The sequence below is a fragment of the Vibrio sp. R11-SG3-ISO9 genome (genome assembly GCF_059834255.1).
In genome coordinates this window covers 55552-113222 of sequence record NZ_JCBDGU010000057.1, presented here as the reverse complement: position 1 = coordinate 113222, position 57671 = coordinate 55552, and the positions used below count along the sequence as shown (strand labels likewise).

The 57671-nt window shown below is 43.3% G+C and carries 53 protein-coding genes (1 of these 53 running past the window's edge); 26 read left to right on the top strand and 27 right to left on the bottom strand.

Annotated features, from left to right (window positions below; translation table 11 throughout):
• The 6 genes from AC6R05_RS23725 to AC6R05_RS23700 all read right to left on the bottom strand — a co-directional run.
• Positions 1-760 carry the 5' portion of a metal-dependent hydrolase gene (locus AC6R05_RS23725; protein WP_500648887.1) on the bottom strand. Its footprint begins 245 nt before the window's first position, so only the first 760 of its 1005 coding nucleotides appear in the window; the start codon lies at positions 758-760; its stop codon lies beyond the left edge, outside the window.
• 127 nt (positions 761-887) lie between these two features.
• Positions 888-2162: a hypothetical protein gene (locus AC6R05_RS23720; protein WP_500648886.1), complete on the bottom strand. Its 1275-nt coding sequence runs from the start codon at positions 2160-2162 to the stop codon at positions 888-890.
• A gap of 417 nt (positions 2163-2579) precedes the next feature.
• Complete coding sequence (locus AC6R05_RS23715; RefSeq protein WP_500648885.1) at positions 2580-2978, bottom strand: helix-turn-helix domain-containing protein; 399 nt, start codon at positions 2976-2978, stop codon at positions 2580-2582.
• 113 nt (positions 2979-3091) lie between these two features.
• Entirely contained in the window at positions 3092-3478 is a 387-nt protein-coding gene (locus tag AC6R05_RS23710) for a VOC family protein (protein WP_500648884.1), read from the bottom strand.
• A gap of 143 nt (positions 3479-3621) precedes the next feature.
• Positions 3622-4287: a fibrobacter succinogenes major paralogous domain-containing protein gene (locus AC6R05_RS23705; RefSeq protein WP_500648883.1), complete on the bottom strand. Its 666-nt coding sequence runs from the start codon at positions 4285-4287 to the stop codon at positions 3622-3624.
• Between the two features lie 150 nt (positions 4288-4437).
• The gene (locus AC6R05_RS23700; RefSeq protein ID WP_500648882.1) at positions 4438-5328 is read right to left on the bottom strand and encodes an AraC family transcriptional regulator; all 891 of its coding nucleotides are present in this window, start codon (positions 5326-5328) and stop codon (positions 4438-4440) included.
• 185 nt (positions 5329-5513) lie between these two features.
• Between AC6R05_RS23700 and AC6R05_RS23695 the strand changes: the two genes are divergently transcribed.
• Positions 5514-6500 carry an SDR family oxidoreductase gene (locus AC6R05_RS23695; protein WP_500648881.1) on the top strand — a complete coding sequence of 329 codons (987 nt, stop codon included), beginning with the start codon at positions 5514-5516 and terminating at the stop codon, positions 6498-6500.
• Between the two features lie 135 nt (positions 6501-6635).
• Here AC6R05_RS23695 and AC6R05_RS23690 read toward each other — a convergent pair whose 3' ends face one another.
• Complete coding sequence (locus AC6R05_RS23690; RefSeq protein ID WP_500648880.1) at positions 6636-8144, bottom strand: NAD(P)H-hydrate dehydratase; 1509 nt, start codon at positions 8142-8144, stop codon at positions 6636-6638.
• 495 nt (positions 8145-8639) lie between these two features.
• Between AC6R05_RS23690 and AC6R05_RS23685 the strand changes: the two genes are divergently transcribed.
• Positions 8640-9179, top strand: a complete 540-nt coding sequence (locus AC6R05_RS23685) for a redoxin domain-containing protein (RefSeq protein WP_285466345.1) — start codon at positions 8640-8642, stop codon at positions 9177-9179.
• 75 nt (positions 9180-9254) lie between these two features.
• Here AC6R05_RS23685 and AC6R05_RS23680 read toward each other — a convergent pair whose 3' ends face one another.
• Both AC6R05_RS23680 and AC6R05_RS23675 read right to left on the bottom strand, forming a co-directional pair.
• Entirely contained in the window at positions 9255-9620 is a 366-nt protein-coding gene (locus tag AC6R05_RS23680) for a winged helix-turn-helix transcriptional regulator (protein WP_150873065.1), read from the bottom strand.
• Between the two features lie 168 nt (positions 9621-9788).
• Complete coding sequence (locus AC6R05_RS23675; protein ID WP_285466346.1) at positions 9789-10373, bottom strand: NAD(P)H-dependent oxidoreductase; 585 nt, start codon at positions 10371-10373, stop codon at positions 9789-9791.
• Positions 10374-11725: 1352 nt separating this feature from the next.
• Between AC6R05_RS23675 and AC6R05_RS23670 the strand changes: the two genes are divergently transcribed.
• The 4 genes from AC6R05_RS23670 (at position 11726) to AC6R05_RS23655 (ending at position 15255) form a co-directional block, all read left to right on the top strand.
• Positions 11726-12751 carry a hypothetical protein gene (locus tag AC6R05_RS23670; RefSeq protein WP_032550802.1) on the top strand — a complete coding sequence of 342 codons (1026 nt, stop codon included), beginning with the start codon at positions 11726-11728 and terminating at the stop codon, positions 12749-12751.
• A complete protein-coding gene (locus AC6R05_RS23665; RefSeq protein WP_032550803.1) occupies positions 12748-13665 on the top strand; it encodes an AAA family ATPase in 918 nt (305 codons plus the stop codon). The genes AC6R05_RS23670 and AC6R05_RS23665 overlap by 4 nt, the downstream gene beginning before the upstream one ends.
• A 200-nt stretch (positions 13666-13865) precedes the next feature.
• Complete coding sequence (locus AC6R05_RS23660; RefSeq protein WP_500649026.1) at positions 13866-14744, top strand: DMT family transporter; 879 nt, start codon at positions 13866-13868, stop codon at positions 14742-14744.
• Positions 14731-15255: a MerR family transcriptional regulator gene (locus AC6R05_RS23655; RefSeq protein WP_500648879.1), complete on the top strand. Its 525-nt coding sequence runs from the start codon at positions 14731-14733 to the stop codon at positions 15253-15255. The genes AC6R05_RS23660 and AC6R05_RS23655 overlap by 14 nt, the downstream gene beginning before the upstream one ends.
• A 21-nt stretch (positions 15256-15276) precedes the next feature.
• On the opposite strand, the gene AC6R05_RS23650 is transcribed toward AC6R05_RS23655, so the two are convergent.
• The 3 genes from AC6R05_RS23650 to AC6R05_RS23640 all read right to left on the bottom strand — a co-directional run bounded on the left by AC6R05_RS23650 (position 15277) and on the right by AC6R05_RS23640 (position 17587).
• Complete coding sequence (locus AC6R05_RS23650; protein ID WP_500648878.1) at positions 15277-16095, bottom strand: hypothetical protein; 819 nt, start codon at positions 16093-16095, stop codon at positions 15277-15279.
• A 113-nt stretch (positions 16096-16208) separates the two neighbouring features.
• Entirely contained in the window at positions 16209-17222 is a 1014-nt protein-coding gene (locus AC6R05_RS23645; protein ID WP_500648877.1) for a substrate-binding domain-containing protein, read from the bottom strand.
• A gap of 176 nt (positions 17223-17398) precedes the next feature.
• Positions 17399-17587: a hypothetical protein gene (locus AC6R05_RS23640; RefSeq protein ID WP_500648876.1), complete on the bottom strand. Its 189-nt coding sequence runs from the start codon at positions 17585-17587 to the stop codon at positions 17399-17401.
• Between the two features lie 149 nt (positions 17588-17736).
• Here AC6R05_RS23640 and AC6R05_RS23635 point away from each other — a divergent pair, with 149 nt between their 5' ends.
• From AC6R05_RS23635 to AC6R05_RS23605, 7 genes are all read left to right on the top strand, one after another.
• Positions 17737-18603, top strand: coding sequence for a helix-turn-helix transcriptional regulator (locus tag AC6R05_RS23635; protein WP_500648875.1), 867 nt, complete (start codon positions 17737-17739; stop codon positions 18601-18603).
• 186 nt (positions 18604-18789) lie between these two features.
• The gene (locus tag AC6R05_RS23630) at positions 18790-19455 is read left to right on the top strand and encodes a hypothetical protein (RefSeq protein WP_500648874.1); all 666 of its coding nucleotides are present in this window, start codon (positions 18790-18792) and stop codon (positions 19453-19455) included.
• 308 nt (positions 19456-19763) lie between these two features.
• Positions 19764-20303 carry a suppressor of fused domain protein gene (locus AC6R05_RS23625; protein WP_253895658.1) on the top strand — a complete coding sequence of 180 codons (540 nt, stop codon included), beginning with the start codon at positions 19764-19766 and terminating at the stop codon, positions 20301-20303.
• 75 nt (positions 20304-20378) lie between these two features.
• A complete protein-coding gene (locus AC6R05_RS23620) occupies positions 20379-20852 on the top strand; it encodes a hypothetical protein (RefSeq protein ID WP_500648873.1) in 474 nt (157 codons plus the stop codon).
• A 139-nt stretch (positions 20853-20991) separates the two neighbouring features.
• On the top strand, positions 20992-21534 hold the full coding sequence (locus AC6R05_RS23615; protein WP_500648872.1) for a hydrolase: 543 nt from the start codon (positions 20992-20994) through the stop codon (positions 21532-21534).
• A gap of 110 nt (positions 21535-21644) precedes the next feature.
• Positions 21645-22622, top strand: coding sequence for a zinc-dependent alcohol dehydrogenase family protein (locus AC6R05_RS23610; protein WP_500648871.1), 978 nt, complete (start codon positions 21645-21647; stop codon positions 22620-22622).
• A gap of 195 nt (positions 22623-22817) precedes the next feature.
• Positions 22818-23456 carry a CatB-related O-acetyltransferase gene (locus AC6R05_RS23605; RefSeq protein WP_285466358.1) on the top strand — a complete coding sequence of 213 codons (639 nt, stop codon included), beginning with the start codon at positions 22818-22820 and terminating at the stop codon, positions 23454-23456.
• 116 nt (positions 23457-23572) lie between these two features.
• On the opposite strand, the gene AC6R05_RS23600 is transcribed toward AC6R05_RS23605, so the two are convergent.
• From AC6R05_RS23600 to AC6R05_RS23585, 4 genes are all read right to left on the bottom strand, one after another.
• A complete protein-coding gene (locus AC6R05_RS23600; protein ID WP_500648870.1) occupies positions 23573-24289 on the bottom strand; it encodes a YadA C-terminal domain-containing protein in 717 nt (238 codons plus the stop codon).
• A 349-nt stretch (positions 24290-24638) separates the two neighbouring features.
• Positions 24639-27731, bottom strand: a complete 3093-nt coding sequence (locus AC6R05_RS23595; RefSeq protein ID WP_500648869.1) for a beta-galactosidase — start codon at positions 27729-27731, stop codon at positions 24639-24641.
• Between the two features lie 104 nt (positions 27732-27835).
• Positions 27836-28711: a MalM family protein gene (locus tag AC6R05_RS23590; RefSeq protein WP_500648868.1), complete on the bottom strand. Its 876-nt coding sequence runs from the start codon at positions 28709-28711 to the stop codon at positions 27836-27838.
• Between the two features lie 70 nt (positions 28712-28781).
• Positions 28782-30023 (bottom strand): carbohydrate porin, encoded by a 1242-nt coding sequence (locus tag AC6R05_RS23585; RefSeq protein WP_500648867.1) that lies wholly within the window; start codon positions 30021-30023, stop codon positions 28782-28784.
• A gap of 791 nt (positions 30024-30814) precedes the next feature.
• Between AC6R05_RS23585 and AC6R05_RS23580 the strand changes: the two genes are divergently transcribed.
• Positions 30815-32938: an alpha-galactosidase gene (locus AC6R05_RS23580; RefSeq protein WP_500648866.1), complete on the top strand. Its 2124-nt coding sequence runs from the start codon at positions 30815-30817 to the stop codon at positions 32936-32938.
• 369 nt (positions 32939-33307) lie between these two features.
• Complete coding sequence (gene melB, locus AC6R05_RS23575) at positions 33308-34681, top strand: melibiose:sodium transporter MelB (RefSeq protein ID WP_500648865.1); 1374 nt, start codon at positions 33308-33310, stop codon at positions 34679-34681.
• A gap of 370 nt (positions 34682-35051) precedes the next feature.
• Here the strand turns inward: melB and AC6R05_RS23570 are convergent, their stop codons facing one another.
• Entirely contained in the window at positions 35052-37736 is a 2685-nt protein-coding gene (locus AC6R05_RS23570) for an ankyrin repeat domain-containing protein (RefSeq protein WP_500648864.1), read from the bottom strand.
• A 129-nt stretch (positions 37737-37865) separates the two neighbouring features.
• On the opposite strand from AC6R05_RS23570, the gene AC6R05_RS23565 reads away from it, so the two are divergent.
• Together AC6R05_RS23565 and AC6R05_RS23560 are read left to right on the top strand one after the other, a co-directional pair.
• Positions 37866-38783: a viperin family antiviral radical SAM protein gene (locus AC6R05_RS23565; RefSeq protein WP_025574283.1), complete on the top strand. Its 918-nt coding sequence runs from the start codon at positions 37866-37868 to the stop codon at positions 38781-38783.
• Between the two features lie 86 nt (positions 38784-38869).
• Positions 38870-39487: a deoxynucleoside kinase gene (locus AC6R05_RS23560; RefSeq protein WP_500648863.1), complete on the top strand. Its 618-nt coding sequence runs from the start codon at positions 38870-38872 to the stop codon at positions 39485-39487.
• A gap of 367 nt (positions 39488-39854) precedes the next feature.
• Here AC6R05_RS23560 and AC6R05_RS23555 read toward each other — a convergent pair whose 3' ends face one another.
• From AC6R05_RS23555 to AC6R05_RS23545, 3 genes are read right to left on the bottom strand one after another with little or no spacing between them, the layout of a single operon-like run.
• Positions 39855-41072, bottom strand: coding sequence for a multidrug effflux MFS transporter (locus tag AC6R05_RS23555; protein ID WP_500648862.1), 1218 nt, complete (start codon positions 41070-41072; stop codon positions 39855-39857).
• An 11-nt stretch (positions 41073-41083) separates the two neighbouring features.
• Positions 41084-41755, bottom strand: coding sequence for a glutaredoxin 2 (gene grxB, locus AC6R05_RS23550; RefSeq protein ID WP_500648861.1), 672 nt, complete (start codon positions 41753-41755; stop codon positions 41084-41086).
• Positions 41756-41784: 29 nt separating this feature from the next.
• Positions 41785-42651: an MBL fold metallo-hydrolase gene (locus tag AC6R05_RS23545; RefSeq protein ID WP_500648860.1), complete on the bottom strand. Its 867-nt coding sequence runs from the start codon at positions 42649-42651 to the stop codon at positions 41785-41787.
• Between the two features lie 102 nt (positions 42652-42753).
• On the opposite strand from AC6R05_RS23545, the gene AC6R05_RS23540 reads away from it, so the two are divergent.
• Entirely contained in the window at positions 42754-43653 is a 900-nt protein-coding gene (locus AC6R05_RS23540; RefSeq protein ID WP_500648859.1) for a LysR family transcriptional regulator, read from the top strand.
• 393 nt (positions 43654-44046) lie between these two features.
• On the opposite strand, the gene AC6R05_RS23535 is transcribed toward AC6R05_RS23540, so the two are convergent.
• Positions 44047-44913 carry an MBL fold metallo-hydrolase gene (locus tag AC6R05_RS23535; RefSeq protein WP_500648858.1) on the bottom strand — a complete coding sequence of 289 codons (867 nt, stop codon included), beginning with the start codon at positions 44911-44913 and terminating at the stop codon, positions 44047-44049.
• Between the two features lie 106 nt (positions 44914-45019).
• Here AC6R05_RS23535 and AC6R05_RS23530 point away from each other — a divergent pair, with 106 nt between their 5' ends.
• The 4 genes from AC6R05_RS23530 to AC6R05_RS23515 all read left to right on the top strand — a co-directional run bounded on the left by AC6R05_RS23530 (position 45020) and on the right by AC6R05_RS23515 (position 48063).
• The gene (locus AC6R05_RS23530) at positions 45020-45907 is read left to right on the top strand and encodes a LysR family transcriptional regulator (protein WP_500648857.1); all 888 of its coding nucleotides are present in this window, start codon (positions 45020-45022) and stop codon (positions 45905-45907) included.
• A gap of 124 nt (positions 45908-46031) precedes the next feature.
• Positions 46032-46931, top strand: a complete 900-nt coding sequence (locus AC6R05_RS23525) for a DMT family transporter (protein WP_500648856.1) — start codon at positions 46032-46034, stop codon at positions 46929-46931.
• A 233-nt stretch (positions 46932-47164) separates the two neighbouring features.
• The gene (locus tag AC6R05_RS23520; protein ID WP_500648855.1) at positions 47165-47740 is read left to right on the top strand and encodes a hypothetical protein; all 576 of its coding nucleotides are present in this window, start codon (positions 47165-47167) and stop codon (positions 47738-47740) included.
• An 11-nt stretch (positions 47741-47751) separates the two neighbouring features.
• Positions 47752-48063 (top strand): hypothetical protein, encoded by a 312-nt coding sequence (locus AC6R05_RS23515; RefSeq protein ID WP_500648854.1) that lies wholly within the window; start codon positions 47752-47754, stop codon positions 48061-48063.
• A gap of 92 nt (positions 48064-48155) precedes the next feature.
• On the opposite strand, the gene AC6R05_RS23510 is transcribed toward AC6R05_RS23515, so the two are convergent.
• A complete protein-coding gene (locus AC6R05_RS23510) occupies positions 48156-48872 on the bottom strand; it encodes a glutamine amidotransferase-related protein (protein ID WP_500648853.1) in 717 nt (238 codons plus the stop codon).
• Positions 48873-48971: 99 nt separating this feature from the next.
• Between AC6R05_RS23510 and AC6R05_RS23505 the strand changes: the two genes are divergently transcribed.
• On the top strand, positions 48972-49781 hold the full coding sequence (locus tag AC6R05_RS23505; RefSeq protein WP_500649025.1) for an AraC family transcriptional regulator: 810 nt from the start codon (positions 48972-48974) through the stop codon (positions 49779-49781).
• A gap of 44 nt (positions 49782-49825) precedes the next feature.
• Here AC6R05_RS23505 and AC6R05_RS23500 read toward each other — a convergent pair whose 3' ends face one another.
• The gene (locus AC6R05_RS23500) at positions 49826-50068 is read right to left on the bottom strand and encodes a hypothetical protein (protein WP_500648852.1); all 243 of its coding nucleotides are present in this window, start codon (positions 50066-50068) and stop codon (positions 49826-49828) included.
• A 486-nt stretch (positions 50069-50554) separates the two neighbouring features.
• On the opposite strand from AC6R05_RS23500, the gene AC6R05_RS23495 reads away from it, so the two are divergent.
• Together AC6R05_RS23495 and AC6R05_RS23490 are read left to right on the top strand one after the other, a co-directional pair.
• Positions 50555-52591, top strand: a complete 2037-nt coding sequence (locus AC6R05_RS23495; protein WP_500648851.1) for a S8 family serine peptidase — start codon at positions 50555-50557, stop codon at positions 52589-52591.
• 9 nt (positions 52592-52600) lie between these two features.
• Positions 52601-52948, top strand: a complete 348-nt coding sequence (locus tag AC6R05_RS23490) for an ATPase (protein ID WP_500648850.1) — start codon at positions 52601-52603, stop codon at positions 52946-52948.
• An 86-nt stretch (positions 52949-53034) separates the two neighbouring features.
• On the opposite strand, the gene AC6R05_RS23485 is transcribed toward AC6R05_RS23490, so the two are convergent.
• Positions 53035-53952, bottom strand: coding sequence for a LysR family transcriptional regulator (locus AC6R05_RS23485; protein ID WP_500648849.1), 918 nt, complete (start codon positions 53950-53952; stop codon positions 53035-53037).
• A gap of 141 nt (positions 53953-54093) precedes the next feature.
• Here AC6R05_RS23485 and AC6R05_RS23480 point away from each other — a divergent pair, with 141 nt between their 5' ends.
• Complete coding sequence (locus AC6R05_RS23480) at positions 54094-54954, top strand: SDR family oxidoreductase (RefSeq protein WP_500648848.1); 861 nt, start codon at positions 54094-54096, stop codon at positions 54952-54954.
• An 89-nt stretch (positions 54955-55043) separates the two neighbouring features.
• On the opposite strand, the gene AC6R05_RS23475 is transcribed toward AC6R05_RS23480, so the two are convergent.
• The 3 genes from AC6R05_RS23475 to AC6R05_RS23465 all read right to left on the bottom strand — a co-directional run bounded on the left by AC6R05_RS23475 (position 55044) and on the right by AC6R05_RS23465 (position 57632).
• Positions 55044-55811 carry a 2OG-Fe(II) oxygenase family protein gene (locus AC6R05_RS23475; RefSeq protein WP_500648847.1) on the bottom strand — a complete coding sequence of 256 codons (768 nt, stop codon included), beginning with the start codon at positions 55809-55811 and terminating at the stop codon, positions 55044-55046.
• A 10-nt stretch (positions 55812-55821) separates the two neighbouring features.
• The gene (locus AC6R05_RS23470; RefSeq protein WP_500648846.1) at positions 55822-57162 is read right to left on the bottom strand and encodes an aldehyde dehydrogenase family protein; all 1341 of its coding nucleotides are present in this window, start codon (positions 57160-57162) and stop codon (positions 55822-55824) included.
• A 161-nt stretch (positions 57163-57323) separates the two neighbouring features.
• Positions 57324-57632, bottom strand: coding sequence for an ArsR/SmtB family transcription factor (locus AC6R05_RS23465; RefSeq protein WP_032550853.1), 309 nt, complete (start codon positions 57630-57632; stop codon positions 57324-57326).
• Between the last annotated feature and the right edge of the window lie 39 nt (positions 57633-57671).

The window sequence follows — 57671 nt, the reverse complement described above, 5'->3', positions numbered from 1 at the left end:
GACTGCCTTGTTCAAGCCATGGTAGATCAACTGGAACATCTAGCTTTGGTACAGACTCTCCCGGATAGGTTTTTATATCGGCCCCTACCCTAACCGCATCGACAAAATAGGTGTCATTCACTTCATAAACGACTTTCCAAACAAGGAGGTTGGCTAACGTTGGTTTTACTTCCACTACTACAGGAGTATGTTGACGCTCGTTAGCTAGCACCAACCCAGCAGCTTCCGCTCTATCTTTCTGTATTCCCCCAATAATCAAATAGACAAATGTCCAGCTCATCGCCACCAAAGCGAGCTTCGAACTGTACTTCCAGAAAGCGAAAGCAACCAATACCAATAATGGCAATGTAAAAGCCGGGTCGATAACTGAGATTATACTAAAGGCAACGCGTTCATCGGATATTGGCCAGAACAGCTGCGTTCCGTAGCTGGTACAAGCGTCTAACATGCCGTGTGTACCGTAACCCAGCGCACAATAGAACCATGTCCGCTGGAAAGATAGATCGCACCGCTTTGCAAAAATGAAATAGAAGACTAACGCGCAAAGCAAACTACCAAAGGGGATAAACAACAAGGAGTGGGTAAACTGTCGGTGATACTCAAGAAACAATAACGGATCTTGGCTCGAACGGATGAGAACATCCAAGTCGGGTGCCATACCAGAAAGCCCGCCCAAAACCGCGGCAGCCCTCGAGTGCTTCCTCTTACTTACTGACAGTGTCAACGCTGCGCCCAGCATCCCTTGCGTCAATGGGTCCATTTATAACTCTTTGATAGCATTAATCTAAATGACTCATACTATTTAGAGTAGACGTATTTATTAGCCTATGTGAAGGCAAGCCAACATTTTACGTACAACACAGAAGTTGAGATCTACTCTTACCTACTTACACGGTTTGAGATTGGGCAAGGAGTGCAGACTCTCGAATCTGCTTCTCTTTGAAACTCGATAATATAAACATCATTAGGTAACCAGAACACAATGCGATAATGATCGCCACGACATTGTCAGTAAACGCCGATATTACATAGAACATAACAACCAGCGTCGCGATACCTGTTAAGCGAATAAATAGGCTTGTTTTAAAGTGTCCGTTTGCTTTGATGTAAGCCAGTTGGTAGGCGTTTAGCATCATAAAAATAAAGAAGATAGAGAAGTGGAACAACACTGGTGTTGCGCCTGCATACTCAGCTGGGAAAAGCGCTTCAACAAGGTTTGTACCGAACAACAGCATCGTCAAGAAAAACGCACCGCTGACAATAAATGACAACTTAAACACCCATCGACGGATAAGCTGAATCTCAGAGAATTCTCCATTTCGAACCTTCACAGACAGTTCAGGCAGAACAAAGCGGTAAATTGGGAATACGAATAACATCGTCATGTATGTGAAGACCGGACGCACCACAACCTGAAAATCACCCAATTCATCAACGCTGAAGTAGCGAATAGTCAGCAACACAGCAATGTAAATCATAAGAATGCTCGCTCCTGCTTCGAGTGTCGCAGTAAAGCTCTTTTTCACATAGCCGTACATGTCTGAATTAAGCTGTACAGGCTTGATTGGCAGAGTCGATACCTCTTTTCTTCGGCTGATATACATATAGAGCGCCGTTATCAACGAAGATATGGTCAAACCATAGAACAATGCCGTTAACGCACTGAATCCAGCAATATAGTAAGCGAATAGAAACAGAGTCACGTTCAACGCAGGGTCAAGCCAAGTGGTACGGTTAGTAATATCGTATAAACGATACATGGCAACTAAATTGGTAAAGTAGAGCTTCAGCCCCAAACCAAAAATGATGCCCACCAACTGCAAGTATTCGACACCGATATCCAAGCTGTGCTTGATGTAAGGAATCACCCCACCCCACGTCATTAGGACGACAACAATAAGAGTAAAGCGGAAGATATTGATAATATCGATATCATTCTTGGTTTGAGAATACGTCACGACCATGGATGAGCGGAAGCCCGTCATCAGTATCATGGACAGAGAAATGATATCAACGACAGTATGAAAGAGCGCCAAATCGGCTTTTGCTACCCAGCCGGCAAGCCAGATCTTAAAGGTAAAACCTATCGCAATGCTGATTAATGTTGCCCATATACCGGAAAGAAACGCCTTCTTTACCTTGGTGACTGATTGTGAATGCATTTCGAATACTACTGTCATAGGTGAGATTTTCACATAGTATTGAAAGCTATTCTCATTTACAACAAAACTCTGTTGCAGCTCTTATAACATTGGCTATGCAAGAAGCCAGATCAAAAGCATGTGCACTTTCTTAAGAAATTGAAGGAACAATCCGTTTGTAGACAGCACACACGACAACGTCTCTCTACACAAACTCATCATGATTGCTTAGGCGCTAGGCTGAAAGTATGTCGCCTATAGGTTAGACGTGACACTGTCCCTTTAGCATCAAATAATCGAATAGACATTACTCACCCAAAAGTTAAATAAGGAATACAGCTTTGGAATGAGCGAAAAACTTGTCAATGTTCAGCCTGAACATTCCTTTCTAATAGCGTCTTGAGTAGCAGAAATGCAGCGCCACTGTACGTGGCCGTGCTACAGATTTAAGTGGAACTCACGAAACTCTCTTGGTGAATATCCGGTACTTTTTTTGAAGGTGTTCGAAAAGGTAGACAGACTCTCGTAGCCGACATCAGCGCAGGTATCAGTAATCGAGTGTCCTTGCTTTAAAAGTTCTTTGGCTTTTGCGATTCGCATACCCCGTAGGTAGTTTCTTGGCGTCAGACCATACAGTTGCTTAAAAGTACGAACATAATGAAATCTAGACATAAAAGCAGCCTGAGCTAAATCATCCAGCTCGAGTTTTTGAGCATAGTGCTTTTCCATGAACGCTTTAGATTGCCTGATTAGGACATAGTGTCGCTCAGGCGTTGCTATGTCATTGTACAAGCGATCTATCTCTTGTTCATAGAATGTCTTAGGGGTTGATGCCATCGTGACCAAAACCGTCGATTAGGGATAACAGGAAGTTTAGCATGAGATGAAAATAGAAATGTAAGGAGCGCCAGACTCTATGACGCGCCTTCTAGACATAAGTTAGCGATAGACTAAAGCATCTGCATCAGCTGAATGTAGTTCCCGCACGTGTCATCAAGAACCGCAATCATGACATTGCCCGCTTCTCTCGGTTCTATTGAAAACTCAACGCCGAGAGCAATCAGCCTTTCATACTCTTGTTGTACATCGTCCACAGAAAATGATGTCCATGGAATACCCGCATCTTTTAGTGCTTGTTGGTAGTGACGAGCTGGCTCGAATGCCATTGGTTCTAACAACAGCTCAACACCTGCTTGCTCTTGTGGGGATACCACGGTTAACCACTTGTATTCGCCGAGTGGTACTTCTGTCTTCTTAATAAAGCCAAGTACATCAGTATAGAACACGAGAGCCTTATCTTGATCTTCAACAGGTACGCTAGTCACAGTTATTTTCATTGTTGCTTTCCTCAATCATTCGAATAACAACATCTTAGAATACGAGTCTTTGAATTACTTATTCTAAATTGCTTAACTATCAGCGAGACGTCCACTTATCACCATTGAACCAATGAGTGGCTTAAGCATTGACTGCTCTGAGCCTAAATCTTCACGCACCGTACAGAAAACATATACTCCTTGGTGCTCGTCGTTCGTCTTATTTCATTTTTGTGTGCGTTCCACCATGAATACGCCAAAGTACGGATATACGCCTTTTTGTCTGTCGCGCTGGTGCCTGTCCAAAACTCGCTGTAAGCACCTTGTGTGATGTACCAACCATTCCATTTCACACCGGCAGGACGAGCGAAAAAGCGCTGTCTATTAAGTTGCGACTCGTCGACTTTACTAAACAAACCATCAGCTTGGTGTTCTTTTAATTGAAGCCCAATGTTTTGCTCTCCTCCACGCCAACCTTCAGTATTAAGCTCTTGTTCCGCCATACCGAGCGTTTTTTCTAACACCATCCAATCTTCATCTGTTGCAACTCTCCACCCTAAAGGACATAACCCTCTAGCGTCAGCAACGTCATGCCAATCGTATAAACGACCATACTTGAGTAGATTCTCCGGATTATCTTCAGGGATGGCAGCAGAGCTCGCATCAGATCCGTCTTGAAACTTAGTGCTTCTTAAGTTTTCTGCAAACCACACTTGATTACCGATGGTGACGGTTCGGTAGACATTACCTTCCGAGTCTTGAACCGTGTCTGACAATTCATGTAGTGCTTTATTGGTTTCGTTCGCTGAAGTTGTTGTAGCTAGGCTCATACAGACTCCCAAAGATAGAATGAGTTTTTTCACAAGTAGTGCGCCGAGTTTGAGTGCATGAACAAAGCTTAGCTCTAAGCGTTTGTTCAAACTAGACGACATACTCTCGAAAACTTGCCCATTAATCTCACGTAGACAAATGAGTGCCTGCTATGCGACGCCCTCTACCAAGCCTTTAGACTGAACCCACTGTTTTGGGGATTGACCATATAAGCGTTTGAACTCTCGACTAAATTGCGATGAACTGACATACCCTACTTCCATCGCCGCTTCACTAACATTTGCGCCAGCCGCAATTTTCATCGCAGCACTATTGAGACGCATCGACTTCATAAATTGTATTGGAGACATTCTGGTTGCTTGCTTAAACTTACGATGCAGCACCGCCCTACTCATGCCCACTAACGATGCGAGTTCATCAATAGTTACGTTCTTATCGAGGTTTGTAGACAAATGCTCAATAGCACGCGTAATCCCATTTCCTACACCAAAAGCCTTTCTGATTGACGAACCACACTCACCTTTCAGCAATGTGTAGTAGAGTTCTCTTAAGCGACTTTCCCCTAAGACCTTAGAGCTAGTGACATTGTCACTTATTTGAACAAGTCGGTATAAAGCTTCTGTAAACTCCTCGTCCCAATTCGAAAGCAATAAACTTTGCGGTTGCACGTTGCTTTTTGACGCTGGCGCAACATCTAGCATGTTCTCCATTTCAATCGTGAGCTCTTTCATCACGTTTGTATCGAGAGATACATACACACCAATCAATGGATCTTGTACAGACGCTTCTGGTGTCCCAGCCTCAACCGGAAGCGAGGCAACACAACACATATATTGCTGGCTATCGTAAACAAAACGGTCGCCCTCCAATATCGCTTCTTTTTTCCCATTCAAAATCACAATCAAAGCTGGGTCGTAGATTGCAGGCGCACAAGGGACTGCATTCGTCACCTTGAATAGTTGTACGCCTTTAATTCGGCTTTCAAACATACCATCTGTCGTTAGCCTGTCGGCAACCAAATCTTTTAATTTCTGCTTCATCGAATTACCTTAAGCCAGCAATGATATTAATAGGCAATAAATAGCGACTATTCCGCCTACGAGCCATTCCTATTGAGAGTTATAGTTCATTTTGTGCGGAATTACTACATTAGGCAGCGCACTCAATTATGCAATCAAGGTGTTTTTGTCTCTTCAGAGTCGTAAATCAAAACGAGGTTAATACAATGGCTACTAAACAATTTGGTAATAAAGGCTGGACGCCCGATAACATTGGTTCTCTTGCTGGAAAAACCTATGTCATTACAGGTGCTAACAGTGGGACCGGCTATCAAGCAACACGCATACTTTTATCAAAAGGTGCCAAAGTTGTGATGATGAACCGTAATCCAGATAAGTCGCTAATGGCCATTACAGAGCTTAAAGAAACACTAGGGACGAATATAGATATCAGCTTTATCACCATGGACCTCAGTAGTTTAAGCTCTGTGAAGAAAGCCGCATCACAACTTCTAGATGAGGTAAAAGAAGTTAATGCGCTGATATGTAATGGTGCCATCGCTCAAGTGGCTAAACAGCAACTCACTATTGATGGCTTTGAGAGCCAATTGGGCGTTAATCATTACGGTCATTTCTTGCTATGCGGTTTGTTGTATCCGCGCATAGAAGCAAGTAACGGGCGAATCGTCGTTGTGGGCAGTACCGCATATAAAATGGGGAAGAAGCGCATTCAATTTGAAGACGTCAACTTTAATAGCAAATATACAGCTTGGGACTCCTACGCGCAAAGCAAGCTTGCTCAAGTGATGTTTGCTTATGAATTACAACGCCGCATCCAATCACTTGGCAAATCGGTACAAGTTCACGTGTGTCATCCAGGAGCTTCAAGAACAAACTTGCTAAAAGACACGGCAAGTACATTCAATAAAGTCTTATGGGCTGTGATGTCTAGATTCATTGCTCAATCTGCTGAGAAAGGTGCTTGGCCCCAGTTGCTATGTGCAACACAAGATGGACTGACGTCCGAAACCTTGTATGGGCCAACTAAACGCGCTGATACCGTAGGGCCTGTAGACGTCAATAATCTTGACAAAATCGCCCTAGATGAAGAGGCGGCGGAAAGACTCTGGACGCTTTCAGAAAAAGCGACATCTTTTACTTGGGATCTTAACTCCCCTAGCCTCACACCAGATATACAGAAATCAAACTCTTGATTCGATGTAAGTTTAGAGGCATCAGCAGGACGTAACGCTAACTTGGGCGCGACGTTCTACAATGAATTGCGGTGTTAGGTTGTCAATGTTCAGGCTGAACATTGACAAAAAGCAAGACACAATCGCAGTCCAAAATTAGTCATCTAGACGATTAATGATATGACGAACAGAGCCCAATACGTCGGATGCCATCATCCCGACTTGTCCATACGTATTGGCATTGTGATCAGCAGCCATACTGTGAATGACGCTACCTAGTATTGCTGCCTCAATAGGTTGATACCCTTGTGCTAATAGTGACGAGATGACGCCAGCAAGTACATCCCCCATCCCACCAGTCGCCATCCCAGCATTACCTGCGTGACATACTACCGTTTTGTGGCCATCACTAATTAAGGTTCCCGCCCCTTTAAGTACAGTGACACATCGATATTTTTGACATAGCTTTTTAATAGAGAGATAGCGATCGGCTTCAACTTCTTTGACACTGCAATTGAGCAACATTGCCGCTTCACCAGGATGGGGCGTAATAACTGTATTCTCTATCGGACGGGCATCTAAGTTATCATGCGCTAACCAATATAAGCCATCCGCATCTATCACTTTAGGCATGTCATAAGCTCGACTCATAACCGCTTCATAAACATGCTTACCCCAATCGAGTCTACTTAAACCGACACCCACACAGATACTCGTGCACCATTCAAGTCGTTCTGATAGTTGCTCGACATCTGACACCATAGCTTCAGGTAACAAAGAGCGCATAGGAAAGCAGCTAGATTGATGGACAATAGAGGCCAGCAACCCCGTCCCGGAACGCAACGAAGCTGCAGCGGCAAGATACGCAGCACCGCTCATGCCGTCACCGCCGCCAACAACCAACAAACGCCCATGGCTACCTTTATGTGAGTCTTGTGCTCTCACTTTCAACCTATCTAGCCATCTCGAACTCGTGAGCAAAGCAGTTGGTGCATTATGATCAGCAAAGGCTCTATCTATGCTTAACCCTGCAAACAACAACTCCCCAACATGACTTCGAGCTTGAGCAGTAACTAAGCCTCTTTTGAGGGCAATAAAGGTGACAGTCGCATTTGCCTTGACCGTCGTGCCAAGCTGTCTACCGGTATCACTATCTAGCCCCGATGGAACATCGATTGAGATAACAGGGCAGCTAGACTTGTTCAATGTGGTGATGACGGACTCGGCATACGCCCTCAGTTTGCCTGTAAGCCCCGTGCCCAAAATCCCATCAACAATGAGGTCGATACTATCGTCTACTTCAAAGTTTGGTTCCTGCACTTTGCCGCCAGCAGATAGAAAGAGTTGCTGTGCAGACTTTGCATCTCCACTTATCTTTTGAGGTGAACCCACTTGCCATAAAGTCACCTTGTATCCCGACATCAATGCTAGTCTTGCAACAACATAGCCATCGCCGCCATTGTTACCAGTTCCAGTAACCACCAAAATACGGCGACAATGCTCATACCTTTGCTGAATGACAGAGAATACTGACTCTCCAGCTCGCTCCATCAATTCGTACATGGGAATACCGAGAAGTTTAGCGACTCGTTTTTCTCCCTGTCTTACCATATCTGATAAGTACAGCTCTTCAGGTAATTCTGGTGTTGCCAAGCTTGTAAACATGAGAGGCCTCAAAGACTAATGTTGGGTTCTACTTATTGAAAAGCATATAACATTGTTTATTGGTTTGATGTGTCCCGGCGAGCAACATCTGGTACAAAAACTATTTATACAAAGAAACAACAATAAAACGTGTCAGTGTTCAGGCTGAACATTGACAACATCTCAAGCCGAAAACCTTTCATCCAGGCGCGATAGGTAGTGGTAGGTATACTAAACAACCTCCGCTTACTCTTTATATTGATATAGGGTTAAATGATGACAACGAGTTCCTGTTCTTTAAATCTTCAAAGGCAGTAAGCAATAGAGTAGGGAAGGCTAACAAGGTTTGAGGACAAGTAACATTACCTTATGTTCAGGCTGAACATTGACAAAAAAAGCACCTCATAGGCGGGATAGATGGGGTAGGTTACTAAATGGTAACTGCTTGTCACTAAAGGAAATCACTTCTATATTTGAAATGGTTTAAGAATCCAATTTCGATAAAAAGGGAACCAAATGGGACATTCAAGTAAACTCAAGGCCGGGGATTCATTTCCTACTATTAATGCAACCTTACTCGACGGAACAAATGTCACCTTAGGTGAGCCAAAGTCAGGAATGACATGGCAAGCTGTATTCGTTTATAGGGGCAAGCACTGTCCATTATGTACAAAATACCTAAATGAGATTGAAAGCTATAAACAAGCCTTCAATGATGCTGGTGTCGATATTCTTGCAGTCTCAGCAGACGCAAAACATCAAACAGAAGAACAATTAGAGAAACTCGACATCTCTTTCCCAATTGCGTACGGACTCACCGAAGAACAAATGAAAACACTCGGTGTATACATTTCGCTTCCACGTTCAGAACAAGAAACCGATCATAACTTTGCAGAACCTGGATTGTTCGTCGTTAATGAAAAAGGGGAGTTACATGTCGTTGATATTTCAAATAACCCTTTTGTACGTCCAGAACTGGGGGCGTTAACGCGCGGATTAGCTTGGATACGAGATCCCAATAACCATTACCCAATTCGCGGCACACTAGATTATTAGCCTAGAATTGACGTAAAAAAGCCAGCTAAGTGAGTAACTTAAGCTGGCTTTTGTTTATCTAGAGTAAAGTTAAAATTATTTAAGTTGTATGTTGTGGTCTTCCGACCAGGCACGTAACTCTTCAAGGATACCCAATGCTGTTGAACCAAACTCGGTCAGTTCATAGCTCACTGCAATAGGGCGGTCACTGATGACTTTACGAATAATCATGCCCTCAGATTCGAGCTCTTTCAATCGTTGGTCAATCATCTTCTTGCTCGCGCCTCCCAGCATTCTCGCTAAATCATTGAAACGGACAGGACCATCTTTCAAGTGATAGATAATGGAGCCTTTCCACTTACCACCAATTAAACGCATGCCTTTTTCTATAGCACACGGTTCCGTGCAGACATTAGCAACCGTTTTACGACCTTTAGTATCTATAGTGATGGAGCTTTGCATAATAAATACCCCGATAAACTTCTACGTTAGTTACAAACTATGCTTAGTATACAGCAAGTCCATACTGCACGCGTTTTCAGTATTACCTATTAGTTATGAAAGCAACCAATCGAAGGCCTTTTCACGCCAATAGTAAAAATCTTAAATCTAAGCCTAACCAATGCAGATTTAAAAATGCGCCATAATATGAGCTTCAAAGCGTTCGAAATCACGTTCAATATCCGCATTTTTCATTACATCGAAACAAGAAAAAGTCGGAAGAGAAGTCATACCAAAGAAACGAAAGTTTGCATGCATGTGGAACATAAGATCATCAACACCTTTGCCTTGGAATAGATATTCCTTGTCATCATCAAACGACTCTTCAGGAGCATTAAATGTCAGTGATAGCATGTACTTTGTTCCAGTTTGAGTGCCACCTGTACCATAGTTTTTCTTAGGATCGCTTTCACTACGACCATCGAATGCACAAAGAGCGCCCCCCATACCTGCAGTAAACACATCATCCATATACTTTTTAAATGACCATGGTACAGACATCCAATTGACAGGAGATTGGATAATCACTCTGTCGGCCCATGCAAAATGTCCAAGCTGTTCCTCAACATCAATCTCATCTTGCATAGAAACCGTGCGAACCTCATAGCCTTTACTCTGTAAAAGTGTTTGAGCTTTATCAACTAGACTCGCATTCAAACGACCTGGAGAATAAGGAGAAACTTCGTGCGCGTTAATAATCAGTACATTAGTCATTTTCATTACCTTTAACTATCGTAAATTAAATAGGGGAGGGGAGTTCCCATCCGATAGTGGTTTATTATGGTAACCTGAAAACAACTTTCAATTAGTATACTTTTAGTAACCTAGTCAAATCTCTAACAACTCATTGATAAAGATAGAAAAAATTATTTTTCCGATCATTAGTCATCCAATCAAATATGGTTACATCGATCGGAACAATGTCAATGTTCACTTTGAACACTGAATTTAACAACAATGAGTGATACTACGAATAATACGAGATAGTTAAAATGTTACGTCGTAACGTACTGGTGAGGTTTGATGACAAAAATAAACTACTTACTGAAAAAACGATCTCAATTTATATGATCACTAATAGGAAAGAACAAAACTAATCGTTCCTTAGGTGGATTATTAATGAAAGCAATAAACTAAAACTCTTTAGAAACATCTATATTATGATCTTTATACTGAACACAATATCATCAATAATCGGTCAATGTTCAGCCTGAACATTGACAAAAAATTAACATACCAAAGTACTTACTACTTGAGTTACTTATGATCAATTGGTAACAGTGTAACGAGCATGATTATGGTCTTAACTTTACGATCGAAACATCATGAAGGTTCTACAATACCTTCTTCTAAGCATATCAACTTCGTTAAATGTTTATATCTAAGAGGTAGAGGATAATGACATTTGACGATCTTAAATTTTTAATTCCATTTAGTTTATTGAAACAAAAATTTAGCCTATCACTTTAAGCTTAAATAACGAACAAAAAGAGCATTAAACAACTGAAGTTTGTCGATAAACTCAACAGCTCATTGCAAAACTCTCTTGAGTTTTGTGATGAGATTTTGAGTCACCGACAAAACCTAAGTGAAGTTGGTAATTTTTTAAAACTAGATCCTAAAGGTTCTAGTTTCTTAGTATGACGCTTTAAGTAACGACATTTACCGATTAAACGTAGATATTAGCCGATTGGATATAAATATTTACCGATTATCTAATGACATTAGACGATCGCACATATAAACATTTGCCGAACACGATTGTTTTAATATAAACATTAACCGATGATCTATGAAGTAAGATCTTAATTTGTTGAAGCTCAATGATCTTCAGGCGATCCAAGCACACAAAGTAACCACAATACGTCTCATAAGGGAAGAGATCGGTAAATAAAGATCAACCTATAAGAACTAAACATTTACCGAATCAACTAAACATCTACCGATGTTTATAGGGGGTTATTGTGATCAACTATCAATATTTACCGATCTAGTATAGATATTTACCGAAGTTAATGAGTTAATCGAAGATCTCTGTTAGACTGATAAAATCGTATCCATAGGTAATGATCATGACTTCATCATCCAGCTTAACCGTTATTAATGAAGAAGATCGAAAGAATCGATTCATCTCATCCATTTTGTTTTCTAGAGCAACGATTTTTCATCCCGCATCTCGGTTAACGTCAACTATGCAGTCCAAGTTGGTTGAGATTGCGCAAAATGGTGGTACGGATCTTAACTATCCATTAGAAAGTGTGAACATCAATAGCTACGGTAAAAATTTTAGAGTTGATCTTCATGTTGACTATTTACTGCAACCTCACCGCGATATCTTAGAAACCATGTTGGCTTACGCACAAACGATCCAATTGGATGACTCTTCTTATGAAGCTGGTGCACGGCTGACTTGGTCACAGGTATATCAAACAATTACCGATGGCGATGTTTCGGATACACAAGAGGATGGCTTCGATTCATTTATTGATCGAGATGCAACCGTTCTATCGATGAGTATGTATGAATTGGCTACGCGAATGGGCATGGCAACGACACGAGCTAACTACGATCAAATTGAGCGCAGAATCACTCAATTGGCAACTGCACATCTAGTGATCAACGAACTCGATGATGATCAAAATGTCGTCGGTAAAAAACCACTAGAGTTTGTACAAGATTACCGATTCTATTGTGATCGCAGTAAATTCAAAACGGGTCGTAAGACAACCAAGAACTTAACCAATCATGTATTTTTGGTTCCTGATATGCGTCTGCTGCAGGCCATTCGTGACCACGGTTACTATTACCGACTCGAACAACACAAAATGACGAACTACAGCAAGCCGTCAGTACGCTCATTTTTGAAATACATAACCACACATAAAGCTGAGTTTTTGCATAACAAGAAGTTTGAGTGGGCGCTTGATAGCTACATTCAATCTATCGCTTCGAAAGTCAGTCATAGCTTCCGTAGTGATCTTAGAAAAGATCTTTTAGCAAATGCAGTACAAATTGAAAAAGACTTCAGTCTACAATTCCGAGATGTCGGAAATGGTATTCAAATTTTCTATATCGGAGAAAGTGAATCATGATAACTCAGTCTCTTGATACGCTGATGTCGTCACGTGCAAGTCAAGAAATGAGCTTTAGCTTGAAAGGTTTACTTAAAGGTCATGTGGGGATGTTGATAGCAGCTCCTAATGTCGGTAAATCTCACTTAGCACTGTGTATCGCTATGGAACATGCTTCTTCGATGACGCTATTGGGTATGAGTGCAGCCGATAGGCCCGCCAAAACACTGGTCTTGAGTTCGGAGGATGGGGCGGGTGTTATTCAAACCAGAATGAAAGATAAGCTAGCTAGTTGTACTCCTACAATTCGCTCTGAACTGAAGAACAACTTGCACTTCATGACCGATATTGAGCCTATCGTCATACCACCTGATTGCTCACACCAAGAACAATTAGAGCATCAACAATACTTGGCTCAACTTAAAGAAACATTCGCTCAATTTGACCTAGTGATCATCGATACCGTAACTGAAGCAATCGGGCGATGTGAGGAAGTGAAGCACGACAGATTGATTAAGAATGTGTTTCAGGCGCTAGCCAATGACTCAGGTGCAAGCCTATTACTAGTTCACCACGTGAACAAAGATGAAATTCGTGGCAATCAAGAGATAACCATGGCGTCTGGAGCAGGGCTTACATCGGTAATGCGTTTGACCAAGTGTTTATTTACCTTGAAACGCAGCAAAGACTTAATGTCGATTAAGTACCTGAAAAGTAATTATCTACCAGAAAACGAGAATCAAGAGTTTGCGGTTGAGGTTCGCCAAAGCCTAACCATAAACCCAGAGTTGTATAATCCGAAAGCACGAGCTAGCAGCAAAGGTGTTAGAACGACGACTCGAATTAAAGCCGCGCCAAAATCCATTACACTGTCCGGGACTATCCCCGAGCAGGAAGAGATCGAAGAGCGCAAGAACTTGCGTGATGTTCTCTAGTCATTCTCTAGTGTTAAGACCTTTCTATGAGCAGCTCAAATTAGAGCTGCTTTTTTTGTATGGGCACGTTTGACCTGTCTACAGGTTTCAGGTTTAGACTCCGCGCCTTAATTCAATAAGTCGAAGTGGGGTCTATTAAGGTGTATCAAAGATTATCGAGCAAACAAGCTGTATTGAGTCAGTGGTTTCAATCGCTGCCAATGACCGCAAAAGGTATTTTTCTCGCTCTTTTTTCAACGGCGCTTTTCACATTAGTTGCGGCGTTGGTTCGTCAATTAAGCGATGACTATGATGCTTTTCAAATCCTATTCTTCCGACAACTCGTTTTCGTGCTTCTACTTGTCCCTGCAATGCGCAACAACATGAAAGTACTGTTAAAGCCGAATAAGGTTAGGCTTCATATTCTTCGCATACTTGGAGCGTTTACAGCGCTTTATTTGGGGTTTGTCACTGTCAGCAATATCGCCTTCGCAGACGCGACGGCTCTCGGGTTTTTACAAGTCATTTTTGTCGCGCTTATTGCTCGTATAACCTTGAAAGAACAAGTGACGACGCGTCGCTGTCTTACCATCACCTTAGGTTTTACTGGTGTGATGTTGGTGGTACAACCGTCGTTTTCTGGAAATGAGTTCGTTTATGTTATGACAGGTGTGGCGGCAGCGATAGGAGCGGCTATTGCTGTCACCTGTGTTCGTGCCGTTGCACAGACTGAACCGAAGATAACGTTATTAGCCTATCAAGCGGTCTGTGTTGGCTTGATTGCACTGATTCCGGCAATTTATCAATGGCAAACGCCGACTATTGAGGATCTCCTATGGCTTCTCTCAATCGGTGTGATTTCTTCTATTGCTCAATACGTTGGGATCTCGGCTTACAAATGGGCGGAGGCAAACATTATTGCTAATGTGGAATATGTGAAGATCATTTACTCTGTTCTGATAGGGTGGATGCTTTTTTCGGAGCTTCCTAACATGTGGGCTTTCGTAGGTGTGGTAACCATTCTAGCGAGCGCAATCATCCCCATGGTTTGGTCATATTTCGAGTCAAAAAAGGAGTCATACGTTGATGCTGAGCATTAAGCAATTCTGCGAGAGAATGAAGGTATCTCGTTCAACGGTTCTTTACTATGAAAGACAGGGGCTTTTGAAACCCTCATCGAGATCGTCAAGTGGCTATCGCCAATATAATCAAAAGGACGTTGAGCGCTTCTCTGCCATCTTGGCGTATCGATCTTATGGTATCCCAGTATCGAAAATTGAGTCTCTAATGATCGATGCTGAGGGAAAAGAACGAGATGTAGCCTTAAGACAGCAGTTCGCTGCACTTGATAGAGAAATACAGAAGCTGCGTCAGCAACAGCACTCTATTCTTGCTCTGCTCCAAGAACCTGATGGACTTGAACAAGGGTTAATGACCAAGGAGCGCTGGGTGGAAATTCTCAAACAGTCGGGAATGGATGACCAAGATATGCATAACTGGCACAAACGATTTGAACAAATGGAGCCGCTTGGTCATTTGAAGTTTCTTCAGTCACTCAATATTGATGAAAGTGAAATCGAGGCTATCAGAACCTGGTCACGCGAGCCTTAAAATAAGACTTCGAATAGTCGTTTACTTCAATAAACGTTTTATCAACAAAGGCTGCAAGTAGATTGGTAGTTGCAGAGCGCCAACAAGAGGCAAGAACAGCGGTCCAAGATAAGCCCCCGCTATGGTGTAGGTAAGGAGCACGTTGCGGTTTCCCGACGTGATAGCGGCAATCATCGCGCCATCGCGATCGGTAAATTTGAATATGAGGTAAGTGGCCACGAAAAAGCTCACACACAAAACAAAAGCCAGCATGAAAAGGTGTAACGCGTGCTCTGGGTTTGAATCCCACAATTGACGAAAGTCGCCCATTAATCCGAGCGGGAAAAGAAACACCAGCATTATGTTGTACTTAGCCAGCTCAGCATGCACTTTTTTGATCTTGGAGAGATCGATGAAGGCATGGATCACGAAGGAGAGTGCAATAGGGCCGACGATATAAACGATCAACTTGATTAGGTAGGCCTGCATGTCCAACTCAAAGTGATCGTTGTAAGCCCACCACAGCGTTGCGTAGAGAGCCACAGGCTTCAAGAGCGTTGATGTGATGGTGTATGTCATGGCTGAAAAGTAATCTAAGCCAATTGAGCGTACAATCGCGGGAGTGGCAAACAGGGAGCCAGTAGCCGCAACCCCTAACATGGCTAAGGCGTGATCCTGATTTAAGCCGAACATCATTATCACCGCACCGCAGAGCGCGATCATGCCGAAGGTATGTATTACGGCATAGAGCCAGCCTTTTGGGCGAACTAAGGATTTGAGTAGCGCTTTTTGGTCGAGTCCGACCAAGGTGAAGAACATTAAAAAGAATAAGACGAACGGCAATATCTTAAACACATGCATTGAGATGCCAGGAACAAGAAATCCTAGAAAACAGAATGCAATGAGTAACCATGGGGCTTTACTTGATATGTAGTTGAGCATATTACCGTTTTAAGGGAGGGGAGAGTGCCTCCTTAATCCTTTATTTGGGCTGTACTAACAGAAGAGCGTTTTACCAGTATTGGCATAAACAGCTTGTGTTCTTTCAGTTGCGTTTGTTCTTTATTTGCGAGCTGCAATGACAATTTCACTGCTTCGTCTGCCATCACTTGAATTGGGTAACGAATGGTAGTTAAACGCGGGTAGATATAGCGAGCAATATGGCCATCATCGAAACCTATCACTGACATATCTTCAGGGATACGAACCCCGTTTTCTTGCAGTAGCGTCATGCATCCTGCTGCCATTGAATCGTTATAAGTCGCGACTGCTGTGATCGGTGTATTTCTCGCCATCAAATCGACCATGGCTTGTTCGCCACCGGTTTCATCAGGTTCACCGTATTGGATGTACTCGTCACGGGGTTCAATACCATTATCACGTAGAGCGTCTAGGTATCCCTCACGACGGTCGCGTGCATCATCAATGTCGTGACTAGAACACAGGTAACCAACGTGTTTGTGACCATTACGGATAAGGTGCTCCGTCGCGATATAAGAGCCCTGACGGTTATCAAGAGCAATACAGCGTGGAGCGATATTTTCCACAACTCGGTTGATGATGACCATGCCGGGGATTTCTTCTGCAAGTTTAGTGAGCTCTGCATCCGACATACCTTTGCTGTGCACTACTAACGATTCACAGCGACTGTTGATCAGCAAATTGATGGCATTGCGCTCTTTGGTTGCATCATGATAACCACTGCCCACCAGCAACTGCTTTTCTTGCTCACTCGCAATGGTATCTATGGCCTTGATCATAGAGCCAAAAAACGGTGCAGACATGTCATTGACTAACACACCTATAGCGTTAGAAGACTTACTTACGAGTGCACGTGCATTGGCATTTGGGCGGTATCCCAGCTTTTCCATCGCATTTTTTACAGCAACAATCGCTGCTTCGCTGGTGTGAGGGGCATTGTTGAGCACTCGAGAAGTGGTAGCGATCGATACGCCAGCCTCTCTTGCGACATCTTTTATGGTGGCCATAGGGGACTCAGAACTAATAATTTTGAGCTATTTAACAATGTGTAGCAGCTGAACTCAAATAGTTAAGTAATAATTGTCGTTATACATCATGAATTTGAATGAAAAGCATGCCCATTTGAGCATGCTTGATGATCTATTTTGGCTTTGAACGAACATTCAGTGAATCGCAGAGTGAATTATTGAACAGTAAGTGATTGCTTACTTGATTTCTGAAGTAGATCTTCTTTCATCTCGTTTGACGACTGGTAGCCGTAGTAATACCAAAGCTTTTTGTTGGTGAGGCGATAGTTATACAGAACCTCTCTCATCCACTCTCTTCTTGTGTCGCTTAATAGTTGGTTTAGTTGCAATCTTAGCTGCTTCATGGTGCCTCCCATGTGTGGTCTCTTTGCGTTTCAGTCTAAGTTCACAACCCAAGGGCCGGTAATCGTATGTGTTCGTCTTTAAGTACATTTCGATTATTTCTTGCTAAAATTTATACGTTTTTGAATCTATAAGTACAAAGTGTTCGCGTATGAAAGGCAGTTTAGAACGAGTACCACAAAGAATTGGCGTTTCGTGGCGATATCGTAAGATTGAAGAATCGTCAAAGAGTTATGGCTGGCATCGCCATGAAGAGTACGAGATTGCTATCCATCGTAACTTTTCAGGTAGTTGTTTCGTTGGTAATCACATAAGTGAAGTGTCACACAACCACATGGTTTTGTTGGGTTCCGGCCTTCCGCATGCGATCTATTCAGACTCTGTCGAGGATTCAAAGCAGTGTGAGACTCATGTAATCTGGTTCCGTAAAGAGTGGATTGAATCTTTAATTCATCTTTGCCCTGAACTCACATCATTAACAGACCTCCTCAAAGATGCACACCGAGGTGTTCAATTTTCCGAGAAAACCACTGAGCGAGTTGTCGCTCTGCTAGGCAATATTCTCGATTCTTCGCCCATACAACAGCTTTCCGACTTGCTGGCAATCTTCGGATTATTACTGGGAGATGATGGTGCCGTTCGACTGATAAATGCGAGTACTTTGAAGGTGGACACTAATGCTAGCAAGACTCATAAGAACCTAGAAAAAATTGACGAATATCTTCTGTCACACTTCAATCAGAATATCGCGCCAAGTGATCTCGCTGAGTATTTGTTCTTGAGTGAAAGCAGCGTGCGTCGGATCTTTGCAAAACACTTCAACGAAAGTTTTAGTCAACGGCTTAAAAAGATTCGATTAAACGTAGCTTGCGATATGTTGATGAATACAGACCTACCGATTGGCATCATCATCGAAAAAGTTGGCTACGATAATCAAGCTAACTTCAATCGACAGTTCAAAGCCTATAAAAGAACTACACCTACCCAATACCGCCTAGCGATGAAGAGTGTTCGTTAGCGAGAATAAAACATGGACACACATAAGATATACAACCTATCTACAAAATTCCGATGGTAAGGAGTGCTGCTAAATCACAACATTGCAAGAGGTTGTTGTGGTTTTTTAAGTTGCTGATTATGATGGGATAATTTTTTGAAGATTGCCTTTTTAGAGAAAGGATTATGAGTTGGTGACTACTAGACTATGAGTGACAGAGAACAGGAAAAAATTTATCACAGCCTATTAGGTAAGCTAACACTCGTGTTTTTATGCATCGTACTGTCAAACTCGGCATATTCAACACAGCTGAATTGCGAATTGATTTCTGAATACGAAGATATAAATGTAGATACTAGGCAGAGTACAGTTTCAGAGTTCATTTTTGGAGTGGTGCGCAAAGAACAAGAAATGAAACTAATTACAGAGCTTACTAATGAAATCTATCAAGGTCATACAAGCTTTGATGGATACCTGAGTATTAAAGATTGCGTCGGAAACTCTGATAGTCATTTCATTCAACGTAATCGGAATGTAATACTTACTACTCTCCTAGGCCAGGTAACCAGTTTTTCTGATGTTGCGCCAGCGTCTTTAGAAATGGAAAGAAGCTTCGCAGAAACTGTTTTAAAACAAGGTGATAATTATGAACAATCTGGCGCAATAGGTGCAGTCAAAAGATTTCAAGATGATCGTGCTGTCGATGCTTTGTTTGAGTTGATTGTTACTACAGAGCGGCAGTCATATGTTCGTATAGCATTGTCATCGATATATTCGATAAGAAGTAATTATGCTCAACAAAAATTAATTAAAGCGAAGGAAGTTAAACCTGAATTTGAGTCAGTAATTGACGAATATATAAACTATTGGTGATAGCAGAAAGAGACTACTACCTAGTTGATTAATCTATCCACACAACAATAGTAAACAATGATGAAGCATTATACAGTTAGCAAGCAAACCCTAAAAAATATTGCTTATAATGGATATTAGGTCGATCCATATTAGTAATAATAGTTTGTTTAATATTGGTTCATCTGACCTAAAAATAAAAACATGAGACTATTTGTATTTGGAGTATATAACCACTATATGTCGATTTTTCTCACCGTGAGTTGCTTGTATGGCAAACGAAAGGTGATTCCCTTGAGTAACAATTTAACAAAGAGGCTTTTTGAGTGATGAATAGTATTTTCAAGAACTACCTTGAATTGTATGGCGAGCCCACTCGTAAAGCTAAATATAAATCTCCAGATGGAAAAGTGATTCAGATTTTTAAGTGGGACGAAGATCAGACCGATGAAGGGGTAGTGATGTATGCAACGATGGGAGCAAGCATTACTCTTGGAGATAAAGAAGAGAGCTGCGAGTTCTTTATCGGGTTAACGCCGGATGCGGATGATATAGCCGATGCGTTAGCTGAAGTTGCGTTATATGGGAATGGCACTACCCATGTACCAAATAGTGGAGATACGGTTACGTTATCTTATGACCTCTGGCATGGTACCAAGGCAAGATCTTTTATGTTTACAGATGGGGATGAGATAGTTCCGTCAACAAAGGATGAGCATGGTAGACAGATTTGGTTTATTCAACTGGTGCCCTTATTTGAAGAAGAATTAAGTTATAAAAAAGAGTATGGAGAAGATGCTCTCTGGGGGGCGTTTGAAAATGCTGAAGTGCCTTATTGGAGCTCGTCGAGATCGAGTTTATTTGAGTAAGTTTCAAATTAAGATATAGAACTATCAAACTTCGACATACGTTGCAATTATTAAAGAGTAATTTGATTAGAAACTATGATTAACAAATTTCATGCTATCGCTTCAACATGGCTCTTTTTATTGGTGTTGTTCACTACATTTGATACCTATGCAAATGGAATTTATGTTGAAGATGTTCTAGTCCCCGTAAGGGAGGAGCTTGGTAAGTCAAGAGGGGACGCAGGTTCTACAACGATTTTTGTATTAAAAAGTAATGATAAGATCCAGTTACGCGTAAAAGATTTTCATCAACAATACGATAAATTTTTTCCTGGAGGGGCGTATTACGACAAGAAAGTGCTCGTTAAATATGCTCCTTTATATAGAGATAGCGATATATATCTAGTTAATAGAATTGAGTATAATGGCGAGCCTATATATGATGGGATTCGAAGCTTAAATATATTTGATTATGCGATATTTATTCTATGTGCCCTGCCTATGATTATAAATAAAATTTGTCTTAGAATGGGTATAGATATCAAAAGGTTATTGAAATCGTCAGGTTAAAAACATCTTTATTTCTTTAATATGATTAAGTGAGCAAGCAAAACCTTGAGGAGCTGCTCAACTATTAAGTCAGCTATTTGATATATTGTTATTACTTGTTTGATTAAGTCAGGTGGGCAAAGGCTCGCAGGAAGTGAAAATGCTATCGAAAAACACCACAGGGTTGATTGTTGTTGATGTGCAAGGAAAGCTTGCGAGCTTGATGCATGAAAGCGACGCTAACATTGAGAATACGACGAAGTTAGTTAAAGGCGCTAAAGCGCTCGACTTGCCCATTGTATGGCTGGAGCAAAATCCAGAGCGTTTAGGTCCAACAGCTGAGCCGATTCGTGAAGTGCTGGCAAAAGATCATCTTGCCATCGCTAAATACACTTTTGATGGATGCAAAGAAGCCACGTTTAAATTGGCGGTGGAGAATACTAAGGTCGACACATGGCTAATCTGTGGGATCGAAGCACATATCTGCGTTTATCAAACGGCTTTATCTCTGCGAAAAATGGGTTACCGAGTGGAGCTTGTAACGGATTGCACAGCTTCAAGAACGGCAGCAAACAAAGCGCTAGCTATGGCTAAACTCACAGCGAATGGTGTTGGATTGACGGGCGTTGAAATGTGTTTATACGAAATGGTCGAAGATTGCCGTGCCCCAGAGTTTAAAGCGATCTTAGCGTTGATTAAGTAGTACGTTGATATTCAATAAGCACAACCTTCAAACGAGGAGCGCGTTTGCTCACGAATAAGAGACACGATATTCTTGTTAGTTAACCAGTAGTTACTTATAAATCAATCGTTATGTCATTGCTCAATTATCGTGTTAATCAGCTCCACTTTGGTCATCCGCAAGAATCTTTACAGCTTGAGTCTATTTCTTTAGGAGAGCTCGAAGAGGGTAAGGTTAGAGTTGAAATTGAAGCGACGAACATTAACCCTAGTGATTTACTCTCGATTCATGGTGTAGGGCAATATAGCAAGAACCATATCCCTCCGAGAGTTCCTGGTTTTGAAGCGGTTGGACAAGTCATCCAATCTCGTAGCCCTGAGTTTTCTCCCGGGGAGCGTGTGGTGGTTGCAACGAGTGGTACTTGGCAACATTATATTGATACCTCTCCAGACAACCTCTTTCGTGTCCCTCAATCTTTAGATTGTGGTTATGCAAGTCAGTTATATATTAACGCGCTCACCTCGTGGGTGTTAACGAGTGAGATTGCAAAGCTCACTATTGGAGATTGTCTCATCATCAACGCCGGAAGCTCCGCAATCGGCAAAATCTTTGCTCAATTGTCTCGTTCTTTAGGTTTCTCGCTTATTGTGGTGACAACGCGTCCTATCGATTATCCCTATGACTCTCCATATATCATTGATTCAAAACAGGACTTAGCGTCCCAGATCCACAAGTTAGGTGCACCAGTTCCCAACGTTGCATTTGATGCGATTGGCGGGAAAGCTGGAGAGGCATTGCTCCGAACATTGGAAAAGGGAGGGACGTTTGTCAATTATGGAACTCTTTCTTTAGAAATTTATCCCCCTTCATTTTTTAGAAACGCCAAGAGGTTGGACATTGAGTTCAGTACGTTTTTTCTTCGCTACTGGGAAAAGCATGTAGGGAATACCGTGCGACGTGAAGCGTTTGAAAAGATGTTAGAGCACTTTTTACGCCATGGGGTGAGGCTAGATGTCGAATGCTGCATGTCGTTGAAAGACGTGCACAAAGCAATTGAGCTTATTGAATCCGATCAACCTCTATCAGGGAAAGTCATTCTCACGGTGTAATAGTAACCACTTTGGAGGTGGTGATTGGTAATCTTAAAGGCTCCTGTCACATCTTGTATTGTGTTAGTATGCTGACTCTTCCTATATTGCAGAGGTTTCTATGACTCTCAACCCTCTATTGAAACAGCCCCGTATCCACTGACTCGTTAAGTTTTTGATTATAAAAATTTAAATTCAAACGAGTTAGAGGTAAGTATGCAAAAGAAACATTGGTCAAAATTCCAATATTTACATCAAGTGGTTTCCAACCCCAATATCTTTGTGAAAGGCGAGCACAGTTATTACAGTGATTGCTGGGATAACGGATTCGAAGAGTCTGTTGTTCGATATTTGCATGGGGATGAGGTGAGTCGTCAATGGGAGCCTCGATGGGAAATTGATCAGTTGTACATCGGCGACTATGTGTGCATCGGTGCTGAAGTGGTTATCTTAATGGGCGGCAACCATACTCACCGAGCGGATTGGTTCTGTTTATATCCCTTTATGGAGCACATTGAAGAAGCCTATATCGGTAAAGGTGATACCCACATCGGAGATGGCTCTTGGCTTGGTATGAGATCGATGATCATGCCTGGTGTATCTATCGGCGAGGGTGCGATTGTGGCTGCAAACAGCGTGGTCACTAAAGATGCCCCTCCATACAGCGTTGTGGCTGGCTCACCGGCAAAAGTGATTAAGTATCGTTTTGAGCCGGAGGTCATCTCAGAGCTTATAGAACTGAAGGTGTATGATTGGCCAACAGAAAAATTTGAAGCTCTGAAGCGGCACTTGTGTTCATCGGATCTAAGCGAACTAAAAGCTGCGATTTCGGACTACGATTCAAATCAAGACTAACAGCAAAGAAAAGCGCCAAGGTTATGCCTTGGCGCTTTTTTAACATCATGGTAGAGCTAATCTACAACTGTGTTCTTAGCTTCGTTGCGTCTCTGCCTTACTGATGCCAGATACAATTAAAACTCGTAGCTAACGCCCGCACCAATCACTGGGTCAAAGTTGCCAGATTGTGCTGACATGCTCATTTTTGCTGAAACTGCGTCTGAGTAACGGTAGCTTGCACCAACTGCAATAGCTGACTCACTGTTGTAGTAACCAACACCTGCACCAACTGCCACATTACCAACGCCCTGAGCGTTCGGGATGTTGCTCATTGCTGCAACGCCAGCGATAGCGCCCGAAAGCTCTTTGCTTTGACGCTCTAGATCTTTACGAAGGTCTTTGATTTCTGCAGCGTTTTGGTTAATTGAAGCAGTGTTTTGAGCGATGTGCGTTGAGTTAACTGCAGAAGTTGTAGCGTTTTGTCCAATTACTTTACCTTGAGCACTCAACGCATCTGCATTCTTTGATGATTTGATACGGTTTTGGTCGATAGTGTAAGCACGCTCCATTTCTTTTTTAGCCCCTTCGCTTACTACGTTTGAGCTAGCTTGACCTTTACCACCTAGGGCTTCCTTAGCGAAGACTTCACGCGATTTTTGTTGAGCTTGAATGCGGTCGAGATCATGAGATGCTTGGCCCTTTCCATTTAGGCGGTCAACGCCAGCTTGGTGGATTGCTTCTGCTGTCGCTTTTGCCTGTGTTGCGTTATCAATATGAACAGTTTGCCCCTTGCTTGCTGCTTGTGCGCCAAATGCTGTGAAAAGAGCTACTGCGATGATTGTTTTTTTCATTACTTTCTACCTACGAGATTAAGAACAGCTTCCTGCTAACCTTTCCGTTTGTCGGGCAGTATAGGAACGAAGATCACATAAACAAGCGGTTTTTGGCGATTTTAGTACTGTATGAATAAACATTGTTCACATTTTACAGCACGATAATTTCGTCGTTACCTGAGGTTACATGTGTAATTCACTGTAAGCGGTATTTAACATTGTAAGGGTGTAAGTTTGCGTAGTTTTAAGCGCAAATAAAGGCTGAAAATGAACTATTTATAGGACGCTTTTCTGTGCAAATACAAAAATCCCCAAGCTGAAACTTGGGGATTTAACTACATTGGCGTGTGTTTATGTTATCAATCGATTACTGAGCTGGTTTAAACGTCACTTTGTAAGCGTATTGATTGTCCGTTAACTGGAATTCCTTGTGCACGCTTGGGCTCCAAGAGTCATCACCGCCAACGCCCATGTGTTTATGGTCTAGGCGTACGTAAATCTTCTCTTCTGCGACCAAATCATTGGTGTGTTTCGCTGCTGCTAAGTGCTGCTGAGCGTACTGACTTACACTGAACTGGAAGTCTCCCGAGATTTCTAACTCATTCACCTTCAACCATTGCGTACCACAACGTAGACCACTGTCGGTTGGGAAAATGTATGGCGTGTGCATTTGCTCAAGCGTTTGTGTGTGCTGACCGAAGCGCGCCGCTGCCAAACGGTCAGGGTAGTTTTCAAATGGACCTAAACCTTGCCATGTGATCGGAGCGTTTTGCTCATTTAATGGCAGTTCGAACTCCAAACCGATGCGTGGCATTGGTGGTAAATCATCAGCCAGCTTCACGTCGACAGCCAATGCCATCTGACCGTTATTGCTCAGTGTGTGCGTCCAAGTCGTGATCGCTTGTACCTCACCATTAAAGTGGTAAGCGAACGTCGAAGTCACTTTCACTGCGTGCGTTAAGGTTTCACTGTGGCAAGCGACGCATTGGCGTTCCCACTGGCCGATACCCGCCATGTCCCAACGGCACATCCAAGCGTTTGGATCGACATTGTCGATTTCGCTCACGCCGATGTCGTTATCCAGTGGTGCACGGAAGAAGTTATCTTGCGGTGCCGCAAGCATTTGTGCTTCGCCATCGACACGCCAGTCGGTCATCAAACCCGTTTGGCTATCCCAAATCCACTGGTACTTTTCGTCTTGGCTAGATATTAAGATCGCATCGCCTTGCTGCGTTAGCATTGGCGCTGGTTGCGTTTCCAATGTTGGCAGAGCAAGGCCAGCGGTATTGCGTAGCAGCATTTGCTCAGAAGCGACGACGTGCTCCGCGTTTGCCCAAAGCGTTGCAGCAATCAGAGTAATGTCGGTATTTAAGTGGTATTGCGCTTCCGCTTTTGGCGTGAAGTTAAAGGCAATCTCAATGCTTGCTTGGCTGTCGGCTTCTACGTTAAGCGCCAACGACCCCGTTTGGATGACTTTGCCATCTTCCAACAGAGACCAGTTTAATTGCTCATTATCGGTTGCGCGGAACAAGTTCTCGTTAGTCACTAACAGCGTGCAAGCTTCTTTGGTTTGCTCTTGCAGTGACACAGTGATCATGCGTTGGCAGTATTTTGCTTCTTCCAACGTTGGGTGCACCGTGCGATCTGGGAAGATCAAACCGTTGATGCAGAACTGACGGTCATTGATTTCATCCCCAAAGTCGCCGCCGTAAGCCCAGAAGTGTTGGCCGTTTTCATCCCATTGGCTCAAGCCTTGATCGACCCAATCCCAAATAAAGCCACCTTGTAGGCGAGGGTAATCGCGGAACGCATCCCAGTAGTCATTAAAGCTACCCAAACTGTTGCCCATCGCGTGTGCGTATTCACACAAGATCAAAGGACGAGTTTCGTTTGGTAACGACACCCATTTCTTGATTGCCCATTTAGGCACGGCTTCGTCTTCAATGACCGTATTCACACGCGCGTACATTGGCGCAATGATGTCGGTTGCTGTGGTGTTTGAACCGCCGCCTTCGTATTGCACTGGGCGAGAAGGGTCGTAGTTTTTAGACCAAGCGTACATCGCATTGTGGTTGCTGCCGTGACCAGACTCGTTACCTAAAGACCAGATGATGATCGAAGGATGGTTCTTATCGCGCATCACCATTTGGGTGTAGCGGCTCATGTAAGCGTGCGCCCATTGTGGATCGCTCGATAGGCGGTTCATTGGCTGCATGCCATGAGTTTCGATGTTCGCCTCATCGCACACGTAAAGGCCGTATTGGTCACACAGTTCGTACCAACGAGGGTGGTTTGGGTAGTGCGCCGTGCGTACCGCGTTGAAGTTGTATTGCTTCATCAAGCAGATGTCACGAATCATGTCTTCTTCTGTCATTACATGACCAAGCTCTGGGTGATGTTCGTGACGGTTCACGCCGCGGATCAACAAAGGCTTACCGTTTAGCTTCAATTGGCCATCGGTGATTTCGACTTTGCGGAAGCCCACAGGGTACGCTTCGCTTTCTAAGTGCGTGCCGTTTTCATCCAACAGTGAAACGACTAAGCGGTAAAGGTTCGGTGTTTCCGCCGTCCATTTCTTTGGCTCGCGTACGTGCAATGTTTGGAATACCACGTCATCCCACGTGCCACGCTCGTCAATGCGGCGGTTGTGTGGGCGATCGATACGTGGCTCTGTCACGGCTTGTTCACCGTCAAACAGCTGCACTTGAACTTGGTAGGTGTCCGGCGCAGAAATCGAAGTCACAATCGACAGTGAACCACCACGGTAACACGCGTCTAAATCTGGCGTGATGAACACATCTTCAATACAGTGTTGTGGTTTAGACAGCAAAGTCACGTCGCGGAAGATACCACTTAGCCACCACATATCTTGATCTTCTAGGTAACTGCCATCACTCCAGCGAATCACCATGACAGATAAGCTGTTGTCACCTGCCACAAGGTACGGCGTTAGGTCGAATTCAGAAGGTAGGCGGCTATCTTGGCTGTAGCCAACCCAAGTGCCGTTACACCAAAGGTGGAAAGCCGAGTTCACGCCATCAAAGATAATGCGTTGGGTATTGATCAAGTCCGCCTCAGAAAGTGGCACGGTAGTGCGGTAGCAACCTGTTGGGTTATCACTTGGTACAAACGGCGGGTTTACTTCGAATGGGTATTTCACGTTGGCGTAGATAGGCTTGTCGTAACCTTGCATTTGCCAGTTTGAAGGGACAGTAATCTCATCCCAGTCTTTGTCATTGAATTGTGACTCGATGAACTCGCCGTCAACTTGTTCTGGCGCATCAAACAGTTTGAATTTCCATTGTCCGTTCAGCGACTGACGCTGGGCATTAACATTGTCACGAGCATCTTCTTCATCACGAAAGCTTGCAAGTGGGCTGTGCGCTTTAAGGTTATTGATATTGACCGATTGTGGGTTTTCCCAATCACGTCTTTGAATAATATCTGAGAATGCTGTCATGATGTTCCTACTTAAATTTCTTTGTTACTAATCTGGTTTCGCAATCATTTCGCAGTGAAATACAGGTGAATAGCGTTGCGAGTGAGTCGGAGAGCAACGAATCGTTATTTCGCTAGCTGCTCTACGAGATAATCTTTGGCTTGGGTATAGCCTTGTTGTGATGCTTGGTTGGCTAGCGCAGCGGCTTGCTGTACATCGTTGTTTTCGAGTGCTTTATCGATTTGAGATTGAAACACTTCCCACTCATCCAGCGCTTCTGGAGAGGCGGATTGTGTCATTTGAGAATTCTGTTTCTGCTTAGTTTGTGTGCCTAGTTCTGTCAGTAGTGTGAGAACAGCACTGTTGCTTGACGCGCTGGTGGTCACCTCGACGACACCAAATGCTTGGTAATCCGCGACTAGAGGAAGCTGTTTACTACCGATGATGTTCTGAGACTCTGCATACACCTGTTCTGGGTGTTGTCGTGCGAGTTTTTGTCCAAGCAATGATGAGTCGGAAGCGAGAACTATATATTGAGCCCCGTTTAGTTGCGGGTTGATCGTGATGACCTTCTCGATGCGTTCTAAACCGCGCATACCGGTTGGGTGGTACTCGAAGTCCTGTGCCGAGTAACGATCTACAAGCTGCCAGTTTTCGTCATAAACTAAGACGCTCGCAGCAAACAAGGCTTGGTTATCGACATAAGAGCGTACAAGCAGTGCAAATGGGGCATCTGACGTTACTTCATAGCCGACAACGGGCAGCGCTTGGTGTGAAGCTGCGCTTGATGAAAGTAGTACCGTGTCACTCAAGATAGGCAGTTCAGCATCCACAACAACTTGCTGGTGGAATGGTGTAGACAGCGTTGTGAGTGGCAGTGCTTCTAGGGTTGAGCAGCACGTTTGTTTATCCAAATCTGTATTAAAAGCCTGCTCAGGCAATCCACTGCATGCGCTCAAAGACAATGCCATTAAAAGAGTGGCTAGCGGTTTTAGTTTCATCTGCTTGTGTCCTATGAGGGGTGAACGCTTTGCTCACCCCGTTGGGTCTAAAAATAGTAACCGGGTAGGATTACCACCACGTTTCGACGTTAAAGCCGAAGGTGATCTCATCTATGTTTTGCGTAGCTATGCTTTGTGCTTGTCCGTAGACATCGCCCCCGCGTCCCCACTCATCGGTTTTCTCTGAGTAAGTCGCGAATAAACGAAGTGATGGACGAGCCCAAACACCTTTGCCCGCTTGGAACATTTGCGACACTGTCACTTTGTACATGTCGTTGGTACCTGCACCGTTCTGAGCTTCTACCGATTCATAACCCACCTCTAGCGCGGTTGCCATGTAATCCGTCCAGCTGTATTGAGGGCGAGCGCCCACACTGAACCACTTCTCACCTTCTTCGTTGTCGAGATTTTTATCTTGGTAGGCGATGGAGTACATCACTTGGAAGTCTTCACTCACGTTTAGATCACCTGAGTTGAAAATACGCCAGCTGTAACCATCATGTTCGACGCCCGTGCTGTACTTACGGTTTGAGCCGCCTTCTGCACTCATCAAACCGCCCGCCAACGCATCGGTACCGTATTGGAAAGCGAATGTGTTTGAGCCGTAATCCCAAGCTTGGCGGTAGAGTGTCGATAACATGGCGCCAGAAGTGGTGATGTCACTCTCGTCGTAGCTAGAGTTTTGGGTGAAGACGTAGTTCAGACCAACGGTCAGATCAGCGCTGTCACTGAGCGTGATGTCGCTAAGACGCGCATCAAGGTTGTGCAGGCTGCGACCGTCTTTACTTGAGTTTGGTGCCATCCAAGCGATGTGGCCTTTAGCAAAACCAAAGTCCCAATCTTCTAGACCAATACCTGTGCTAGAGGTATCCCAGTATTTAATATCGATCATGTGGACTTCGTGACGACGGTAGAAGCGTTCACCTGCCCATACTTTAGCGTCGGCTTGCCCATCAATCAGGCCGTGACCTGCAGACCACATCTGGATCAAGCTAACGTCGCCCCAGCTCTCGCCACTGCCTAGGTAAAGCGTGGTATCAAAGTACGTATCACCTTGTTGCCAAACGTCGGCTTTGAGGCCTGCTTCCCACCAATTCAGCTCGTTACCTAAACGGTAGTTGCCGTAGCCTTCGCTGGCTCGAATCACATCATTGCGTTCGCCTTTGCCTGAGTTGTGTTCGTCGTTATCGGTGTAAATGTTGCCCCATTTGGCATAACCGAAGTAAGTGATGTTCTCCACTGCGGCCATACCAGCAAGCGGTGCGAGGGCGAGGGTAAGCCCAAGCGCTCTTACAAGCGTCTTTTGTTTCATGAAGTGTCTCCATTCTATTTTTTATGGATTATTTTTTTATTGAGTCCTAACTCGCTGCGCAGTGTAAATAAACCCTGAAAACGTTTTCATGATGGAGTTGGCATTTTTTGTCGATGACTGAAATTTTGGATGTTTAATGTGATTTTTATCCCGTTTTATCTTGGTTTTTGATGTTTTTTAGGGATTTGTTGTGGTGTTTTTGTGAAATCGTTTTCTTTGGGTTGTGGAGGTTTCTTTTGAAAATGATGAAGTGACAGAGGGGTAAGGTATTGAAATGTATGATTTTTTGTGAAGAAGGTAGCCCAATTGAAATCAATTGGGCATGTGAGACAAAGAAGTCAAATGTAGTCATGTGAACCAAGGCTAGACGCCTTAATCTGAGTACACCGTCAATTTGGGGTATTAAGTTAGGACCCAATAGAGACACTTCATCGCGTTCTCGAAGGCTTCAGAATACGAGGGCTACTCGATGACTGCAAGAGTAGCGCGTGTTAAATGGGTGTTTAGTCGCCTAAATGATAGGGTGTTGTTTTTAAGTTATTGATAATAAATAATTTTAAATGATAGCTAAATAGTCGTTTAAATCGAAAATATTGCTATCTTTGTGGAAAAAAGCGGGTGATTTTTCCAATGAATAGCCACGTAATATAAGAGGGGGCTTTTTCTATGCTACTCGCTTATGAGTTGAATCATATTTAATGGAAACGTTTCCATCATTAGGGGTTCGTCACAGATTCTTTCTAAGATTTCATTATGATGCAACGTAATTTCCAGTTTCAAGGTAAGACAAGATGATGGATAAAACACTGGTTGAGCTAACAGGTAAGCAAACGGAACTGATCGTAGAGATTGGCGATTATGCCGAGATCCTGCATTGGGGTAAGAAGGTAAGCGGTGATTACAAGGAGTATCGCAGAGCTTTGCATCGCCCAGTGCCTTACGGGCGTTTGGACAATGATGTTTCGATGACTTTGAGCCCAGAGCTTGGTCGTGGTCTATTTAGCAGCCCCGGTGTTGAAGGGCATCGCAATGGCCAAGACTGGGCGCCAGTGTTTGTAGTTTGTCATGTTGAAGAAAGCAAAAATGGCGTGGTGATTGAAAGTGAAGATGCTAACGCGGGTCTTCGTCTTCGAACTGAGCTGATTTTAGACGCCAATGACGTGGTAAAAACGCGTCATACGCTAACGAATACCAAAGAGGGCGTATATCAGGTCAATCGCCTTGCTAACACTTTACCTTTGCCTGCAAGAGCGAATGAGCTAATGACTTACTACGGTCGTTGGGTTCATGAATTTCAAACGGTGCGTCAACCATTACATCAAGGTGGGTATCAACAAGAAAACCGTCGTGGTCGCACTTCTCATGAGCATTATCCTGCGCTTGTTGCTGGTACGGCTCACTTTGATGAAATGAGTGGTGATGTCTGGGGCTTCCATTTTGCTTGGAGCGGTAACCACAGACTGCGTGTTGATGTTAAGGCTGATGGTCGCAGATACATGCAAGCAGAGGTGATCTACCTGCCAGGTGAAGTGGCCTTGCAAGAAGGTGAGAGCCTGACCACACCTTGGTTGTATGCCAGTTATAGCCATACCGGCTTGAACGGCATGAGCCATCAATTTCATGCTCATGTTCGCGATACGATTTTGCCAGCAGACTTCGCTGATAAGCCGCGTCCAATCCACCTTAATACTTGGGAAGGCATCTACTTCGACCACGATCCAGAATACATCATGTCGATGGCGACTCAGTCGGCTGAGATGGGCGTCGAGCGCTTTATTATTGATGATGGTTGGTTCAAAGGGCGCAATGGCGACAAGGCTGGGCTAGGGGATTGGTTCCTATGTGAAAGCAAATACCCAAATGGTTTACACCCGATTGTGGAACACGTAAACAATTTGGGAATGGAATTTGGCTTGTGGTTCGAACCAGAGATGATCAACAAAGATTCAGATCTGTATCGCGCTCATCCCGATTGGCTGCTGGCTGTCGATGGCTACGAGCAACCAACGGGTCGCAACCAATACGTCATCAACCTACAAAATGATGATGCGTTTAACTTCCTGCTTGAGCGACTGGACCATTTCCTTTCGACCTACAATATCGCTTACATCAAATGGGACATGAACCGCGAAGTCGTTCAGCCAGCACACTTAGGTCAGGCTGCAGCGCATAATCAAACCCAGCGCTACTACCAGTTAGTCGACAAAGTTCGCGAAAAGCACCCGAAAGTAGAGATTGAGTCTTGTGCGGCGGGCGGTGGTCGAATCGATTTTGAGGTGCTGAAACGTACTCATCGATTCTGGGCGTCAGATAATAATGACGCGCTTGAACGTCAATCTATTCAACGTGGTATGAGCTACTTCTTCCCACCCGAGGTGATGGGCAGTCATATTGGTGCGAGCCATTGCCACAGTACTCGCCGTCGCCATAACATCGAGTTCCGTGGGCTTACCGCACTGTTCGGTCATATGGGCATTGAGCTTGATCCTGTCAAAGAAGAGCAAGCAGAGAAGCAGGGCTTTGAACATTACATCAAGCTACACAAAATGCTTCGTCCATTGCTGCATAGCGGAAAAACTTGGCGCGCGCCCACGGATGATAGTGCCCATCAGGTGCACGCCGTAGTCTCTGAGGATCAATCAGAGGCGGTGGTTATGATAGCGCAGTTAGCGATGCCGACGAACTCGCTGAGTGGACACCTTCGGATCCCGGGCCTTGATCCTAAAGGGATATATCAAGTGTCGGTATTAGATAAGCCGTCAAACTACGATGACATTGTGAATTACCAGCCGCCGTGGACTGAATCTGGTTGCGAGCTTACTGGTGATTGGTGCGCTGAGGTTGGTCTCACGATGCCAATTTTGGATGCCGAGAGTGCTATGTTAATCAAACTTCAGCGTATCGACATAACATAGAACCACAGCTTTTCATCTCAACGAAAATAGGTCCCTAAACAAGGGAATAAAATGCCGCACAAGTTTGAAATTTGTGTGGCTTTTTGCGTTTCATTGTAATATCTTATTGATAATTGTTATTATTATCAATTAATTTAAGTTGTTAATTTAAAAGGAGAAAATTATTTTTATTTCGTAGTGGTGTGTAACCTTTCGTGCTCAATGTCTCATTTTTACAACTTTACTGGAAACGTTTCCATAAGGCGGTTTTTGATCACAGTAAGGTGGCTGGTGTGTGAGTAGCATTACCCTCGAAATATAAATAAAAGACGTCGACGCTCTCCATTCTAGTTAGGGGAATGAACAGCAGTACGACACTAAGGAACTAAAATGTCTGATAAAATTACGCTACAAACCAAGCTGTCCTACGGCCTCGGAGCACTCGGTAAAGATTTCGCCTGTGCACCCATCTATATCTTCTTAATGTTTTACTTTACGGATGTTGCAGGCCTCTCTGCTGCCTTCGTAGGTACCATCTTTTTAGCTGCGCGTATCATTGATGCGGTGACCGATCCAATGATGGGCGTCATCGTTGATAACACTCGCTCAAAATTCGGTAAATTCCGCCCTTGGATTGTGATTGGTACAATGCTGAATGCGATTGTGTTGGTCGGTCTTTTCAGTACGCACATGTTTGAAGGCACGACTTTGTACATCTATGCAGCAGCAGCGTACATCCTTTGGGGTCTTACTTACACCATTATGGATATCCCTTACTGGTCAATGATTCCTGCACTGTCTAGTGAGCGTCAAGAGCGTGAAAAGCTGGTTGTGTGGCCACGTTTGTTTGCAAGCCTTGCATGGTTTATTACGGGTACTTATGGCCTGCACATTGTGGGTGAACTTGGTAACGGTAACCAAGGTGACGGCTTCTTCAATGTTGCTATGTTGATCGCGGTTCTGTTCGTGATGAGCGCATTCTTGATTGCTCGTAACGTGAAAGAAAAAGCGGCACCAGCAAACGCAAAATCAGCAGAGAAATTCAGCTTTAAAGATGTGCTTACTATCATTGGTAAGAACGATCAGCTTAAAGCACTGATTGGTACTGTTCTGTCGTTCCAAATTGCTAACTTACTTGTTGGTGGCTTCGCAATTTATTACTTCTCTTATGCACTTGGCAACGCAGAACTATTCCCAGTTTACATGGCGGTTGCGGGCGCAGCAGAGGTAGCGGGTGTATTCTTGTTCCCACGTATTGCGGCATTCCTACCGCGTAAGCTTCTATGGCCTATCGCTTGTGGCTTCCCAGTTCTATCTTGTGTACTTCTACTATTGATGGGCTTCATCGCTCCAGCTAACGCGCTAATGATTGGTATGGCAGGCGCTGCAATCAAGTTCGGTGTGGGTATTGCGAACGCATTGCAAACAGTAATGCTTGCAGACGTAGTGGACTACGGTGAGCACAAAACTGGCCGCCGCAGCGAGAGCGTTATCTTCTCTGTACAAACTATGCTTGTGAAATTCGCTGGTGCAGCGGGTGGCTTCATCGTGGGTGTCGGCTTATCGGTAGTGGGCTACGTACCAAACGTAGAGCAATCAGCAAGCACAATCATGGGGCTAGAGTTCATGATGATCGGCCTACCGGCTATCATGATGACCATCAGTGGCCTTATCTATCAACGCTACTACCGCCTACACGAAGGCTTCAATAAAGATGAAGCAGAGCCTGTAGAGCAGGGCGAACGAGTGACTGCAGAAGCGTAGTCTATCTAACCTATTAACTTGTATAGGTCATAAACCTCTAATTACAGAAACCAGTCTATAGTGATGTAGGCTGGTTTTTTGTTTGGGGGCTTTGTGCAATAAAGGGCTAGTTTGTTTTTGGACATTTTTAATTTACGTCGACGGACTAACTTTCACCCTATTATTAACTTTTAGTATCCAAAAGCATAATCAGGCACTGCTTATCACTGTTACAGAGATTCAAGAAAATGGACAAAAACTTCCATCTTCAACCAGTTGTGTTAGATTCATGTTATGCACTTTTTCAGCATAATATGCAAACCATCCTTATAAATACTTGTACCCTGAAATAAATTTCAACTCAAATCGAAACTTATAACTAAATCTACCGTTAAAAAACCTCTAAGATTTTCTTATAAGTCTCGTGTCTGGCAATACTACGGCCTTCAGACAAGAGAAAGTTCTTCAGAACGTCGTAAGCTAGCGGATTATTGGCAATTTCTCTGGCCAATTGCTCAGGTATTATTCCTTTTGAATCTTCAATCTTTAGTAGCTCAGGTCTCTTTTCAATTAATAGTTCAATTATAGGCAGATCGCCCATGCGAGTAGCCGTATGTAACGCTGTTGCACCTTCTTCGTTAATTAACGTTGCATCACAACCATGCTCTAGTATGAGATAAGCTGATTTTAAACATCGACTAGCTGCTGCTGCATGAAGGGCTGTTCTACCTGTGAAATCTTGAAGATTCGGATCTGCGTTAGCCTTCAACAATGCTTTTACCGTTTGATAATCTTTGTTGTTTGCAGCAAACATCAAAGGCGTCTGATACTTAAAGTCTGTAATATTAACGATTTCTGGCCATAATTCGATGATTTTCCTGATGCCTGTAACCATCGCACTAAATACATTACTAATTTCATTAGCAATATCGACTTGTACCATCTGTTTATAATAATTTAATTTAGTACGCATTTCATAGCTCATCTTCATCATTAGCAAAATGATGCTATCTGCTTGTGGATATTTCAGTTGTTTCTTTTTTAAAGCTTTGTGTTTTTTAAGTACTAGCTCAATAGAATATCCATTTTTTATACACTCTGCGAAATCACGACTAAACTTTTCCATATCGCTAGAACAAGAAGAAAAAAGCGGTTGATAGTTAGGATAGCATTGATACAACTTGTCCCAAAAATACTCATGTAACTCACGAGAAACGTCATAAATATTAGATTCTCCTTTCAGTCCGCCCCAGTAGTACATGTCTCTAAAGTACTTTTCGTGATTATTAGGAATGAGTTTTTGGTTTGCTATAGCCAATGCGAATGCATCTCTAGCTAACAATCCTCTAAACTTTCCAAAGCTGTATTTCTTACATTCATCGATAGCCAAATTAAGATTTTTTTCTGCTTCTTTAAGCTTATTCTGTGCAATATAATGAAGTGCTTCATAACGTAGTATATTTGCTTTTGAAAATTCAAAATCATCACAGTTTTTCGCCTCATCTAGTAAAGCAGATACCTTTTCTTCGGTTTTTGAACCAAACTTCTTAAGGAGTAGATGAGTTTCTAGTTCAAATAATATTCGCCTCATCGACTCTGTAGGCGTGGCTTCTAGAGATTTTAACCTTTCAACAATCATTTCACCTATATTAGGATTTGAATATTGATTCATATGAACGATTCTAGCCCCATATACTAGCTCAAAATCATCAATATTCTGTAATTGTTTAAATGGAGCTTTGTTTTGTTTTAGCTTATCTATTAAAACATCTCTACGCATAAGGTGATTATTTGAATAATCACCTTCTTCTTTTATAAGTTTACACATTTTTTCAAATTCATCTTGAGACGTAGGAAAGACATTATCTAATATATCCTCTTCTCCAGAACGGCTAAAAATACAATTAATTCTATCTAAAGTACTCCATGGGATATCGTGTTCATTGTCTGAGGTAAAAAGTCGCAATAAATCATACCTATAAAAAGAAGGAAGTTGCTCTTCAAAATACTTATTTTCCGCATGGTCTCCTAAACTTCCCTTTTGAATATGGGCTTTAAAAGTCATATTATATACGTAGTTGTAAAGTTCAACTAATTGGAGTGTTTTATTTTCATTTAAGTCAAAACATAGCTTATCGACTCCAGGTGTTAAATACTTAACTAATTGCTCATACCCCTCTTGAATAGCTCTGGCTATCAGCAACCTCATACGTATCACTTCAGAGCTTGGTGCCTGATATCGTACTTTTAGTTTCTGTACAAAATCTTGCTGCTCCGCTGCTGGGCATTCACTCCTTAATATTCGCTTTAAGTCTTCACAAGAAATATCTATTTCATGCTGTAAGTCATCATAAGACAAACCTTTTTTTTCAATAAAATCTAGAGCCTGTTCAAATTGCGAAGACTTTTCATCAGGCTCAAAACAGCCACCAAACTGTATATTCACTTCGTCCGAAAACGTTTTCTCGATACTTGATATTTCAGGGGTACTCTTGGATTTTTGCCAATTGTAAAGGTTCCTTAATACTTTTTCGTATTTATCCACACTATCTAGATCGTTGTTTAAATTATTAGCAATAGATGTTTTGGTGTTTTGGATTAAGTCGATAAGCCAATTCAAGACTTGCGGTACAGGGAGAAGAAGTTGCGTAGGTTCAATCGGAGAATCTACGGCTGGAAGATACCAAAACCGCCCGCCAGGCATACCTTCATCCATTTTTGATTCAATTTGCCAAAATACCGTATGTCTCGCTAGAGCTGGTATGATAACCCTGGCTAAATAATGCCAAACGATTTTTCTTTGTGACGCCTTTGAAGAATAAACATTAAGCTCGATGTTCTTATGCATCAAGTAATCGTCTGCAACATTGGAGATCAGATCTTTTTTCGCTCTTTCATCAAGCCCTAAAGCATCCGCTATATCACACAAAATACTTTCCCAAGTATTAGATAAATTATCCATCGTCATCTCGACATATCTAAACTTGCTTTTCGATTTTGAAGTCATCTGTCCATTAGCGCCAAGCGCTTTAGCAATCTGAAGAAGTACCGATTCGAAGGTTGGAAAAGTAGCCACTGAATGTCCTTTTATTGTTTCGTTTCCCGCTAGAAAAAGAAAATTGAGGGGGGGGGATTTTGCTTTTCATTTTTCTACAGAGCCGATTTTATCATACTGAAGCCATCTGAATACGTGAGAATAAAAAGCATGACAACAGCACAATCTAGAAAAACAAAAGAACTGGTAATCAATTGGCACATGACAGAAGTCTGCAATTACAGTTGTAAATACTGTTTTGCAAAATGGGGACGCCCCAAAGAACTCCATCGTTCAGAACAGGCAATCGCTAACTTATTGGATAAGCTAGCAGACTACTTCATCAAAGGCACTCCAGTCTTAAAAGAAAAGCTGGGGTACGAAAGTGTTCGTCTTAACTTTGCAGGAGGGGAACCAATGATGTTAGGAAATACGTTCGTTACCGCTTTGGTTCTTGCAAAACAAAAAGGATTTAAAACCTCAACCATAACTAATGGACATTACCTAATTCATGGAAAATCACCGTTGCCGAAAGATACTTTAGACATGATTGGAATCAGCTTTGACAGTCAGTACTTAAGTACACGTATGAAAATAGGAAGAAACGATCGAAAAGGAAACTCTTTTGGTGTTAATGATTTAACATATGCTCTAGCGAGCCTCACACAGTCACAAACAGGAATCAAAACAAAGATTAATACTGTAATTAACAGTCTTAATTGGGAAGAGGATTTCTCTAATTTAATTTCTAGTCTAAATCCATACAAATGGAAAGTATTACAGGTCATGCCTTATGGTGATAATGAACTACTAATTTCCAAAGAACAGTTCGATAATTTTGTTCATAGACATAGTGGATTAGGGTTACCTATGTATTCTGAGTCTAATTCTACTATGACAGAATCATACTTAATGATTAGTCCAGAGGGTTGCTTTTACCAAAATACTGCCAATAAATCTGGGTATAAATACAGCGAATGCATTAATTCATGCGGTGTGGAAAAAGCTCTTTCTCAAATAGAGTTTAATCCAATTACGTTTGCTTCAAGATATAAAGAAACCAATATAGACATTGTAGAAATATCATAAAATCTATTAACAAAAATAAAATAAATAAAACTAGGTTCCTTATTATAGGAGCTATAAATAATCACAAAACATTAGATGAGGAACAAATGAATAAATTTATCGTTTTTGAAGGGTTAGATGCATGTGGAAAAACAACATTAAGCTCTCTATATGCGAAAGAAATGAATACTATCGTTCATAATGCGGTAGTCCCTGAAGCTCATAATCTAAGAAAGGTCTTTGACTCCTATGAGTCAAAAGAGAGTGCATTTCTATTTTTTTTGTTAAATAACTTATTGAAGAGTAACGAGGTTTCGAAAATATTAAAAGGTGAAGGTATCATATTAGACAGATATGTATTTTCAACTTTGGCTTACCAAACAATTATGCTTGGGGAAGATATTGTAAAAAATATTTTTGACACACTTAAAATTAATAAAAAAATACCTCTTCCAGAAGTGATAATTTTTGTTAAAGCTGATATTGAAACAATAAACAACAGAATAGAGACCAGAGGTGGCACAGTTCAGTGGTACGGCGATGCAGTTACGCAAAATAATAGTGTTGAATCAGCATATCACAAAGTTTTTAAGTGGTTTGATATTCCAATTGTAGAGGTCGATACATCAGAAAAATATGGCCGTTCGGTAGAAGAAAATTACCTACTAATGAAAGATCAGGTCGAGCACGTTCTTTCGGGAGGGAGTAATTTGTACAGTTTCTAGTTCAATATCTCTCGGTGATATTGCATGAATATGCAGACGCAAATTACTTGTAAAGAAAGCCGTTTCTGCTTATGTTTGGAAGAAAGTGAGGACTACTGCTCCGTGATCCGACATAAGCAAATGTAAGGTGAGATTCTAGCTAAATTTAACTGCGATTTATTGCGCAAACTCATAAAGGGGCAAATCCGAGTTAGATAGTGCCATAGGTAAAGATTCAGATTATGAGAGCCATGAACATAAACGAGTCTGCAAATTAGTGCTGAATGGATGAAGCAAGATACTGCAGCTCTAAAATACAAAGCCACCATATTTGTGGTGGCTATGTGAAACCGAATATCGTGGCACTATTACTCTCTGCTCGCTAAGGTTAGGAGCTACCTAACCTTACGTTTGCTCTCTGTGCTATCCGGTTATCTAGGGTGATCAATAACACTGGCAGTAATGATATCAGCATGACCATGGCCAATGTAGAGATACTGCTGAATCCGAGTAGTCCCGATAAAACAACAAGCAGGGCGCCTCCAATCATTCTGAAGAAGCCATCGATTGATGTTGCTAATCCTGCACAGTACTTAAAGGGTTCTAGCGCCAAAGATGTCGCAGATCCAGATAAGAGACTAAAGCCTGCCGCTCCCAAAGCTGATAGAGCAAAGAACAGATACGTCGAATCAGACTCTATTAACAACAACCCCACGCCTCCGGCAGAGATAGCAGTGGCACCAAAACGCACCGTATTGCGACGACCAAACGACGTCATTAACCTAGGCGCAATAAAGCTAGCGAGTATTTGAACCCCTCCAATGACTCCGAACATCATTGAGAACTGTACTTGAGAAAGCCCTCCGTCACTGATGGCAACAATGGGTGCAACTGAAATGTAAGTCAACAGGGCACCAAAGCTGAGCATGTTAGTCAGTGAGTACACTAAAAATGTACGATTGGTTAAGATGTCACGCACGTTACATTTCAGCGCCTCTGTGTCCTTTAAATCAACTGTATTTTTTAGATTACCTTTGGACTTCAAAGTCTTTTTAGACGGTAGAGCTACGGCTGACATTACAAACAGCAAGATAGCCAAACCAGCCATAAGGTAGAACCCGCCTGTCCATCCCCATAACACAGCCAACCCACTGCCGATGAGTGGCGCAATGGTAGGCACTGCACTGGTGACACCGCCCATATAGCTTAACCATTTACCGGCAGTGTCACCTTCGTAATTGTCTCGAACCCAAGCCATGGCAGTGATCATAGTGAAGGATGCACCAACGCCTTGAAGCGCTCGCGCCGCGTACAACATCTCCAATGAAGAGGAGAGCACAACAAACAAGCTCCCAGCGGCATACAGAACCAGCCCTAGCATGGCAGAAAACTTACGACCTTTGCGATCAGAAATGGGACCCGCAATTAACTGACTCACACCGAGAGCCAGAACATAAATTGAAATGGTCTGTCTGATTTCGCTATCCGAGATGCTGAACGCTTCTATCATCTGTGGAAAAGATGGCAAATAGACATCAATTGCCAGCGGCCCCAGAGGGATGAGCGAAAAAATAACCAGCAGTTGGAAAAGTTTGTTACCTGCCATCTTAAACTCCATTACTGACTTATTGGTGGATATAGCGATAAACCAGAGCGAGATGCGATAAAGTGAACAAAGCACATCATAGGTTCACTCATTTCTAGTTCAGCGATCATGGTGTAGTTTCTTAGCTCAGAAAATGCGGCAATGTCGTCGATGTTTAACTGACGTTCGCCTGAAATAAGAGCATCAATAGCAATCAATGATTCCAGCTCGTCCAAAAGGAGTTTCAGCTCTGGAAGATACTCTTCGGTTCTCTGCAACGCTTGCTCTATGGGCTGACCCAAGACTTCTTTGCGAGATTCCACAAACATACTGAGAGCCTCTGACGTAGATAGCTCTGGCAGGTCAAGTTGTGGCATTCGTGGATACAAAAGCTGAGACGAAACCGGATACAGCCTCTTAAGCAGATTGTTTAATGCTTCCGATACTTCGTAACTGGTGAACATCGGCTCATTTTGTTGGTCCAAATAACGAATTATGTCGAGGCTCTCGACCATCACAGTAGACTTATCATCGTGCTGTTGCTGCTCAAGCGCAGGGACCGTTAATCTCTCAAGTTTTCCTTCAAGTGATTCTGGCCATTGCCCCAAAGTCATGGAGCTAATTTCACAATTAAGGTTTTTAAGCCCGATCAAGGTTCTAACTCGAACGCAAAAAGGGCAGCTATCAAATACATGTAATTTCATTATGTTGTTCCTATTTGCCGGCATACTCATTAGTTGCCGTGCCAAATTGAGTAAGACATTCTTTCGACGTGTGCAGGTAGGTTTTCTTCATAGCCACGCCAATGGCTGAACTCCGGTAATTTGACAGTGTTCTTTAGTTCTTCTGTTGTTTTACCTTCTTGCATGCCTTCCCAGACTGCATCAAAAAGCGCTTTGTTGAAGCGGTAATCCTCTTTGAATGCCTTTGGTGAAGATGCTGGCATATGGCCACTGAGCACGGTGTCAAATTCGAGCTCGTTCAAAACACGTTCAAAGGTATTTAGAATCGCCACGTAGTTGTGTGCGGTAAGGCGATAAGGTTCATTGACATAACCGGGAAGATGCCAATCTACCCCCATAAGAACCTTATCTGCTGGCATATGAATGATGCTCATGCAGTCACCGTCATTTGGGCCGTAATAGTGTAAATCGACTTGCTTATCACCTAACTTGATCGAGTAGCTGTCCGTGTAAGTGGTATCTGGTTGGACGACTCTGTTTTCTAAGTCGCGACTCATCAATTCAGTACATTTTTCCTGAGTAATGAATTCCGCACCTTCCTCTTTAAATATCTGACCGCCTCGGGAATGGTCAAAGTGGTCGTGGGAATAGATCACTTTTTTGACCGGCGCATCTGTAAGCTTGCTGATCTCTTTACGCATCATTTTTGAACGAGCTTCACCTGAAGGGTCGGTGACAATAACGCCGTCGTCTGTAACAACAACCAAACTGTTATAGAAGAACTGGGAGTACTGATATACGCCATCTTTGAGTTCGGTCATTACAGGCTTTGTAGGGTCAAAACCATCGGCTGCAGAAACGCTTGAAATCATACCTAGCGTCAGGGTTAAAGTGGTCAGTTTTGAAGTAACAGACATTGTTCTTTCCTTTCGTCATTGAAGATGAAACAAAAGATAATTAACATTATTAAATAGAACAATTGAGTAAAAAGTAACTTCACTTAATACCAAAGGTATCGAATGGATAAGTATCGGAATATGCAGCTATTTTGTACGGTTGTCGATCGAGGCAGTTTTTCTAAAGCGGCTAAAGCATTAGGTGTTACCCCTGCGATTGTAGGTAGGCACATTGCCGCGATGGAGGAGTCGTTAGGTTTTGTCCTATTGAATCGCACCACTCGTAGCATGCACCTTACACCCGGAGGGAAAGCTTACTATGAAGGTGCGCAAACGGTACTGAGTCAGATAGAGCAATTAGAAGACTCACTCACAACGGCACACCAAAATAACCCTGAAGGTCTTATTCGACTGTCAGCACCAGATGGAATGGGACCTTTTCTGATGAGGGCCATTAAGGAATTTCGAACGGAATATACAGGCGTTCGCTTTGATCTCGTCTTATCTAACAATAAGTCAAACCTGATCGAGGAAGAGATTGATCTTAGTATTCGATTTGCATTCGAGTTACAAGATTCCTCTTACATTGCAACCAAGCTTGGCGAATCAGAGTTTGGTTTGTATGCCGCCCCTTCATATATAGAGGCACACGGTATGCCTTCTGATTACACCGACCTAAAAAATCATGACTGTCTGCATATGGGAAGCTCAAGAGATGGTGATTATTGGATACTCACTGTTGACGGGAGAAGTATTTCTCATCGGCAGCTGTGGGTCGCTGTGATTTCAGATACAAACACTTTGCTGCAAGCGACTATGGATGGCTCGGGTATCGCCATGATTCCGAGCGTATTTGCACATTCACACGTTAACTGCGGCAATTTAACCAAAATAGAAAACGTTGCGGAATTTCCAATCATCAATATTTACGGAATGTATCCAACACGTAAGCACGTACCTTATCGACTATCGCTGTTTTTGGAGTACCTAAAAAGCAATTTGGTTCGAATCATTACTCCGTAGCACTCATGATGTTATAGAGATGCCCGTTACGATTCTATACGCAAATGTGTGACTGTTCATTTGTCACCATTAACATGAACTTTATCAACTTAGTTCGAGCTATCTGATTAATATTTATAGAGTTATTTGATGCATTAGGAGCATGAAGAAGTTTTTTACACGAATAAATTAATTCCCGTTTTCGCCTAGTTTCTCTCCGTTTGCAGTCAGGCGGCTTTTATGAGGAGGGTTAGAAAGGTTAACGGTTACAGCCGGTTGTAATGACACCTTTCTAACCTTTTCCGTGCAATATAAAAACTGGTTAATATTATTCAGGTCATTGTCGCTTACGTTATGGCTAGGTGCTCGGTAGAACTCACCAACCACACACCGTGTCGGAAAATCGGTGTGCTTTTACCACTTCATTTCACCCATATGCACTTTAGCACCAATACTTAGCGCCATAGGCAGTTGTGCATCGGGGTAGGTTGCAGACATTTTGTCGATCACTTCCGCGCTATTCTTGCTGTTATCTTTTGCTTTCTGGAAGTCTGAAAGGTACTGCTGGGAATAGCTTATAGTGCTTGCGTCAAGCTTGGTTCCAGCTTTCATGTGTCCTGGAATGACAATATCTGGTTTTAGCTCTTGCAGTTCTTTCAACTGTTTAACCCATGCTTTCTGGCTACTATCCGATTGCGCGTCAGCCATCCAAAGGTGCAAATTGCCATACACGGCGACGTTGCCCAGAACCGCTTTGCTAGAAGGGATCCACAAGTAAGGACGATGAGCCAGTTCACCTTGCGTGCCACGAATCTCAATTTTGTGTCCGTCAACGGTCAACACATTGTTTTCGATAGCTTGTGGTAGATACGGTTCAACCGGAGCATTGCTCCCCATTTTAGGCCCCCAAAAGGCCAGTTTGCCAGCAAGCTTTTTCTCTATTACCTCAATCACTTCCGGTGTACTCAGAACTTGCGCTTTCGGGAATAGTGCATGTAGCACTTCCGCACCAAAGTAGTAGTCTGGGTCCGCTTGACTAATAAAAATAGTTTTCAGCTCTTTGCCACTATCAAGAACCTTTGCGGCGATGCGCAAAGCGTCTGCTTTGGTAAAGCCGGTATCGACGACCATGATTTCACTTTCACCGATTACCAGTGTTGAGTTTACGTGGAAGCTGTCCTTGTCTGCGTTATAAACATCAAGGGTCAGTGGCGTGGTTTCTGCTGCATTTGCATTAGTGGCGAGTAAGATAGATGCGGCCATTAGAGTTAAATTTTTCATACCGTTCTCCTTCAATGTGTGGGGTACGGGGAGGATAGTAAGGAATTGACGTGCTCAGAAAAACACACCAAACTGAGCATTATTGTTTCTTAATTCGAGCGAATGTATGGATAGGCTAACCGCTGCTAAAGTATTTATTGATGTTGCAGCGACGGGTAGTTTTACTGCCACAGCAGACAGGCTGGATATGTCTCGCCCCATGGTGACGAGATACATTGAGACGATGGAAGCTTGGTTGAATACCCGCTTGTTACATCGAACTACACGAAAAGTGTCTTTAACAACAGCAGGTCAAACATGCCTGGAAGAGGTTAAACAGTGGCTTGAGCAAGCCGAAAGACTAAGCGGTCTTGCAGACAACACTGGTGAGTTGTCGGGTACAGTTCGGTTAGCAACCAGCATGTCATTTGGCTATTCTCAACTGGTGCCAGCTATTCAAGAGTTTATGGTGGAGAACCCCAACGTAAATATCGATATTGACTTGCATGATTCAGTAACTGATCTAACTGAAAGCCAGATAGATCTTGCTATCCGAATCGCCTCGACACCGGATCCGTCTCTGATAGGTAAACCTATATCGATATGTGAGTCAGTGGTGGTCGCTTCGCCAGAGTATTTGAATAGAAATAGTGCCATTTCTAAACCAAGCGACTTAACCGGTCATACTTGTCTTGGGTACAAAAATTTTCAACAACATATTTGGCATTTAACAAAAGACAACACACAACAATCGGTAGAAGTTAAGTGTAACTTGACAGCAAATGAGGCAACCGCCTTATTGCAAGCCGCATTGCATGGTGCAGGCATAGCTATCCAGCCATTCTATCTCGTGAATCAGTACATTAAAGATGGTCGGCTTCAGCAGGTTTTGCCGGATTGGAAACCTGACGACTTAACCATTTATGTTCTCTACTCTTCCAGAAAGTATATGTCACCAACTGTTCGTGCACTGATTGATTATTTATCAGACTATTTTTCTGAAACTCGTTGGTAGTGTTAGTTGTGCAAGAAACTAAGTAGACCCACTCACAGTTCCCTTTTATAAGGCTCCTCATGCAAACTCGCTATGAGTATATTTCAACCTCGTTAAAATTTTGTTTTTTGAGGAGAGGACCACCATGGATCGATCGTTGTTAAAGGCTCATTTGGCGGTAATGACTGCAGTCGTTATTTGGGCGACATCTTTTATTGCCTTAAAAGTTGCGATTGGTGAAGTTGCACCTATGGTCGTGGTCTTTTTCCGAATGGCGATTGGTTCACTCGCTTTTTTGGTGGTTTGGCCGTGGATTCGTAACGGAATAAACTATCAAGCAGGAGACTGGAAGTTATTGTCAGGTATGGCATTACTTGAACCTTGCCTCTATTTTATTTTTGAAGCTCAAGCCATGCGTTTTACCAGTGCAGGTCAGGCCGGTATGGTGACTTCCATGCTGCCTTTAATGGTGGCTGTTGCCGCTTACTTCCACTTGAAAGAGCGTAATACTCCGCGTCAATGGATCGGGCTAATTATTGCCGTTCTCGGCGTTGTATGGATGACGCTGAGCGGAACCGAAAGCGAGCAAGCTCCCAATCCAGTATTAGGTAATCTATTGGAATTTGGCGCGATGGTGACTGCTGTTGGGTATACGTTACTTATTAAGCTACTAGTTCAGCGCTATTCAGCTTTTGTTTTAACTGCGATTCAAACCTTTGTCGGTACCATTTTCTTTTTGCCACTGGCATTAAGCTCTGATTGGCCAACCGATATTTCATTTAATGCTGTTAGTAGTATTGTCTACCTTGGTCTGGTGGTATCTCTTGGAGGGTATGGGCTATATAACTACTCACTGACTCGAATTAAAGCTTCTACGTCAGCAGGCTATATTAATCTAATCCCTGCATTTACTTTGTTTTTCTCCATGCTGCTGCTAGGCGAGCGTTTGGTTCTCACGCAATGGATAGCGATTGGAATTATCTTTTTTGGGGTGCTGTTGAGTCAGGATAGAACACCACAGGTAGAGCAGCAGGTGCGAGTGTGACCTGTTAACCGAAGTATATTTACCGATTAAATAAAACCTTCAACACGATTCTATCTGCAAATGTTTGACTGTTCATTCAGCACCATTAACATGAACATCATTAACTGTTTTTGAGCTATCTGATTAATCTTTAAAGATTTATCTTGATGGGGTTGCTGGATTTTAGTACTACCGAAACCTATATGTCTCGAGAGTTGGTATGAAAGTGGAATACAGCAGTAAAGGCGAAAATTATGGAACTTGAAGAGCAAGTAAAGAAACTATCTGAGATAGGCCTATCGTTGAATGAAGGGATTACAGTTGATCATCTACTCCTTTCATTTTCAAGAGAACAGTATGAAGCTGCGCCATTTGATTTGATCTTACTTGCCTACGGTCTTGAAGTAGAAGAAAAGCCTTGGGGACGTTTCATTTGCGACCAAGCTTGGAATTTTGATGTTGAAGCCATAGAAGACAATGGCTCTTATGTGGATATCGTTAACCAGTTCCATAGGATCACTGGCCAAGTTAAGCGTGTTGATGGGTTGCAAGACATGGTGAACATTGAAGAGTCTCGCGCAAAACTTGAATATGAAGTGGATGGTGTAAAAAGAAGTTTAGAGCCAGTAGTCGATAATGATTGGGCTGACGTCCAAGTCGTTACAACGATTATGGGTGACCTAAGTGAAGATGGGTATGATTTTTATCCAAAAGATAACGGACAGTCGAGTGTTTGGTTTTATCTATCCGATAAACAAGCTTTAGCGTTAAACAACTTAGCTAACAACGTATTTAATCTGAGCAACAGACCGTGGTGGAAAATATGGTAGGGCAGTCATAGATGTCTAAGCTTGAGAACACCGTCGAATGTTGCCTGCATGGTGAGCAACAAGAAACGTTTGTATGCCAACACATTGTACAAACTCTTAACGACGAAATACCGAGAGGCTTTTGGTGGGCAGATAATCCTGAAAACCCAAGACCAGATGCGTGGTGTAGTGAGTGTGAAGCTATGGTGCAGAGAACTGGCGGGGAGTGGAACGATGAGAGTGAGGCTTTTGCTCAGGTAAAGCTACTCTGCGGCTTGTGCTATGACCAAGCTAAATCGTTCAACTTCCCTGACAAGAAACCATGGTGGAAGTTTTGGAAGTAAATGTTCATCGTCTATCAACTTCCCAATCTCTCCAACTTGAGAAAGAAAGGTAATTGAGTCAGCAGGCCCTCTACTGACTCTCACAAGATCAACTAATTGCTTAATTTGTATCTCTTTTCTAACTTGTTTAAGAAGACATGCAGTTTCTGATTCATCTCATCGTAATTATGTTGTAGCAGGGTAGTAGGATCTTCTACAAATCTGAACCTCCTTGGTTCGGGCAGCTCATCATTTTCAATGAGCAACGCTACGACATGTTTGGTCAACTCCATATGGCATTGAAAACCGAAGACTAATTTACCATATGCCACAATTTGCCTTGGACATCCTTCGCTATAAGCTATGATTTGCGCGTCGCCTGTTAGTCCCGGCATATCGTTATGCCAATGACCTACATTGAGTGTTTTACCAAAGTGGCTGAATAATGGATGTTGTAAGCCTGATTGAGTCAGTGTAATTAGGTACTTGCCGATTTCACGCTCAGGGCTGTGCTCGAACCGAGCCCCTAGCGCTTCACCGATTAACTGAGATCCCAAACAGATGCCCAATACCACTTTTCCCGCATTGATGGCTTTTTCTATTAGCTCTTGCTCACCTTTGCTATCAAAGTAAGTACATTGCTCACTCGTTGTCGCGGGATCTTGAGGGCCTCCCATGACAATAAGAAAGTCAATATCGTCGATGTCTTGGAGGAGCGAGTCTCCTTGGTAAACTCGAGAATAGCTGATGGTATGCCTGTGTTTTTCTGCCCAAGATTCGTAGGCGCCAGGAGCCTCAAAGTATTCATGAACAATGAAGTGAATATGCATCTTTCTTCCTCTTACTTTATGTTAGAGTTGAGATGTTATATTGATTCTTGTTGGCGTTATTTATACTATCGGGCAAATTATGTAGATAAGTCGCCAACTATGAACGCCAATGATGTGATAGAAGAATTTTCTAATAAACAATTGATCACTAAATCGATAAGAATGGCTGCTGGTTATGTTGATGATTTTCACTCACATTCATGGCACCAAATTGTGTTCCCAATTAAAGGCTTATTGCAGTCGAATATCGGTGATAAGTGCGCAATCGTCCCCCATACGGGGATGCTCTATATCCCTGCTAATACGATTCACAAATCCGTAGCTGTGACAGATACGATATTTTTGGCGATCTATCTCAACCCAGATAAGTTGATTCAATATCGTGATGAGCCAAAATCCTGTCAGGTGAGTGCGTTTATAAAAGAGCTGATTTTAGTTTTGTTTGAGTGCAATACGTCGTCGCAATCTGAATCCAATGTTTCAAATCTGCTTGCGGTGTTACGCGATCAAATTGAGTTGGCGAGTAGTTATGAAATACCGCTATTGATACCTAAAGACAAACGCCTTTTGTCTATCTTTTCTCAACTTAAACAGCAGCCTGATTTGCCTTACACATTGAAGGAATGGGCCCAACAAGTTGGCGCATCAGAAAGAACTCTATCTCGGTTGTGCTCAAAAGAGTTCTCTCAATCATTTGCATTGTGGCGACAAAATATAAGGTTGGTTTTATCTTTGCAGATGCTAGACACGGAAATGAGTATACAGAGTATAGCTATCAGTTTAGGGTACTCGTCTGACTCTGCTTATACATTTGCTTTCAAGAAAACATTTAACCAGACGCCAAGTAACTATCGGAATAACATGTTAGAGCGTAGATTCGCGTCTAGCGCTCTAATGAACCAGCTATAAAGCAACGTTTGTCGCTGATGTTTTGGAATCTTATCTAACGCTTGTTACTTGGGTGAGTGCCCGGTCTTTTTAGCTAATTTCTGCATAGCTTCGGCAAAGGTTGTTGTCCCGCCTTTTGCTTTAACCTGAACCACTTTAAATCCTAATTTCTCTAGCGCTTGGCGCTCTTCCACAACACCTTTGTCATTTTGTTGGCTGCCCGGTGCGGGTTGATGAATGTAACACCCTTCTAGCTGGCCATCTTCAACTAGCTGGTGGTGTTTTAGTGCGTCGATATCAAATTTCATAGTGAGTCTTTTTGTTTTGAAGAGTGAATTCTTGAGGCAAGGTCGATTTTACTGATGGCTTGTACCTTACGGTATTTTAGTTGCAAAAAGCTAGTGTAAATAGAGTAACGGAGCACATGTTATTGGGTGAGCTTTGCTCTTTATGGTGACTAATTATGCAATCTATCAGTTACTACTAAGTCAATGTAATGAATGAGGAGCAATTGAGTATTTTTATTTTATAAAATTAGAATAAATACCCTAATAAAGTAATTAAAAATTCATGTTTTTGATTGGTAATTGTCTGTTTTACAAACAGTAAATTGGATGTTGAGTGTTCACTCTTTTGGTTTGTCGAGTGACTGTCGCTCAAAAATTAAACATTTGTGTGGTGAATGATTTGGACTTTAGCGCAATTGATTTATAGCTGAGTAGCCCGCTCGGGGATTTTATAAATGATTCTTGATGGGCTATGTGTGAATAAAAATATGCTAAAGGAAAAAGCAGATGCACTATACAACGTTAAAAATGAAAGGCTTAATGCCACTGTCTGCCATAGCAGTGGCAATGACATTCTCTATGTCAACGCAAGCGGCACCATTCTCTGGATTCGATGAATCTAACTTGCCGACCAAATACATCGTCAAGTTTAAAGAAGATACGTCGAGCCCTTCACTGATGGGTGGAAACTCCTTTTGGGGCCCACGCATTGTGCAAGAGTCGGTTTTAGACCAGCTCAAAGCACGTAAGGTAGAGAAGCTAGGAAACAGTTCTATCTACAGTGTGGAGATGGAAGACTCAGAGTTAGGCAAACTGCGTAATCGTAGTGATGTTGAATATGTGGAAATTGACCCGCCAAGATACTTGTTAAGCGAAACCACCCCTTGGGGATACGAAGCGGTGAATGCACAGCTTTTGGATGACTCAAACGCTGGCAATCGTACCGTGTGTATTATCGATTCAGGCTACGATCTCGCTCATAACGATCTGAGTGGTAACCTTGTGTCTGGAACTAACGACAGCGGCACCGGTTCTTGGAGCGTACCTGGAAACAATAACGCGCATGGCACACACGTAGCAGGCACCATCGCTGCGATTGCGAATACCGAAGGCATTAAAGGTGTGATGCCAAACCAAAACGTTAATCTACATATCGTTAAGGTATTCAATGAAGCGGGCTGGGGTTATTCGTCCAGCTTGGTGAAAGCGGTACAGACGTGTGCAGATAACGGCGCGAACGTGGTTAACATGAGTTTGGGTGGTAGCCAATCAAGTGTGACTGAGAAAAATGCGCTAAAAGCGGTTTACGATAAAGGGGTTCTGTTGATAGCCGCTGCTGGTAACGATGGTAATACAGCGCACAGCTACCCAGCATCTTACGACTCCGTTATGTCGGTTGCTGCGGTTGACGATAAGAGCGATCACGCTGCGTTTTCTCAAGCAACAAATCAAGTTGAGATTGCAGGTCCGGGTGTAGCCATTCTATCTACCGTGACGTTGGGCGAAGGGAAACTATCTGACATTAGGTTAAACGGTGTCAGCCAGTTTGAGCGTGGTATTGTGCCGCACAACCGCTTGGTTCAAAGTGGCGGTAGCTACGGTCCTGATCCAGTCGCAGGTTCAATCACGGCAGAACTGGCAAGCTGTGAGGTCTCTGGTAGCCGTTTCAATTGTGGCGATATGTCAGGCAAAATTTGTTTGACGGAGCGTGTCGGTAATCAGTCATCGGGTAGCTACCCTGAGATTGATGCAGTTCAAGCCTGTTACAACGCTGGAGCAAGCGCAGCGATTGTGTACAGTAACTCCGAACTACCGGGTTTGCAGAACCCTTTCCTTGTTGATCAATACAACGCAGCACGCATGGTGTCGGTGACGGTTGATCGTGCGTTTGGCCAAGAGCTGGTGGGCTATGTCGGCCAAGAGATCACGGTTTCAACAACCAAAGGTGAAGACTATGAGTACTACAACGGTACTTCCATGGCGACACCTCACGTAACAGGTGTTGCGGGCTTAGTGTGGAGCTATCACCCAACCTGTACCGCTGCACAGGTGCGTAATGCGCTGATCAAGACAGCAACGGACATTGATGTCGTGGGGCGTGACAATCGCACTGGCCATGGTCTTGTGAACGCAGATGCCGCGAAGCAATATCTAGATGCGGGTTGTAATGGTCCTGATGGTTCAGGTAGTGGAACCGATCTGAACAGCTACACCAATTCTGATGCGGTTGCGATTCCTGATAACAGCACTGCAGGCGTTGTAAGTGAACTAGATGTGGTTCGTTCCGGTGATGCGGGTATGGTAACGATTGATTTAGATGTTGCTCATACCTACATTGGAGACTTGCGTATCACACTCACTTCTCCAACGGGCGGACAAGTGGTGCTGCATGATAATCAAGGCGGCAGTGCCAACGATATAAATACCACTTACCAAGTCGACTTCTCTGGCTTCGAGTCTCAGGGTGTTTGGGAACTAAAAGCGGTAGACAGTGCCAGAAGAGACACAGGAACCATCAACAGTTGGACACTGACCTTTCAATAAGGAGTGACTATGAAGGCGTTGAAGTTAGTTTCATTGTCTGCAATGGGTGTGAGTGCGTTTTTAGCACTCGGGCTGAGCTCAAATAGCTTGGCTAACAACCAAGGTTTTCCTTTGGTGGATAAACGCCCTGAACAAGCTGAGCAACAACCTACGCGTTACTTCGTTAAGTATGTAGAAGGGAAGGAAAGCGAGGTGAGAGCGCTTCTTCAACAGCACGACATTCAAGTGGTCGATGTGCTGTTGGACCAGTATGTGCTGATTGTGACTGGCGAGCAATCCGAATTGGATAACCTTGCTGAGCACGAATTAGTGGAATACACCGAGCCAGAGCCTGTGCGAAGGCTATTGTCTCAGTAAAGCACTTCAATAATCTGTTCAAATATGCCAACGCCCCTTACTCGAGGGGCGTTTTTTGTTGCTATCTCTAATGGCCTGCTCTCACATCACTTATACCCTTGAGAGGATAGGAAAGAGTGAATTTGCTCTCTTTTTTCTCTCATGAACTCGATGAACCGCTGAGACTTTTGAGGAAGGTGTGTTCGATCTTGGTAGACCAATAGCATGGTTTTATCTTGCGGAACCCAAGGCTCGAGAAGGAGTTTGAGTTTATTTTCCTTAAGCTCTTTGTACAGCATGGATATAGGAAGATAACAAATGCCAGCGCCTTCTAAGCAAAGCTGTTTGCTGACAAAAAAGTCATCGCAGGTCATGCTCCCCGCTTGAGATATTTCAATCGTTTCATTGTGGTCACTGAAACGCCAGGGCAAGAAATATCCTTCCACATGATTTCGAATGCACGGCAACGATGTTAGTTGATTTGGATGGTTAATCTCCGGAAGTTGGGCTGCAAGTTCACTCGATATAGCGAGTACATACCTCACCGGAGATAACGTCATTGCAACCAATGATGAGTCATTTAATGGGCCGAGCCTAAACGCAAAATCCAAGCTCTGCTTTGTCATGTCTTGATAGCGGTTTGATGACGTGAGGTTGATTCGTATAGAGGGGTAACGCGCTTGAAATTCTGCAAAGAGTGTTGCGAGTAAGTTTTGACTTAATGCTCGTGGCGCCGTGATGTTCAGGGTTCCTACTGGTTTATTTGCAGCATCTTCTGCTTGGTCATAGAGTTCGCTGACTGTATCGGCGATCAACTGTGCTTTTGGTAGAACTTGTTGCCCTAGCTCGGTAAGTGACAATGATCGAGTAGAACGATTAATCAGTTTACCGCCCAATTGCTCTTCCAACTGCTGAATTTTTCGGCTAACGGTCGTTGTCGGTACATTCAATTGTCTCGCTGCTTCAGCAAAACTATTCAGTTCGATGACCTTTGCGAACAAAGGTAGTGCAGATATCTCTTTCATTGTGTTTCTCTTGTCCCGTATGTGGGATAGTGAAGCCCAGTTATTGTATCTAGTCAATATAATCGGGATTAACTAAAGTATATCCATACCGCAGCATTCACTGCCTGAACAAATTAACGCTCAGCTCGATAGGAGAACACCATGGATATTTTAGTATTAGGCGCAACAGGTAACACAGGTTCTGAAGTGGTTCGTCAGCTTAAACTCAAAGGCGCGGACTTTGGTGTGATGGTTCGTAAGTCGAAATCCGCAGAAGCGATGGATTTGAAAGCCGAGCAGATTCGTGAAGGTGACTTTTCTGATGTTGAATCGATGAAAAGCGCAATGAAAGGCGTTAAGCGTATCTACGTTTCTATGCCCATTCACCAAGACAACGAACTATGGGTGGCGAATGTGATTGAAGCGGCACAAGCTGCGAATGTAGAGCACGTAGTCAAACTTTCGGGCATGGGGGCAAAGATCGATGCAGGTTCTGAGATCATTCGTACTCATGTTATTACCGACAACTTGCTTAAAGAATCAAACCTACAATGGACTATCATTCAACCGAATTCGTTCTTCCAGAACTTGTACGGAAGTCTAGAAACCATCAATAGTATGGGGCAATTCTTCTTGCCTTTGGCAAACGCGAAACAGAGTGTGGTCGATATTCGAGATGTGGCAGCGGTTGTTGTTGAGGCGTTAACTGGTGATGCTCATCATGGTCAAACATATCTGTTATCAGGCCCAGAGGCTCTAACTTTTGCTGAACAAGCAGCAGTATTGTCGCAGGCCACGGGCAAAAATATCGAATACGTTGCCATCTCTGAGGAGGCTTTTGCCAGCGCCATTAAAGAAGCGGGAATGGACGAGTGGTTTGCTAACGCACTCGCTGAGATCATGGCGTGGTTTGCTACTGGAGCTTATACAGAAGTTACCGATACTGTGGAGCGTGTAACGGGCAAGCCAGCCAGAACCTTCTCAGATTTTGCCGATGAGTTTGCTCATGCGGTTACGAAGTAGATATCATGAAAGTTTGATAAAAGTAAAAAGGCACATTGATGAATGTGCCTTGCTATTAATTAACTCAGATTACTTTTTGAAGCTCGGAATCACAGCTCGAACAACACATCGGTACGAATGATGTGCTTAACGCCTGAAAGAATTGGTGCCGAGCCGTGTAGACAGTGGAATGGGTGGGTTCCGTGTGGGAAACACAACACGCTTCCGCTTGGCGTTCTTACCGATTCAATATTGGCCCCTTCATGTTGGCGAGCAGGTCTAGTCGGGTCATTACGGTTGACCATAAATTGGGTTTCGCCACCAACAAAGTCATCCGTTAATAGAATCAGAAAGGTATACATACTCCAACGGTCACCAAAGGCATCATCGACTAACTGATTGTCGACAACTTGGCTTCCCGGCCATGAACCGTCAATGTGCATTTTGAAATAGTCGCCTTGTTCGTAACGATAAAATCGAAAACGACCATTGATCCCAAGTGGTTGCTTGTTGCCAAAGTGTCCGTATTGATCACTGAAATGATCGCGGCAGCGTTGCCAAATTTGCTCCAAGGTCTCAGTGTCGGCAATGAAATTGAGGTTACTGTTGTGGCGAATCTCTCTTGGCAATGACACCGCAGCATCTTCGGTAAAACCAAGCTCGTTGGTTGCTGCCAATATACGCTTTACCTCTTCAGGTTTTAACACATTCAGCAATTGAAATGCCCCAGGTACGTTGTCGATCTCTTTTCGCGTTACACCTTGGTATTCACTGTCGAGCAAAAATGGGTTTTGATTCTTAGGTGCCCATACAGGTAAGTCGTTTCGCTGAGTGCCAGACTCTTTTCTGACAACATAAAATGATTCGTTATTCGTCATTGGTCTCTCCTTATTTTGAAACAACTCGAACTTGTGCAAACTGGCGGTGGCCATCGACCGAGCCGTGGAAGCCTAAACCGCTTTGCTTTGCGCCAACCCAAGGTGCGTCGCCACTGCCGCCTTGGCCTTGGTTAATTCCTACCATGCCAGCCTCAAGCTCTTCCGCAACGCCTTGAACGCCTTGGTTACCGAAGACGACCGCACCCAAGCCATATTCACTGGCGTTTGCTCTTTCGATTGCCTCTTCAACGTCTGAGTAACGGCTGATAGAAACAACAGGGCCAAAGGTCTCATCTGTTTCTATCTTCATTTCTGGCGTCATCCCTGTGATTACCGTTGGGCGGATATAACGCTCTGGTTGTTGTGAACCGCCTAGTAAAATCGTGGCGCCTTTCTCTTCTGCATCTTTGATTTGTTCAACGATCTTGGCGTGTTGTGTTGCGTTGATGATGGGACCAATGTTGACGCTTGGCATATCCCAAGGGCCAATTTGGTACATGTTGGCGATTTCGGTAACGCGTTGCTCAAATTTATCGGCGATGCGTTCATCAACGTAGATCCGCTCAATAGAGGTACACATTTGGCCTGAGTTCTCAAAGCTACCCGCTACGGCAAAGCGTGCCGCTTGTTCGAGGTTAGCATCGCGCATGACGATCATTGGGTCTTTACCACCCAGTTCCATAACAAGGCGTTTCACCTTAGAAGCTGCGCGCGCCATGATGTCTTGACCTGCGACTTTAGAGCCTGTGAATGCGATCATCTGGATATCGCTTTCGACTAAGGCTTTTCCTGTCTCTCGGTCGCCATGAACAATGGTCAACACGTCTTCAGGAAGATGTTTTTTGAGTTCGCCGAAGAAGGTTTCTGCCACTAAAGGTGTCTCTTCTGATGGCTTCAAAACCACGCTGTTACCCGCCACCAACGCAGGAACAATCAGGTTATTGGCCATCATGACGGGATAATTCCAAGGCGAAATCACACCAACAACGCCTAGAGGTCGGTACTGCAGTTCCGTGCCACCAGATAGTTGACGAGTAGTGAGCGCGCGTGCTGCATCTTGTGCGTAATGTTGCCCCATGTACACCGCACCGCCTGCCTCGCCAGTTGCTCGGCGAATGTCTTTACCCATTTCACGGGCAAGCAGTTCAGAGAATGAGTCTGTTAGGTGGTCGATCGCTTGGTATGCGCTGTTGATGATGCGTGCTCGCTCAGGGAGCGATGTTTTTCGCCAAAGCTTTTGAGCGACATTCGCTCTGGCAACCGCGGCATTAACTTGTTCTGTTGTTGAGTTTTCAACTTCGCCCAACAACTCTCCATTGCTAGGGTCAAAAGATTGAATAAGGCTGGTCATACTCATTGTCTCCAAGTATTTGTATTTATTACGCTGAAGGCTTCCTCTCCGCGTTTGTCTTCAACTGTGTTTGTAATTTTTCGATAATTAGATATCTAAAAATCTCGATATGAGGTTTTAAATAAATAGGGAGGTGTAAAACATGCTCCCTATTTATGGAATTAAAGTGAGTCGTTCAGTTGAGCAAGGAACAGCTCAATAATTTCGTCGTTTCGCTTGTAGTAAGTCCAAGAACCAATGCGCTTTGAGCTGACGAGGTTCGCTCGCTGCAAGTTCGACAAGTAAGAAGAGACAGTCGATTGTGATAAGCCACTTTTCTCTTGAATAATACTGACACAAACGCCTTCAACTTCAGCATCAACGAGCTGTTTCTCGAGATTGAAGTGTTCATGTGGCGACTTAAGCCAATGCAAGAAGTTACGTCTTACCGGGTTGTTAATCGATTTTAGAATTTCGTTGATATCTAACATGCCGAATGGTTTCTTATCTTGATACTACGTTGGTTGATG

Bases quoted from the DNA above. Each gene is read 5' to 3' on its own strand.
- AC6R05_RS23720 (WP_500648886.1), bottom strand. From the start codon at position 2,162: ATGCATTCACAATCAGTCACCAAGGTAAAGAAGGCGTTTCTTTCCGGT.
- AC6R05_RS23715 (WP_500648885.1), bottom strand. From the start codon at position 2,978: ATGGCATCAACCCCTAAGACATTCTATGAACAAGAGATAGATCGCTTG.
- AC6R05_RS23710 (WP_500648884.1), bottom strand. From the start codon at position 3,478: ATGAAAATAACTGTGACTAGCGTACCTGTTGAAGATCAAGATAAGGCT.
- AC6R05_RS23705 (WP_500648883.1), bottom strand. From the start codon at position 4,287: ATGAGCCTAGCTACAACAACTTCAGCGAACGAAACCAATAAAGCACTA.
- AC6R05_RS23700 (WP_500648882.1), bottom strand. From the start codon at position 5,328: ATGAAGCAGAAATTAAAAGATTTGGTTGCCGACAGGCTAACGACAGAT.
- AC6R05_RS23695 (WP_500648881.1), top strand. From the start codon at position 5,514: ATGGCTACTAAACAATTTGGTAATAAAGGCTGGACGCCCGATAACATT.
- AC6R05_RS23690 (WP_500648880.1), bottom strand. From the start codon at position 8,144: ATGTTTACAAGCTTGGCAACACCAGAATTACCTGAAGAGCTGTACTTA.
- AC6R05_RS23685 (WP_285466345.1), top strand. From the start codon at position 8,640: ATGGGACATTCAAGTAAACTCAAGGCCGGGGATTCATTTCCTACTATT.
- AC6R05_RS23680 (WP_150873065.1), bottom strand. From the start codon at position 9,620: ATGCAAAGCTCCATCACTATAGATACTAAAGGTCGTAAAACGGTTGCT.
- AC6R05_RS23675 (WP_285466346.1), bottom strand. From the start codon at position 10,373: ATGACTAATGTACTGATTATTAACGCGCACGAAGTTTCTCCTTATTCT.
- AC6R05_RS23670 (WP_032550802.1), top strand. From the start codon at position 11,726: ATGATCATGACTTCATCATCCAGCTTAACCGTTATTAATGAAGAAGAT.
- AC6R05_RS23665 (WP_032550803.1), top strand. From the start codon at position 12,748: ATGATAACTCAGTCTCTTGATACGCTGATGTCGTCACGTGCAAGTCAA.
- AC6R05_RS23660 (WP_500649026.1), top strand. From the start codon at position 13,866: ATGACCGCAAAAGGTATTTTTCTCGCTCTTTTTTCAACGGCGCTTTTC.
- AC6R05_RS23655 (WP_500648879.1), top strand. From the start codon at position 14,731: ATGCTGAGCATTAAGCAATTCTGCGAGAGAATGAAGGTATCTCGTTCA.
- AC6R05_RS23650 (WP_500648878.1), bottom strand. From the start codon at position 16,095: ATGCATGTGTTTAAGATATTGCCGTTCGTCTTATTCTTTTTAATGTTC.
- AC6R05_RS23645 (WP_500648877.1), bottom strand. From the start codon at position 17,222: ATGGCCACCATAAAAGATGTCGCAAGAGAGGCTGGCGTATCGATCGCT.
- AC6R05_RS23640 (WP_500648876.1), bottom strand. From the start codon at position 17,587: ATGAAGCAGCTAAGATTGCAACTAAACCAACTATTAAGCGACACAAGA.
- AC6R05_RS23635 (WP_500648875.1), top strand. From the start codon at position 17,737: ATGAAAGGCAGTTTAGAACGAGTACCACAAAGAATTGGCGTTTCGTGG.
- AC6R05_RS23630 (WP_500648874.1), top strand. From the start codon at position 18,790: ATGAGTGACAGAGAACAGGAAAAAATTTATCACAGCCTATTAGGTAAG.
- AC6R05_RS23625 (WP_253895658.1), top strand. From the start codon at position 19,764: ATGAATAGTATTTTCAAGAACTACCTTGAATTGTATGGCGAGCCCACT.
- AC6R05_RS23620 (WP_500648873.1), top strand. From the start codon at position 20,379: ATGATTAACAAATTTCATGCTATCGCTTCAACATGGCTCTTTTTATTG.
- AC6R05_RS23615 (WP_500648872.1), top strand. From the start codon at position 20,992: ATGCTATCGAAAAACACCACAGGGTTGATTGTTGTTGATGTGCAAGGA.
- AC6R05_RS23610 (WP_500648871.1), top strand. From the start codon at position 21,645: ATGTCATTGCTCAATTATCGTGTTAATCAGCTCCACTTTGGTCATCCG.
- AC6R05_RS23605 (WP_285466358.1), top strand. From the start codon at position 22,818: ATGCAAAAGAAACATTGGTCAAAATTCCAATATTTACATCAAGTGGTT.
- AC6R05_RS23600 (WP_500648870.1), bottom strand. From the start codon at position 24,289: ATGAAAAAAACAATCATCGCAGTAGCTCTTTTCACAGCATTTGGCGCA.
- AC6R05_RS23595 (WP_500648869.1), bottom strand. From the start codon at position 27,731: ATGACAGCATTCTCAGATATTATTCAAAGACGTGATTGGGAAAACCCA.
- AC6R05_RS23590 (WP_500648868.1), bottom strand. From the start codon at position 28,711: ATGAAACTAAAACCGCTAGCCACTCTTTTAATGGCATTGTCTTTGAGC.
- AC6R05_RS23585 (WP_500648867.1), bottom strand. From the start codon at position 30,023: ATGAAACAAAAGACGCTTGTAAGAGCGCTTGGGCTTACCCTCGCCCTC.
- AC6R05_RS23580 (WP_500648866.1), top strand. From the start codon at position 30,815: ATGATGGATAAAACACTGGTTGAGCTAACAGGTAAGCAAACGGAACTG.
- melB (WP_500648865.1), top strand. From the start codon at position 33,308: ATGTCTGATAAAATTACGCTACAAACCAAGCTGTCCTACGGCCTCGGA.
- AC6R05_RS23565 (WP_025574283.1), top strand. From the start codon at position 37,866: ATGACAACAGCACAATCTAGAAAAACAAAAGAACTGGTAATCAATTGG.
- AC6R05_RS23560 (WP_500648863.1), top strand. From the start codon at position 38,870: ATGAATAAATTTATCGTTTTTGAAGGGTTAGATGCATGTGGAAAAACA.
- AC6R05_RS23555 (WP_500648862.1), bottom strand. From the start codon at position 41,072: ATGGCAGGTAACAAACTTTTCCAACTGCTGGTTATTTTTTCGCTCATC.
- grxB (WP_500648861.1), bottom strand. From the start codon at position 41,755: ATGAAATTACATGTATTTGATAGCTGCCCTTTTTGCGTTCGAGTTAGA.
- AC6R05_RS23545 (WP_500648860.1), bottom strand. From the start codon at position 42,651: ATGTCTGTTACTTCAAAACTGACCACTTTAACCCTGACGCTAGGTATG.
- AC6R05_RS23540 (WP_500648859.1), top strand. From the start codon at position 42,754: ATGGATAAGTATCGGAATATGCAGCTATTTTGTACGGTTGTCGATCGA.
- AC6R05_RS23535 (WP_500648858.1), bottom strand. From the start codon at position 44,913: ATGAAAAATTTAACTCTAATGGCCGCATCTATCTTACTCGCCACTAAT.
- AC6R05_RS23530 (WP_500648857.1), top strand. From the start codon at position 45,020: ATGGATAGGCTAACCGCTGCTAAAGTATTTATTGATGTTGCAGCGACG.
- AC6R05_RS23525 (WP_500648856.1), top strand. From the start codon at position 46,032: ATGGATCGATCGTTGTTAAAGGCTCATTTGGCGGTAATGACTGCAGTC.
- AC6R05_RS23520 (WP_500648855.1), top strand. From the start codon at position 47,165: ATGGAACTTGAAGAGCAAGTAAAGAAACTATCTGAGATAGGCCTATCG.
- AC6R05_RS23515 (WP_500648854.1), top strand. From the start codon at position 47,752: ATGTCTAAGCTTGAGAACACCGTCGAATGTTGCCTGCATGGTGAGCAA.
- AC6R05_RS23510 (WP_500648853.1), bottom strand. From the start codon at position 48,872: ATGCATATTCACTTCATTGTTCATGAATACTTTGAGGCTCCTGGCGCC.
- AC6R05_RS23505 (WP_500649025.1), top strand. From the start codon at position 48,972: ATGAACGCCAATGATGTGATAGAAGAATTTTCTAATAAACAATTGATC.
- AC6R05_RS23500 (WP_500648852.1), bottom strand. From the start codon at position 50,068: ATGAAATTTGATATCGACGCACTAAAACACCACCAGCTAGTTGAAGAT.
- AC6R05_RS23495 (WP_500648851.1), top strand. From the start codon at position 50,555: ATGCACTATACAACGTTAAAAATGAAAGGCTTAATGCCACTGTCTGCC.
- AC6R05_RS23490 (WP_500648850.1), top strand. From the start codon at position 52,601: ATGAAGGCGTTGAAGTTAGTTTCATTGTCTGCAATGGGTGTGAGTGCG.
- AC6R05_RS23485 (WP_500648849.1), bottom strand. From the start codon at position 53,952: ATGAAAGAGATATCTGCACTACCTTTGTTCGCAAAGGTCATCGAACTG.
- AC6R05_RS23480 (WP_500648848.1), top strand. From the start codon at position 54,094: ATGGATATTTTAGTATTAGGCGCAACAGGTAACACAGGTTCTGAAGTG.
- AC6R05_RS23475 (WP_500648847.1), bottom strand. From the start codon at position 55,811: ATGACGAATAACGAATCATTTTATGTTGTCAGAAAAGAGTCTGGCACT.
- AC6R05_RS23470 (WP_500648846.1), bottom strand. From the start codon at position 57,162: ATGACCAGCCTTATTCAATCTTTTGACCCTAGCAATGGAGAGTTGTTG.
- AC6R05_RS23465 (WP_032550853.1), bottom strand. From the start codon at position 57,632: ATGTTAGATATCAACGAAATTCTAAAATCGATTAACAACCCGGTAAGA.